General features: G+C 70.3%; 41 protein-coding genes and 1 riboswitch (2 of these 42 cut by a window edge). Of the genes, 16 read left to right on the forward strand and 25 right to left on the reverse strand.

All coding sequences use genetic code 11. From position 1 onward, the window contains the following. Together OG588_RS00265 and OG588_RS00270 are read right to left on the reverse strand one after the other, a co-directional pair. Nucleotides 1–61, reverse strand: the start of a protein-coding gene (locus OG588_RS00265; RefSeq protein WP_405945463.1) for a chorismate mutase. Its footprint begins 281 nt before the window's first position; only the first 61 of its 342 coding nucleotides appear in the window; the start codon lies at nucleotides 59–61; the stop codon falls past the left edge of the window. A gap of 1391 nt (nucleotides 62–1452) precedes the next feature. Beyond that, nucleotides 1453–2715 carry a glycine cleavage T C-terminal barrel domain-containing protein gene (locus tag OG588_RS00270; protein ID WP_405945464.1) on the reverse strand — a complete coding sequence of 421 codons (1263 nt, stop codon included), beginning with the start codon at nucleotides 2713–2715 and terminating at the stop codon, nucleotides 1453–1455. 1750 nt (nucleotides 2716–4465) lie between these two features. On the opposite strand from OG588_RS00270, the gene OG588_RS00275 reads away from it, so the two are divergent. Further along, entirely contained in the window at nucleotides 4466–4864 is a 399-nt protein-coding gene (locus OG588_RS00275) for a DUF485 domain-containing protein (RefSeq protein WP_405945465.1), read from the forward strand. Next, on the forward strand, nucleotides 4861–6468 hold the full coding sequence (locus OG588_RS00280) for a cation acetate symporter (RefSeq protein WP_405945466.1): 1608 nt from the start codon (nucleotides 4861–4863) through the stop codon (nucleotides 6466–6468). Before OG588_RS00275 ends, OG588_RS00280 begins: the two co-directional genes overlap by 4 nt. Before the next feature lie 1039 nt (nucleotides 6469–7507). On the opposite strand, the gene OG588_RS00285 is transcribed toward OG588_RS00280, so the two are convergent. The 4 genes from OG588_RS00285 to OG588_RS00300 all read right to left on the reverse strand — a co-directional run bounded on the left by OG588_RS00285 (nucleotide 7508) and on the right by OG588_RS00300 (nucleotide 12325). Continuing rightward, nucleotides 7508–8812: a cation:proton antiporter gene (locus OG588_RS00285; protein WP_405945467.1), complete on the reverse strand. Its 1305-nt coding sequence runs from the start codon at nucleotides 8810–8812 to the stop codon at nucleotides 7508–7510. Nucleotides 8813–9920: 1108 nt separating this feature from the next. Further along, complete coding sequence (locus OG588_RS00290; protein WP_405953028.1) at nucleotides 9921–10802, reverse strand: NAD(P)H-binding protein; 882 nt, start codon at nucleotides 10800–10802, stop codon at nucleotides 9921–9923. A gap of 527 nt (nucleotides 10803–11329) precedes the next feature. Beyond that, nucleotides 11330–11497 (reverse strand): hypothetical protein, encoded by a 168-nt coding sequence (locus OG588_RS00295; RefSeq protein ID WP_405945468.1) that lies wholly within the window; start codon nucleotides 11495–11497, stop codon nucleotides 11330–11332. Nucleotides 11498–12007: 510 nt separating this feature from the next. Beyond that, nucleotides 12008–12325: a BTAD domain-containing putative transcriptional regulator gene (locus OG588_RS00300; RefSeq protein WP_405945469.1), complete on the reverse strand. Its 318-nt coding sequence runs from the start codon at nucleotides 12323–12325 to the stop codon at nucleotides 12008–12010. Nucleotides 12326–12581: 256 nt separating this feature from the next. Between OG588_RS00300 and OG588_RS00305 the strand changes: the two genes are divergently transcribed. The 5 genes from OG588_RS00305 (at nucleotide 12582) to OG588_RS00325 (ending at nucleotide 18850) form a co-directional block, all read left to right on the forward strand. Next, nucleotides 12582–13286, forward strand: coding sequence for a ScbR family autoregulator-binding transcription factor (locus OG588_RS00305; protein ID WP_405945470.1), 705 nt, complete (start codon nucleotides 12582–12584; stop codon nucleotides 13284–13286). Between the two features lie 348 nt (nucleotides 13287–13634). Continuing rightward, nucleotides 13635–14816, forward strand: a complete 1182-nt coding sequence (locus OG588_RS00310; RefSeq protein WP_405945471.1) for a PQQ-binding-like beta-propeller repeat protein — start codon at nucleotides 13635–13637, stop codon at nucleotides 14814–14816. Nucleotides 14817–15683: 867 nt separating this feature from the next. Then, on the forward strand, nucleotides 15684–16904 hold the full coding sequence (locus OG588_RS00315; RefSeq protein ID WP_405945472.1) for a low temperature requirement protein A: 1221 nt from the start codon (nucleotides 15684–15686) through the stop codon (nucleotides 16902–16904). Nucleotides 16905–16997: 93 nt separating this feature from the next. Further along, complete coding sequence (locus OG588_RS00320) at nucleotides 16998–17423, forward strand: hypothetical protein (RefSeq protein WP_405945473.1); 426 nt, start codon at nucleotides 16998–17000, stop codon at nucleotides 17421–17423. Nucleotides 17424–17620: 197 nt separating this feature from the next. Continuing rightward, nucleotides 17621–18850: a PP2C family protein-serine/threonine phosphatase gene (locus OG588_RS00325; protein ID WP_405945474.1), complete on the forward strand. Its 1230-nt coding sequence runs from the start codon at nucleotides 17621–17623 to the stop codon at nucleotides 18848–18850. 154 nt (nucleotides 18851–19004) lie between these two features. Here OG588_RS00325 and OG588_RS00330 read toward each other — a convergent pair whose 3' ends face one another. Both OG588_RS00330 and OG588_RS00335 read right to left on the reverse strand, forming a co-directional pair. Continuing rightward, nucleotides 19005–20573, reverse strand: a complete 1569-nt coding sequence (locus OG588_RS00330) for an MFS transporter (RefSeq protein ID WP_405945475.1) — start codon at nucleotides 20571–20573, stop codon at nucleotides 19005–19007. Between the two features lie 969 nt (nucleotides 20574–21542). Then, entirely contained in the window at nucleotides 21543–22334 is a 792-nt protein-coding gene (locus OG588_RS00335; protein ID WP_405945476.1) for a hypothetical protein, read from the reverse strand. A 277-nt stretch (nucleotides 22335–22611) separates the two neighbouring features. On the opposite strand from OG588_RS00335, the gene OG588_RS00340 reads away from it, so the two are divergent. Continuing rightward, nucleotides 22612–22932: a hypothetical protein gene (locus OG588_RS00340; RefSeq protein WP_405953029.1), complete on the forward strand. Its 321-nt coding sequence runs from the start codon at nucleotides 22612–22614 to the stop codon at nucleotides 22930–22932. A 117-nt stretch (nucleotides 22933–23049) separates the two neighbouring features. Here the strand turns inward: OG588_RS00340 and OG588_RS00345 are convergent, their stop codons facing one another. The 9 genes from OG588_RS00345 to OG588_RS00385 form a co-directional block, all read right to left on the reverse strand. Continuing rightward, nucleotides 23050–27114, reverse strand: coding sequence for a beta-galactosidase (locus tag OG588_RS00345; RefSeq protein WP_405953030.1), 4065 nt, complete (start codon nucleotides 27112–27114; stop codon nucleotides 23050–23052). Between the two features lie 514 nt (nucleotides 27115–27628). Further along, nucleotides 27629–31858, reverse strand: coding sequence for a carboxypeptidase regulatory-like domain-containing protein (locus tag OG588_RS00350; RefSeq protein WP_405945477.1), 4230 nt, complete (start codon nucleotides 31856–31858; stop codon nucleotides 27629–27631). A 62-nt stretch (nucleotides 31859–31920) separates the two neighbouring features. Further along, the gene (locus tag OG588_RS00355) at nucleotides 31921–32145 is read right to left on the reverse strand and encodes a hypothetical protein (protein WP_405945478.1); all 225 of its coding nucleotides are present in this window, start codon (nucleotides 32143–32145) and stop codon (nucleotides 31921–31923) included. A 109-nt stretch (nucleotides 32146–32254) separates the two neighbouring features. Further along, a complete protein-coding gene (locus OG588_RS00360; protein ID WP_405945479.1) occupies nucleotides 32255–35248 on the reverse strand; it encodes a helix-turn-helix transcriptional regulator in 2994 nt (997 codons plus the stop codon). 326 nt (nucleotides 35249–35574) lie between these two features. Beyond that, entirely contained in the window at nucleotides 35575–36384 is an 810-nt protein-coding gene (locus OG588_RS00365; protein ID WP_405945480.1) for a phosphatase PAP2 family protein, read from the reverse strand. Between the two features lie 3 nt (nucleotides 36385–36387). Continuing rightward, on the reverse strand, nucleotides 36388–37341 hold the full coding sequence (locus OG588_RS00370; protein WP_405945481.1) for a YihY/virulence factor BrkB family protein: 954 nt from the start codon (nucleotides 37339–37341) through the stop codon (nucleotides 36388–36390). Continuing rightward, the gene (locus OG588_RS00375; RefSeq protein ID WP_405945482.1) at nucleotides 37342–39090 is read right to left on the reverse strand and encodes a diacylglycerol kinase family protein; all 1749 of its coding nucleotides are present in this window, start codon (nucleotides 39088–39090) and stop codon (nucleotides 37342–37344) included. It abuts the gene before it with no gap. A 524-nt stretch (nucleotides 39091–39614) separates the two neighbouring features. Further along, nucleotides 39615–41618, reverse strand: a complete 2004-nt coding sequence (locus tag OG588_RS00380; protein ID WP_405945483.1) for a family 2A encapsulin nanocompartment cargo protein cysteine desulfurase — start codon at nucleotides 41616–41618, stop codon at nucleotides 39615–39617. 2 nt (nucleotides 41619–41620) lie between these two features. Further along, nucleotides 41621–42559, reverse strand: coding sequence for a family 2A encapsulin nanocompartment shell protein (locus OG588_RS00385; RefSeq protein ID WP_019063644.1), 939 nt, complete (start codon nucleotides 42557–42559; stop codon nucleotides 41621–41623). Nucleotides 42560–42735: 176 nt separating this feature from the next. Here OG588_RS00385 and OG588_RS00390 point away from each other — a divergent pair, with 176 nt between their 5' ends. The 6 genes from OG588_RS00390 to OG588_RS00415 all read left to right on the forward strand — a co-directional run bounded on the left by OG588_RS00390 (nucleotide 42736) and on the right by OG588_RS00415 (nucleotide 49585). Further along, nucleotides 42736–43638 carry a LysR family transcriptional regulator gene (locus OG588_RS00390; RefSeq protein ID WP_405945484.1) on the forward strand — a complete coding sequence of 301 codons (903 nt, stop codon included), beginning with the start codon at nucleotides 42736–42738 and terminating at the stop codon, nucleotides 43636–43638. 146 nt (nucleotides 43639–43784) lie between these two features. Beyond that, nucleotides 43785–43898: riboswitch (SAM riboswitch) on the forward strand. A gap of 34 nt (nucleotides 43899–43932) precedes the next feature. Next, nucleotides 43933–44067 (forward strand): putative leader peptide, encoded by a 135-nt coding sequence (locus OG588_RS00395; protein ID WP_405945485.1) that lies wholly within the window; start codon nucleotides 43933–43935, stop codon nucleotides 44065–44067. Between the two features lie 282 nt (nucleotides 44068–44349). Next, nucleotides 44350–45972, forward strand: a complete 1623-nt coding sequence (locus OG588_RS00400; protein ID WP_405945486.1) for an ABC transporter substrate-binding protein — start codon at nucleotides 44350–44352, stop codon at nucleotides 45970–45972. A gap of 3 nt (nucleotides 45973–45975) precedes the next feature. Then, the gene (locus OG588_RS00405; RefSeq protein WP_405945487.1) at nucleotides 45976–46935 is read left to right on the forward strand and encodes an ABC transporter permease; all 960 of its coding nucleotides are present in this window, start codon (nucleotides 45976–45978) and stop codon (nucleotides 46933–46935) included. Next, the gene (locus tag OG588_RS00410; protein WP_405945488.1) at nucleotides 46932–47864 is read left to right on the forward strand and encodes an ABC transporter permease; all 933 of its coding nucleotides are present in this window, start codon (nucleotides 46932–46934) and stop codon (nucleotides 47862–47864) included. Before OG588_RS00405 ends, OG588_RS00410 begins: the two co-directional genes overlap by 4 nt. Next, complete coding sequence (locus OG588_RS00415; protein WP_405945489.1) at nucleotides 47846–49585, forward strand: dipeptide ABC transporter ATP-binding protein; 1740 nt, start codon at nucleotides 47846–47848, stop codon at nucleotides 49583–49585. Before OG588_RS00410 ends, OG588_RS00415 begins: the two co-directional genes overlap by 19 nt. A gap of 187 nt (nucleotides 49586–49772) precedes the next feature. Here OG588_RS00415 and OG588_RS00420 read toward each other — a convergent pair whose 3' ends face one another. The 4 genes from OG588_RS00420 to OG588_RS00435 all read right to left on the reverse strand — a co-directional run bounded on the left by OG588_RS00420 (nucleotide 49773) and on the right by OG588_RS00435 (nucleotide 51658). Next, nucleotides 49773–50033, reverse strand: coding sequence for a hypothetical protein (locus OG588_RS00420; RefSeq protein ID WP_405945490.1), 261 nt, complete (start codon nucleotides 50031–50033; stop codon nucleotides 49773–49775). Between the two features lie 47 nt (nucleotides 50034–50080). After that, nucleotides 50081–50536, reverse strand: a complete 456-nt coding sequence (locus tag OG588_RS00425) for an ATP-binding protein (protein ID WP_405945491.1) — start codon at nucleotides 50534–50536, stop codon at nucleotides 50081–50083. A 37-nt stretch (nucleotides 50537–50573) separates the two neighbouring features. Continuing rightward, entirely contained in the window at nucleotides 50574–50720 is a 147-nt protein-coding gene (locus OG588_RS00430; RefSeq protein ID WP_266878816.1) for a hypothetical protein, read from the reverse strand. 101 nt (nucleotides 50721–50821) lie between these two features. Then, the gene (locus OG588_RS00435) at nucleotides 50822–51658 is read right to left on the reverse strand and encodes a helix-turn-helix domain-containing protein (RefSeq protein WP_405945492.1); all 837 of its coding nucleotides are present in this window, start codon (nucleotides 51656–51658) and stop codon (nucleotides 50822–50824) included. 112 nt (nucleotides 51659–51770) lie between these two features. Here OG588_RS00435 and OG588_RS00440 point away from each other — a divergent pair, with 112 nt between their 5' ends. Next, complete coding sequence (locus OG588_RS00440) at nucleotides 51771–52364, forward strand: NADPH-dependent FMN reductase (RefSeq protein WP_405945493.1); 594 nt, start codon at nucleotides 51771–51773, stop codon at nucleotides 52362–52364. On the opposite strand, the gene OG588_RS00445 is transcribed toward OG588_RS00440, so the two are convergent. After that, nucleotides 52352–54658 carry an FUSC family protein gene (locus OG588_RS00445; RefSeq protein WP_405945494.1) on the reverse strand — a complete coding sequence of 769 codons (2307 nt, stop codon included), beginning with the start codon at nucleotides 54656–54658 and terminating at the stop codon, nucleotides 52352–52354. The genes OG588_RS00440 and OG588_RS00445 overlap by 13 nt on opposite strands. Before the next feature lie 256 nt (nucleotides 54659–54914). Further along, on the reverse strand, nucleotides 54915–55331 hold the full coding sequence (locus tag OG588_RS00450; protein ID WP_405945495.1) for an ankyrin repeat domain-containing protein: 417 nt from the start codon (nucleotides 55329–55331) through the stop codon (nucleotides 54915–54917). 175 nt (nucleotides 55332–55506) lie between these two features. Between OG588_RS00450 and OG588_RS00455 the strand changes: the two genes are divergently transcribed. After that, a complete protein-coding gene (locus OG588_RS00455) occupies nucleotides 55507–56313 on the forward strand; it encodes a class I SAM-dependent methyltransferase (protein WP_405945496.1) in 807 nt (268 codons plus the stop codon). A gap of 35 nt (nucleotides 56314–56348) precedes the next feature. Here OG588_RS00455 and OG588_RS00460 read toward each other — a convergent pair whose 3' ends face one another. Together OG588_RS00460 and OG588_RS00465 are read right to left on the reverse strand one after the other, a co-directional pair. After that, on the reverse strand, nucleotides 56349–56849 hold the full coding sequence (locus OG588_RS00460; protein WP_405945497.1) for a class I SAM-dependent methyltransferase: 501 nt from the start codon (nucleotides 56847–56849) through the stop codon (nucleotides 56349–56351). Next, on the reverse strand, nucleotides 56813–57671 hold the 3' portion of the coding sequence (locus OG588_RS00465) for a hypothetical protein (RefSeq protein ID WP_405945498.1). The gene runs 788 nt beyond the window's last position; the window shows 859 of its 1647 coding nt (coding positions 789–1647); the start codon falls outside the window, past its right edge — the gene reads right to left on this strand; it ends in the stop codon at nucleotides 56813–56815. The genes OG588_RS00460 and OG588_RS00465 overlap by 37 nt, the downstream gene beginning before the upstream one ends.

Consider the following 57671-nt stretch of genomic DNA (forward strand, 5'->3'; position numbering starts at 1 on the left):
CGTTGCGTAAATCAATCTCAACGGCATCCGCCGCTAAGTCCCCCGTGCTTTGCTGTGTCATGTACGCAAACTCCTTCAGCCGCCCCGGAATGGGGCACGGGTGAGCAGTGACGTTCATCAGACACCTGAATCCTATTCATGCCCTCACTTGATTACACAAGGCCCCCGAGCCCCTGTCTCGGATCGTGAGACGGAAGCGGTATGAAGCAATCCGCCGGGAACGCCGGCCGGTCGCGGAAAGTTCCCGAATCTTCACGGCGTCCGGGCCTCCGCGTGAACTCCCGGAGAACACCGCGCCTTTAGCAGACTCAACCGCCGAAGGCACACCGGCGCCCCGTTCTTCCGGCTCCCGGACCAAAACCGCAGCCGGCCCGCCGACCGTCTCCCCGCAGGAGCCGCACGGCCATCGAATTAAGTTCATCCACGAACGCTTTCCACCACAGCTTTCCGAACTAAGTTTGGATCCCGGTAAACACGCCGCCGGTCCCCCTAACATATGGCCCGATACGCCGGCGGCTTTCCGGCCGGTGATCCACCGCTCGTGGACCGGGGGGAGGTGAGTGGACCGGGGGAGGTGACACCCAGACCGGGGGACGTGACACACCCGGTCCCGGCCGCGTCCTGCGGCCGCCCGCCGGCGCCGGGTCATCCGCCCGAACACATCACCGCGGCCACCCGTCCGCCCACGGCCCCGCCCCTACGGCTGCCGGTCCCCGGCACCCCCTCCCGCCCCGCGCCTTCACGAAGCGGGCCGTCCGACGGGGCGCCGGACAAGCAAAAAGGCGCCTCCGGCCGGCAGGAACGAGGAGTGCCGAGGCCCTTGTCCCCGCTGTCCCCGCTGTCCCCGCCACCGTCGGAGGCACTTCCCAGGTGAAGACACGCATCAGCCCCGCTCCACGCGTCCCCGCCGCGGGCGGCACCGGCCGCGCGGCGGCATACCCGGCCGGTGCCGTGCTCCCGGCCGGGACCGCCCGCGAAGCCGGACCGGACCGGGCAACATCGGCGGGATCGGCGGCGCCGGCATCCCGGCGGTGTCCCCGGGCGGTGCACGGTCCGGGCAGGGTTCCGCCGGACGCCGACCTCACGGCCGCGCCGGGCGGGTACCGCCTCACGGATGCCCGGACACGGCCGGGCCCGGACACGGCCGTGTCCGGGCCGGCGGCCCGCCACCCGGCGCCCCCCTCTCATCGACACCCCCGCCGCGGCCGGGCCGGCGGCCCCGCACGGCCGCCCGCCCCCGGCACCCGGGATTCCCCCGCCGCCGGCAGCCGTGGAACCGGGCACAGCAGCCGCCACGGCAGCCGGCCCATCGGCATCCCCACCACCGGCCCGGACAACCGGAACGGACAACCGGAACGGACAACCGGAACGGACAACCGGAACGGCCCGCCGAAGAAGCCGGCGGACCGTCACGAAAAACCGAGGTCAGGACACGTCAGAGGTCAGGACGCGTCACTCGATGGGAAAGGCCGAGACCACCGCCGGGACGCTCCCGCCCGCCGAGCCGACGGCCGGATCGGACACGTACACCCGCGTCCCCGGAACCGCGAGCTCGACCGGCAGGCGGGCCAGAGCGACGTTCGTCTGGAGTTTCGGGGCGTACGAAGCCGACGTCACAAAACCCACCGGCTCCGAGTCCGGCGACGGCGCGACCAGCCAGAAGTCGGACAGATAGTCCGCGATCGGATCCCCCTCCATCCTCAACCCCACCATCGTGAGTCTGTACGGATGGTTTCCGGCAGCAATTTCGGTCCGCATCCGTTCGATGGCATCCCGGCCGATGTAGTCCGACGCCTTGTCACGCGGAATATGGGCCGCCAACCCGACCTGGAAAGGGACCATCTCACTGTCGACGTCCTGACCCCACGCGAGTATCCCTGACGTGATCCGGTGCGGCTGAATAGGACCGGTCACCGCCAGCCCATACTTATCCCCCGCCCGAACAATCGCATCCCACATTCGCTCCGCGTAAATACTCGAATTCTTCAGGTAGACTTCATATCCGGCTTCACCGGAGAACCCGGTTCGCGAAACAAGTACCGGAAGCCCGCCGATCTCCGCCTCCACCAGCCCGAAAACAGGCATCCCGGAAGCCACATCACCGATGAGATCGGCCATCAACCCGTCCGCCTCCGCCCCCTGGATCTGGACGGGCGACACATCGATCTCCTCGATCTCGACATCGAACCCCTTGCCGACATTCACCCCCTTCAGCCACAGCGACAGATCCGAGTCGGAAATACTGAACCAGTACTCACCGGCGGAAATCTTCAGCAGCAGCGGATCATTGATCATCCGGCCACCGGAATCACACAGCACCACATACGCCGCACGCATGGCCGCCAGCCGCGTAACGTCCCTGGTCACGACGTAGTTGACGAACTCGGTGGCCTCAGGTCCCCGCACCCGGATCTGCCGTGCGGCCGCGATGTCCCACAACGTCACCCGCTGCGTCAACGCCTCGTACTCGGCCGCGGACCCGCCGTCCCCCTCGGAGCCGTAACCCCTGGGCAGGTACATACGGTTGTACACCTCCGCACGCCAGCACCCCGCCTCGACCGCCAGATGCCAATACGGCGACTTCCGCGCGCGCGTCGATATCAGAAGCTTGATGTCCGGCCGGCCCGTCTGACGCAGATTGACAGGAACCGTCCGATCCGACTGATCGACCGACGAGAAATTCGGATCCGCCCATTTTCCGGAATCGTTCGTCACGCTATCCCCTCCCGCGGCCACCTGACTCGGTGCCGGTTCATCGACGTACGCGGCAGCAGCGATACCCGCTGCGAGCCGGCGAATCGAACATGACGTATTCCCGAATTTAACACGGCCCGATCCGGCGGCCAAGTACTCCCCCGGACCATCTCACCCCCCATACCGGCCAGACACCCGTACCGCGCGATTCCGCTCGCATCAGCGGCAATCTCCACAAACCCCGGCGCCACAGCCACAGCCCCCCGCGGCATTTTCCAAAACTCCGCGGCAACCACTGCGAACCGTCCAGACGATTCGCATGATCATTACCATCGCAAATATACCGACGGTAAACACGCCGCGTAAAACCCAGACAGCACCGGCACCGGCACCGGCACCGGCACGGCGCCGCGTCAACACCGTGCGGGCGACGCCTCGCGACAACCGGCCCCACGCCCCACCGGTACGCACTGAAGCCCCGACAGCGGCCCGGCAACAGCACGAGCCCCGCGCTCCACCAGCAGGAACATTCCCAGGCGAAGAGGCCTACCGGCTCTCCTCTCCCCCTCCCCCTCCCCCTCTCCACGTCCCGGGGGGGGGGACGGCCGGGCCGTGGTCCCGCAGGCCGGTTCGGTCCCGCCGGACGGTTCGGTCCCGCCGGCCTGCGGGACCGTCCGCGGGCGGGGCCCCGGCCAGGCCCCAACCCCGGGGCCCCGGCCTGACGTCCGGCCTCGCAGGCCACCCGGCCCGCTGACCTCCGCCTCCTCCCGGGACAGCGGAGGCGGCCGTTCCCCCCGGCCTCGGGACACCGAGACACGAAGCAGACGAGAACGGCCGCCGCCCACGAGTTCCCCCCGCCGCCCCGCCCGCGAGTGAGGCACCGGACATGTCGTCCCGCTCTCGGGCCGCGCTCCACGAGAACCCGCAGCCCGCGCGGCAGGGTCCGCTGCGCCATCGCCTCCCGTCCTGGTTCATCCGGCGAGTCCTAAGGCCGTCACAGGCCCGGGAGGAACCCGGAACCCCGCCGGCCGGCGATCTGCCGCGCTGCCGGGGCGGCTGCCGGCGGCGGTGACCGGTGACCAGAACGGTGGCGGGCGGGCGCCGGGCGCGGCGCCGGCCGGTGTGGGTGCGGCCGTCGGTCTGTTCGAGTCCGGGCGGCACCGGCTGGACCTGCTGGGAACCCCAGGTCGTCGTCGGGACCCGGCGGTGCGGCCTGGAGGCGCGGCATCCTTCTCCGGACCACACGCCGCACCGGTGCCCGCCGCAGGAGCATCCGCCCCCGAACACGGACAGGCGGCCACATGCCCGCCGGACCTGCCGGACCTGCCGGACCCGCCGGACCCGCCGGACCCGCCGGACCCGCCGGACCCGCCGGACCCGCCGGACCCGCCGGACCCGCCGGACCTGCCGGACCCGCCGGACCTGCCGGCGGGGGCCGCGTGCCCTGCCGCCGCGGGGCGACGAAACACCGTTCCGTCGCCCCGTCGAGGAAGACAGCGTTCCGTTCTCTCGTCGAGGGTGCGAGGGGCGCCGCGAAAACCCGCCCCCGGTCCGCCGCCCCCGTCACCCACGGGCCGCTGCCGTACTCCCCCGCCACCCCCACCCCATCCGCAACACCCGAGGTCAGAGCATCGAGACGGGTTTCATCAGGGAGTTCACCGGAAGTGCTGCGCCGGGTGCGGCAGGCGCATAGCGTGCGATGACCGGGCCGTTCCCCGCGCCTCCACGGTCCGTGCCTCGTGGGGCCCACGACCCTCTAGGAGACCCTGGAATGTCCTCCGACAGCTCCGAGTTACGTCCGCTGCCGCACCGGGCCGCACGGCACGCTTCCGCTGTCACACCCGGATGGGCCACCGGCCGGACCCGCCCCTGGACCGGACCCCACCGGGACCTGCGCCTGCTGCGCCGGGCCTGCCGGTGGCAGCGGCGGATCGCCGCCCTCACCGCACTCGGCTACTTCGCCGTCTTCCTGACCCTGACCGTCCAGACACCCTCCCTCATGGCCCGCCCCGCCCCCGGCGGACTGCCCCTGGGACTGTTCCTGGCCCTGGCACAACTCCCGGTGACCTGGCTCGCGGTCATCTTCTACGAACTCACCGCACACCGCCTCGTCGACCCGCTCGCCCGCCGGGTACGGCGCCAGACCCGCGACGCACAGGCCCGGCCGTGACGGACTTCGCGGGCCCCGCACAGTCCTGGTCGCTCGTGGCGTTCTGCAGCGTCGTGACCCTCACCCTCCTGCTGTGCGTGATCACCGGCCCCGACCGCGAGGACCTCGACGAGTTCTACACCGGCTACCGCTCCCTCTCCCCCCTGCGCAACGGCCTGGCCATCGCCGGCGACTACATCTCCGCAGCCACCGTCCTCACCGTCGGCGGGATCATCGCCCTGTGCGGCTACGACGGCGTCGTCCTGGCCCTGAGCACCCTGCTCTCCCTGCTGCTCCTGATGTTCCTGCTGGCCGAACCCCTCCACCACACCGGCCGGTTCACCATGGGCGACGTCCTGGCACACCGCATGCCCGGACGCGCCGTACGCATCACCGCCTGCGCCGTCACCCTCGCAGCCCTGGCCCCCATGATGGTCGTCCAACTCGCCGGCGTGGGACAGCTGCTGGCCTTCGTCCTGGGCTTCTCCGCCGGCGCGATGCGCACCGGCTGCATCATCGGCGCCGGCACCCTGATGATCACCTACGCGGCCATCGGCGGCATGCGCGGCACCGCACTCATCCAGATCCTCAAGACAGTCATCCTCCTCGGCTCCGGACTGGTCGTGGCCGCACTCGTCCTGCACACCTTCGGCTGGAGCCCGCAGACCCTGTTCACCTCCGCCGCACACAACAGCGGCGCCGGACCGGCCTACCTGCGCTACGGCCTGCAGTTCACCGGCGGACAACACCCCGCCCTCGACATGATCAGCACCCAGTGCGCCATCGTCCTGGGCGGCGCCTGCCTGCCCCACGTCACCATGCGCATGTACACCGCCGGCAGCACCCGCCAGGTACGCCGCGCCATGTCCTGGGCGGTCTGCGCCGTCGCCCTGTTCATCGCCGTGATGACCGTCGTCACCGTCGGCGCCACCGCCCTCATCGGCGCCAGGACCATCGCCGCCGCCGACCCCCGCGGCAACACCGCCTACCTCCTCGGCGCACGCGCCGCCTTCGGCACCCACCTCTCCCGCGCCGAAGGCCTGCTGCTCACCACCGTCACCACAGCCATCTTCCTGACCCTGCTCGCCTCCGTCGCCAGCATGACACTCGCCTGCGCCAACTCCCTCGCCCACGACGTCCTCACCCGCCCCGGCACACCACCCCTGCGGGAAATGGCACACGCACGCCTGGCCGCACTCGCCGTCGGAACACCCGTGATCACACTCGCCGTGCTCGCCCAGCACCACAGCCTCCAGCCCCTGGCCATCATCTCCTTCTGCCTCGGCGCATCCGCCATCGCACCCGCCCTCCTCCTCACCCTCTTCTGGCGCCGCTACACCCACGCCGGCCTCCTCAGCACACTCATCGGCGGCACCCTCAGCGTCCTCATCCTCATCACCGGCACCAACCTCGTCTCCGGCTCCCCCCAATCAGCCTTCCCCGGCGCCGACTTCAACTGGTTCCCCTTCACCACCACCGCCCTGGTGTCGGTACCCGCCGGCTTCCTCTGCGGCGTGCTGGGGACGGTCCTGTCGGGCAGGAGGGCCGGCACCCGCGAACGCCACCACTACGAAGCCGTCGAAGCCACCGTCCTCACCGGACCACCACACCCCCACAACGGCTGACCCCAACCGCACGCCATCTCCGCACAGTGCCATCTCCGCACAGTGCACGGCGGGGGCCGGCCACTGCCGACGAGGAGCACGGCGACACAGACCCCCCCCCGCAGGCGGCACCACAGGCACAGCTGAACATGATCCGGAGCGGCAGGAGCGGATACCCAGGGCGAAGAATCCCCGACGGAGGCCCCGCCCCAGCCGTTGCGCGCGCAGGAGAAACCCAGCACCACGGCGAACATCCCGACCGAGGCGAGCAACACCCCCCATGCCCATCCGAGCGCCCGACTTCGGCCAGTCGCGACTTGGGCCGGCCGTGAAGCAGCGTCATGCCTCCGACGAACGCGACGGCGGCGAGCAGCAGGCTGACGTACACACCAGCGCCGGCCCGGTCCGGAGGCCGGCGCATCGCCGTTGGGACCAGCCCCACGCCCGAGCCGTCGGCCACGGCACCGCCTCAGACGCCAAAGGAACTGGTCCGTTCCTTCGGGACGGTGAACGTGGTGAAGAACGCCCCAACCAGCCGGACCGTCTCCTCTCCCCCGCCTTCAGGAACCCAGCACAGGGGCCGCGCGAAACCACTGGAGAACTCACTGACGCCGGGGCCGGGGAAGTCGTGAACAGACGGTGATCGGTCCGCCCCCTCAACCCGAGAGGACTGCGACCAAACCGGGAAGGAACACGACACCGCCACCAGCACGCGCCGCCTCACCCAGCGCATCCCACGTGCAGACGGCCGCACACACCAGCCACACACAAACCCACAACCGGAAGACGACCAGGGGGCGGACCGGTGGCGGCCGGCCGGACCAGTGAGCGGACTCCGGCGGTCCGGCGGGGGTATGGCCAGCGCTAGCGGGTCCGGTGGGCAGGGCAGACTGCGAGACGGCAGACACCCTGGGTGTGTCCAGCAGATCGGGTCACGGCAATGGGGCGGTGACTGATCGGTGTCACGGACGCGGGATGATACAGACACATAGTGCGGTGCGTGCGGCTGCAAGGCGAAGCCGCACCCCACGTCCGCGGCATGAGCAGCCGGACCGCCCCCCTATGCGGCCGTGCCAGCAGTTCCCGCCGAATGCCCGGTTCCGGGCGCGGTCGCGGTGGCCGTCGCGGGGGCGGGGTGGCCGGGCGGGCGGGGCAGGACGCCGTCCGTGGGGTGGCCGATGATCCAGCTCAGCAGCGGGCCCGCCATCGTGGTCGTGACCACTGCCATGACGACCATCAGCGAGTACAGGTCCCGGCCCAAGTAGCCCAGTTGCAGGCCCACGTTCAAGACGATGAGCTCGGTGAGGCCGCGGGTGTTCATCAGCGTCGCCAGCGCGGCGGACTGCCGCAGCGGCATCCGGTTGAGCCGGGCGGCGGCGAACGCGCCGGTGAACTTGCCGCCGACGGCCACCAGCAGGATCAGTCCCAGCGTGCCCAGCCCGCCGGCGTCCAGGTGGGACAGATCGACCTGGAGACCGGCGACCACGAAGAACACCGGCAGCAGCAGCGTGCCGCTCAGGTGGCCCAGGCGCTCGTGCACATCGGCGCGCAGCCGCTCCCCGCCGCGCGGCAGGATCACGCCGAAGAGGAACGCGCCGAAGATGTAGTGCAGCCCCACCCACTCGGTGACAGCCGCGGACAGCAGCAGCCCCACCAGGACGACAACGAACACGGTCGGAGTCAGCGTGAGGACGGCACGGCGGGCCACGAAACGGCGCACCAGGGGACGTACGACGAAGAGCATGGCCAGCACATAGGGGGCGGCCAGCAGGACACGCCACTGGTCAGGGCCGGCCGAGCCGCTGACGGCTATCACGGCTGCCAGCAGGGACCAGGCCAGCACGTCGTCGACACACGCACACGCCAACGCCACCACGCCCAGCGGAGAACGGCTCATGCCCCGGTCGGTGAGGACACGGGCCAGCACCGGGAACGCCGTGACGGACATGGCGATGCCCATGAACAGCATGAACGCCGTCCGGTCACCGGTGCCGTAGCCGTCCATCAGGTACAGCGCCAACAGAGTGCCCAGGCCGAACGGGAGCAGGACGGAGCTGAGGGACACCGTGGCCGCGAGGCTTCCGCTGCCGCGGATCATCGCGCCGTCCCACTCCACGCCGACGAGGAACATGAAGACCGCCACACCGACCACGGCCAGGGCGCCAAGCAGCGGCCGGATACCGGCCGGGAACAGGGCGTCGCAGAGCGCCCCGTGGAAGAAAGTCGGGCCCAGCGCGATCCCGGCGAGGACCTCGCCGATCACCGCGGGCTGGTTCAGGCGCTGGGCCAGAGCGCCCAGCAGGCGGGCCAGCAGCACGATGGCGGCCAAGCCCAGGAGGAGCGAGGAGGTCTGATGGGTGGTCATGGCGATCGGTCTCCGTACAGAGGGATCCGGCCCGCGAGCAGAACAAGAAGGCTGGCATCACACCGCACTGTCCCCGCACTGCCGACGGCACAGACACAGGAGAGACACAAAACTCGCTACCCACTACGTGCAGTCACCCGAACACCCAAACCCAACACCGAATAGCGTGCCCGACGCCGAGAGACAGGTGGGGCGGGTGGGGTGGGTGGGGCAGGCGCCCCGGTTCCGTCCGGCGGTTCGGCGACCGCACCGCAGACAGTGCCCCGGCACCATGGAACTCCCCGAGGCCCACGACAGCTACGGTGCGGACGCTTCCGGCAAGGCAGAACACCGGCCGGCGCATCAAGGGCGCAGACAGAGGTGTCCCCGTCGTGAGCGACGAAACCCTCCTCGCAACAAGGAACAAGAACCCTCCCGCGACGCCGACTTCAGCGCCCGCCACCTCACCGGCCCATGCAGCCCCAGAGGCGAGACAGGCGTGCAGGATGCCGATGACGCCGAGTCCGAAGCCGGCGAAAAAACTCACCAACCACGAAGGCCCGACCCTGCATCCACACAGCCGGGCAACCGCGGCATCAGGTGACACAGCACCAGCCATCCGAGCCGGTCGAACGGTGCCGCCGGACCGGCCGGACCGGGACGGGGCACGGAGACAGGAACCGGGCGCGGGACCGGGTGACCCGGCAGCAGCCGACCGCCACCGAGCCATACCGAGGCCGCGCCGTGAGCACACACCTCCCCCGCTACCCAGCGGACACCAGTGAGCTCTCGCCCCAGGCCCGCGCTCAACCGGCAGGCCCACAGCCCGTGTCGAGACGCCCGACCTCCACCACCCAAACGGCAAGAGCGACGACCGCAAGGCCCAGCAGCCGGCCGCCCACGGCATCACCGAACCAACGGACACCGCACACAGACACGACCGGCACACACCAGCACAGCACCCGCAAGCCACCCGGCACTACCGGCAGCACAACCAGCAACAGAACGGCGAACGAACTGCCCGCAGTCATCCCACACCACGAAGAAACCGCCGCGGGCACGCGAGCCGGTCCGCCAGGCCGGCACCAGCCGCCCCGCGACCCGCCAGGCGGCAGCCCCGGCACGGGTGTCACAGCGTCCGCCGGTGAGGGCCGGGCTCGGCCGGGACCTGGGTGAAGGCCTCCAGGTGATCCCGGGCCCAGCCCCGAAAAGAACGGGCCCCGTGACCCGTCACCATGCGGACGGTGTCCTCCACCCGGGCCTTGGCACCCGCCCGCTGGCGTTCCGCGCCCGCCAGAAGCGCCTCCACGACCGGGGACGGGTAGCGTCCGCTCAGCGCGACGCGGGCCCGGTCCGGAGTCAGTTCCTCGAAACGCAGCGGAATGCCGAGCAGCCGGCCCAGCTCTCGGGTCTGACCGACAGCTGTCACAGCCCGCGGTCCCGTCAAGGTGTAAGCATGACCGGCATGGCCTTCCTCGGTCAGAACCCGCACCGCGACCTCGGCAACATCACGAGGATCAACACACGCGTTGGGCGACGTCCCGTACAGCGCGCGGACGGTGCGTTCGCGGCGCACGGGCATGGCCCAGGACAGGCAGTTGGACATGAACGCGCGCGGACGCAGCAGCGTCCACTCCAGGCCGCAGCCGCGCAGCAGGTCCTCGTTCGCACGCTGCCGACAGGTGACCAGGTCGTCGGCCCCGGGGTCCAGGACGGCCGCCGCGGAGAGTTTCACCACCCGCCGCACGCCCGCGGCAACCGCCGCCGAAACGAAGGCCGCGTCGTCAACGCCGTCGACACGGGTGGTGACCAGAAACGCCGCGCGCACACCCCGCACCGCCCCGGCCAGCGACACCGGGTCCGTGTAGTCCCCGGCGACCACCTCCACCCCCGGGAACACCCCCACCGCCTTCACCGGGTCCCTAGTCATCACCCGCGCACGCAGGCCCGCGGGCAGGGCGCGGACCACTTCCCGCCCCACCGTCCCCGTCCCGCCCGTCACCAGAATCACCGGGGCCCGCCCACGCCCGACACGCCACAGCACCCGCCACCCACCACCCGTCCCTCACCCACTCCTCTGCTCCTCCTCGCCCATTCCTCCGCGCCTACGTCCCTTTCCGCTCCCTGCATCCCCGTTCCTCATTTACGGCATCCCTTTACGCTAATTATCCGCGCTTTCGTCCGCATCTTCCCCTTCCGGCTCGGCTGGCCTCCCCCACCGAAAACGAACCGAGGAGCCGAGCGAACCAAGGCACCAGGGCGCCGGGCGGCCGGGGCGCCGGAGGTGGTGCGGCGTGTCCGGCCTATCGGAACGGGGGCCGGACGTCATAAAGATCCGGACTGGACGGTTTTTATACTGCTTTCGCGCTCATCGGAAAGAACGGACCGGGGCGGCGATGCAGGACCTGGCGATCGTCACCCGTCAGGCGATTCGCGCCGCAGCGGCCGGGGTCTTCGAGGAACGCGACTACCGGGCCGCGACGATCAACGAGATCCTCGCCCGGGCCGGGGCAACCGATCCGGGAGCCGGTCGGCCAACTACTCGCGGCGGACCGTCAGTTCGCGGTCCAGCAGTTGGTGGACACTCTGGTCGTCCTGCCCGCCCACCGGCTGCCCACCGACCCGGCGATCCGCATCCGAGAGCGGCTCGGGCCCGACCGGCAGGCCAAGGGGCTCGACTACCAGGGCCCCTTCGACGCTGGGCAAGGTCGGCGCCGGTCTGCTGGAGCAAACGCGGGAACGGGACGAGTTGCTGCCGTACGTGGTGCTGACGGAAACCGCGAGCGTCCTGGCATGGGCCTTCGCCGGGGTTCACGCCATCTCCCGGTTCTTGTGCGGCCACCAGGACCCGCCACACCAGGTCACCGACCTGCTGCGGCACGCGTTACCGTCCGTCACGCTCCCCCGACGCCAGCCACGCTGGCCTTCTCCGAGACCAAGAGCGCCCGGGTCCAGGAACAGCCGATCGACACTCCTCACCTGACCACACCCAAGCCCTCACCAACCTGACCGCACCCGCCCCACTCCCCCTCATCCGACCACCACACCCACGTCCGCATCCACCCACGTCGCGGCGACGGTGGCATGGTCACCCCCCGCCCCGAGCGGCGGGCCAACGACCGGAGGGCGATACCCAGGGACAGGCCGGCGCCGGGGGCGGCGGCCGACGCCCGACGTGCGGAGCACCCGGCCGGATCAGGCCACGCAGGCGGTGAACTATCGAGTCGCACCGCCGACGAGGGCCGCCACGGGGATGGTGCCGAGGCGAGCCGTCAGGATGGAGCACCGCAGGCGGCTCAGCGGCGCCGAGGGCTCCAGACCCGGTTCCGCAACGAGGGCCGGTGCGCAACCGCACCGGCCCTCGCGGTCCAGCGCCACCATGAACCGGCCGTGCAGACTCTCGCGCCTCCGGTACCGATTGACCAGCACCTTCAGCCCCGGCAGCAACTCGCGACGACCGCCCAAACACAGGTCGGCTTCAATCCGCTGGGCCGGCACGCACAACCGAGCCGCCACCTCCCGCCGGGCATCCACGCCTATCCGGTTACCGGTCAGCCCCGACCTGCTCCACCAATCACGCGTATACGCCTAAAGCGCCCGACAAAACCTCAACCCAGCCCGGGAAAACCAACCCCACCCACACCCGGCACAAGCACACCCACTACACGACCCCGCGCCCGATCACCCCGATCACACACAACCCCCCTCACCCCACACCAAACCCATTACTATACGAACTGGACGGTATTTTTAACCAGCGGGCCCCGCCCGCAACGAAAGAAGCCACACCATGCCGCAACCCAAACAAGACCGCGCCATCCGCACCCGGCACACCATCCTCATGGCCGCAGCCGCCGTCTTCGAAGAGCGCGGCTACCAAGCCGCCACCATCAGCGAAATCCTCACCACCGCCAACGTCACCAAAGGCGCCCTCTACTTCCACTTCACATCAAAAGAACAACTCGCCCAAGGCGTCCTCGCCGGACACGACCACAACCTCACCGTCCCCCCGCAGCCCTGCAAAACCCAGGAACTCATCGACATCACGATGCTTCACGCCCATCGCCTCCAAACCGACCCCCTCGTCCGCGCCGGCGTCCGCCTCACCCTCGACCAACGCGCCGACGGGCTCGACCGCACCGGCCCCTTCCACCACTGGATCACCATCGTCACCGACCTCCTCACCCAAGCCCAAAAACAAGGCGAACTCCTCCCCCACGTCAACCCCACCGAAACCGCCCACATCCTCGTCGGCGCCTTCGCCGGCATCCAAGCCATGTCCCAAGCCACCACCAACTACCAAAACCTCCCCGCCACCCTCACCACCCTCCTCCAACACACCCTCCCCACCATCACCCACCCCGCCACCCTCGCCACCCTCGACCTCACCCCCCAACGCGGCCACACCATTCACACCGAGACCACGGCAGCCGCAGCGCCGGACGAGACGACGACGGAGGCAGCGGACAACCAACCGCCCACAGGGCCCAGTTGATCCGCCCGACCCGCTCGTACTCGAGCAGCCCGAAAGCCGCAGCGGTACTCATCGGCAGCGACCGAACCGACAACGGCCATGGTTCTGACGGCAGTTGCGCGATGGCCGCGGCTGGACGAGGACCTGGCCTCCAGGCGACGGGAACCAGGCTCGACCGCGCACTCACTGCTCGGCGCTCTTGAACCGGCCACAGTGGCCCTCGACCGCACCGGAACCGTACGGAAGTTCCCCCCGATCACCGGGTGTTGACGCTTTCCGTAATCTTGACCGATTCGGCGGCCGAGTGATCATATGTTGTCGGCCATGCTACTTCGAGGCCTTCGCGCCAAAGGAGCCCTTGAGCTTCTCGTGGCCAGTTGCTCAGGGCTCGGCTGCGTCGCCGCGCTGATAACCATCCTCGTCGGTCAACTCACGCCGTGGTGGGCACTGGTCCTCGTACCCTTGGGGATTTTCAACGCCATCGAGGTGATCGGCTACTTCGCCTACCTGCCGGTCGCCATCAAGCCCTATGTCCTCGTCTCCGCCGGCAGCGCCGACGGAGCCAGCGAGCAAGGGGAAGGACAGCAGCGCGGCGCCGTGCGCTGGCAGCTGGACACCGGCGGAGCGGTGAAGGAATCGTCACCGGTCGTGGTCGACGGCACTGTCTATGTGGGCAGTTGGAACCATCTCCTGTGGGCCGTCGACGCCCTGTCCGGCGAAGAACGCTGGCAGTGCAGGGTCGGCGGTGTGGTGGCCGCGTCGCCCGCCTTCGCCAACGGCACTGTCTACATCGGTAGTTGGGACACATGTCTGTGGGCGGTGGACGCCGTTTCGGGCCGCGAGCGGTGGCGGGTCAGGACGAACGGCCTGGTGCGGTCCACGCCGGTGGTCACCGACGGCATGGTCCTCTTCGGCAGCAACGACGGCTTCTTCCGGGCGGTCGACGCCGTCTCGGGGAAGAGCCGATGGCAGGTCCGTGTCGGCACGGGCGTGCGCTCCTCGCCGACCGTGGTGGGCGACTCGGTCTACGTCGGTAGCGACGACGGCGTTCTGTGGGCGCTGCACACCGCCTCCGGCCAGGTGCGGTGGCAGCTGAAGACGCTGAGCGGACTGTGGTCCTCGCCGGTGGTGGCCGACGGCATCCTCTACATCGGCAGCGCCGATCGGCATCTTTGGGCGGTGGACGTGGCATCGGGTCGGGCCCGGTGGAAACTCCCGGCCGGCACCTGGGTGAAGTCCACACCGGCGGTGGCCCACGGCCTCGTCTACTTCGGCACCGGCGACGGATACCTGTGGGCGGTCGACGCGGTGTCCGGCGAGAGACGGTGGAGTCGCAAGGTCGGTGTCTGGGTGCGCTGGGCTCCGGTGGTGGCGGACGGCACGCTGTACGTCGGCACGAACGACGGCCGTATGTGGGCGTTGGACTCGGTCTCGGGCGAGGAACGCTGGCAGGCGGACACCGGCAGCCCGGTCTTCTCCACGCCGGCGGTGGCCGACGGCATGCTGTACTTCGGCCTCCAGAACGGGCGTCTGCTGGGCGTCCGCGCCTGACCGGGAAGCGCGCTGCTGTCAGCAAGGTCCACAACGGACACCTGCGCACCCACCACGCCACCGACTTCGACTCCGTCGTTCTCCCGCCCGCACAGGCCTGATCGGGCCCCTTCACCACCCGATGCCCCCTCCCTGCCCGAGGCGCGGACCTCCTCAGTACTGGGAGCCCGCACCCCGGCATCCCCACGAGACGGGTGAACCTCGATGGCTGCCGCACTCCCGGTCGCCTGGTGGCCGGGATGCTGCGCGGCAGCCGTGTGTCCCTTCCCCCGCCGCGCCTCGCACAGCGAGCGTGGTCCCTCGACCTCGCGCCGCGGCTGCCGGACCCGGCTGGAGGTGACGGGCGGCGTCGAGGTGGTCGGCGGTCCAGACGATGCGGGCGGCTGTGACTGTGGCGTGTCTGTCATCGCCGCGCGCCGCGGTGGAGGGGGTGGACCAGGCGGCCTCCTCCTCGGGGCCGCATGACAGAGGTTCCGGCACGGCGCCGTGCCGGCCGAGACCTGCAGCCAGGTCCCGATAACGGTCGGGCAACCGGCTGACGCTGTCGAGCGGGATCACCCGGGCCTCCGAAACCACGGCAGCACAGCACCGGACGCCGCACCGACGGAGTCAGCAGCCGAAACCACGCGGGCCGCACCGACAGCAGTCGGCCCACCACCCCCGGAGCACACAGCGGTGCTGAGCACCGACCGAACCGACAACGGTCTTGATTCTGACCGCAGTTGGGTGCTGGCCACGTCTCCAGATGTCACGGCAGGACGGCCAACCCGGCAGCGAGCGGCTCCAGACGGGCAAGAGCCCGTCCCGGCGACCGGTCGCAGACGATTTCCGGCTCGTACGTTGTCGGCGACAGGGCATGGTGATGCAGTGAACGACGACAACACGACCTCACCGGCCCCGCAACCGACCTCGGAGGAGAACCGGCACGCCAGTTGGTTGGAACTGTTCTTCGACCTCGTCGCCGTGGCGGGTGTGGCACAGATCGCGCACCTGCTGCACGGCGTCCCGGACGTGTCCGACCTGGGCCTCTACGCGTTACTGTTCCTCGCCTTCTGGACAGCTTGGATCTGCTTCACCCTGTACGCGAACGTGGCCTACGAGAACACCCACGTCCGCACGGTGCTGGCCGCCATGTTCGGCATGGCCGTCATGGCCGCGGCGGTATCGGGGGTGCACGAGGGGGACGACCGGCACGCGCGCGTGTTCGCCCTCGCCTACGTCCTGATCCGGCTCCTGGCGAGCCGGGCCTGGCAGCACCGTCGCCAGGTCCTCGTCGACTGGCCGGCCGCTCAGATGTCGCTCGGCGTGATCCCGTGGATCGTCTCCCTCTGGACCCACGATCCGACGCGCCACTGGCTCTGGGCCCTCGGTATCGCCCTTGATCTGTACGTCACGTTCGCGGTCTCCGCACGCGACATCGTCGAGCACCAGGAGGCACGGGAGCGCCACGACAACCGAACCGCCCAACGCGATTCCGTGAGGGGCACGTCGCTCGCGCGGTCGCAGACGGAGCACCTGAGCGAGCGGCTCGGCCTCTTCGTCATCATCGTGCTGGGCGAGGGCGTCGCCCAAGTGGTCGAAGCCACTTCGGACGCGGAGTGGGACAAGAAGCTGTACATGCTCACCGTCGCGGCGTTCTTCCTGCTGGCCACGCTGTGGGCGTTGTCCTTCGGACACGGCTACGCGGGGGTGCCGCACCTGGCGGCAGGGGTGTTGCCGGCCCGTGCGGCGCTGCCCCTGCACTGTTTCGTGTCCGGTTGCCTCGCCGCTCTGGCCGCCGCGCTGGGAGCCGCGGCCGAGCACCTGGAGACGCTGCCGGACGCCACCCGGTGGCTGCTGTGCTCGTCGCTGGCCGGGTACTTCATGCTCAGCGGAATTGCCTGGCTCGGCCGAGCCGGGCGGGAACTGCGGTGGCTGCTGTCCGTGGTCCTCCCCTGCTGCGTACTGCCCCTGCTGCTGGCGGCGTTCGGCGCACATGTCCGCACCGTGACGGTGGTCTGGCTGCTCGTCCTGCTCACCCTGTGGCCGATCCTCTACGAGCGGCGGGCGACGAGGCCGTCCAAGAGGGCCGTGCGGACCGAGGTTTGAGCCACGGGACCAGGTTGTACCGGTGGCCCGGCCTCGGGCAGGCTGGCTTCCCCGTCGCCAGGAGGAGCGGGACGACCAGAAGGAGTCTCAGGCATGATCGACTGGGTGCCTCTCCGTACCGGAGCACGGCCTGTCCCCTCGCCCTTGGCCACGCCACTGGTCTGGGCCGCGGCATCCGGCGGCGCGTTGGTGCTGGTGGCACTGCTCAATGCGCTGATAGGTACCGATCGGCCCTCTCCGGCACTGGCCGTGCTGTCCTTGTTCTCGGTACTGCTCGGCCTGTGCGCCCGCTTCACGGCGGCCCCCGGCACCGCGGTGCTGTGCTGGCTCTTCCTCAACGGCTTCGCCGTCCCGCCCGCCGGCACCCTCACCTGGGCCGGACACCGTGACGCGTTCTGGCTCGCCTGCCTGTTCACCGCCGCTCTGGTGGGTACGACCCTGGCCCGGCTTCTCCACGCCCGAGCCGCCTACCGCCGTCTCACCACGGACATCGGCGGCTCGACACGGACCAGATCATGAACGGCGTGGCCGCTCGCCGAGCCATACCATCGCGCGGCCTCCCAGGGTGCTCTCCCGGAGCAGGCCACTCGGTCGGGTGACGGCCGACGCCATCATCCCTGCTCACCGAACCGAAAAGAGCCGTTTCCGGGCTTCATGGCCAGATCCCTCCTATCGTGGAACGACACAGTGACCCTCGGCGTCGAAGCGGGCAGGCCATGCAGGATCCGGAGATCGACTATGAGGCGGTCTTCCGCGACCTGCCCGGCATGGTGGCGCTGCTCACCCCCGAGCTGGTCTACGTCGACGCCAACGAGGACTTCGAGCGCCTGTCGGGACGCAAGCGCGAGGAGCTGGTCGGCCGCTACATCTTCGACGTCTTCCCCGAGAACCCCAAGGACCCGGCGGCGGCCGGCATGCGTGAGACCCGGGAGTCGATGCTGCGCGCGGCGACCACCGGCGAGCGCGACACGATGGCCCTGCTCCGCTACGACATCGAGGACCCGCTGCGGCCCGGCCGATGGGTGGAGCACTTCTGGAGCCCCGTCAACGCGCCCATCCGGGGCAAGGACGGCGAGGTGACGCTGATCGTCCACCGGGTGGAGGAGGTCACCGAGTTCGTCAGGGCCTTCGGCGGCCGGGCCGACGACAGACGGGCTCGGGTACTGGAAGCCGAGCTGTACACCCGGGCACGTGAGCTGCAGGAGGTCAACGAGCGGCTGCGCAGGGCACACGCCCATGAGCGCGAGGTGGCCCTGACCCTGCAGGCGGCGATGCTGCCCCCACCGCGACCGGTCGGCCACCACCGGGCGGCCGTCCGCTACCGGCCCGCCGTGGACGCCCTGAACGTCTGCGGCGACTGGTACGACCTCGTCGACCTGCCCGACGGCGGAATGGCGGTCGCCGTCGGTGACGTCGTCGGGCACGGTCTGTCGGCCGCCTGCGCCATGGGCCAATTGCGCAGCGCCCTGAGCGCGGCCTGCCGGGTCGCCGACGGGCCGGGCTCCGCCCTTGAGGCCCTCGGTCTCTACGCCCGTTTCGTCGAGGGCGCCGAGTCCGCCACCGCGGTGACGACGTTCATCGACTGGGACGACCACACCATCACCTACAGCTGCGCGGGCCATCCTCCCCCGGCGCTGCTCGACCCCGACGGCACGGTGACCTTCCTCGACCAGGCCACGGACCCGCCCCTGGGCGCCAGACCCGAGCATGTCGGCCGGCCGCAGACGAGCATCCGCTTCGCCGAGGGCGCCACCCTCGTGCTGTACACCGACGGACTGATCGAGCGTCGTACGGAGGACATCGACCGCGGTCTGACCCGCCTCGCCGACTCCCTCGCCCACCACCGACACGCGGAACCCGAGCCCCTGGCCGACGCCCTTCTCACCGACCTGCTCCCGCCCGAGGGCAACACCGACGACACGGCCCTGATCGTCCTGCGGCTGTGACGGCGGCTTCGCCCGGCACCGAACCGTCGACCTGCCGCGGGCTCAAGGTGTGGGCGCCGCCCCCGACTCTCAGCAGGGAAAGGGGAACGCAGCCGGCGCCCCGGCCTGACCGACAGCTCCGGTCCCCTTTCGTTCTGCCTGCCGTAACGTCCCGTCAGTCTCCGGTTTCCGGTGCCGGGGCCGGCCTCGATTCCCTCTTGTCCGCGGGCAGTTCCTGTTGGACTCCGCGTCGCAGGCCGAACAGGGCGACGACGAAGGCGACGGCCATGATCACGCTCATGCCGAGCAGCACCGAGCGGGTGGCCTCGGCCACGCCCAGCCGGACGAAGTGCGGAATGGACGCGGTGCCACCACTGCCTTGTCCTGAGCTCAGCTGGGAGATCGACTTGGCCTCCCGGCTCGCCGCATCGTGGCCCATACCCTGTGCGATCAGAGACTGGGTGATCCGTGACTGGAGCACCGAGGCGAAGATTGTGCCGAGGACGGCCAGGCCCAGGCTGGAGCCGTAGTTGCGCACGGTCTGCGTGACTCCGGTCGCTTCGCCGTAGGACAGCTGGGGTACCCGGTTGACCGCGTCGGTGTTGGCCTGTCCCAGCATCAGTCCCATTCCTGCTCCGGCGAGCACGATGCACCACACGATGCGGCTCTCGCTCAGCCCGGTCACCCGGCCCGCCCACAGGAAGTAGCCGACGCAGGACAGCGCGCAGCCCAGCACCACGGGCCGTTTGGCGCCGATGCGGTCGAGCATCCGTCCGCCGACCTGCGCAGCCACCACGAAGCCGAGGAAGAAGTAGAGCAGGTCGAGGCTGGCCTCGGAGGGCTTCTTCCCGAGGGCGACCTCCGCGTACACGCTCGTGAAGAAGAACACCGGCACGAAGGCTGCCATCGCCACGCCCAGGACGACGTTCTGTACGGAGAAGGCCCGGTCGCGGAAGAGTTCGACGTCCAGCAGCGGATGGGCCGTTCGCCTCTCGACGAGGACGAAGACCACGAGCAGCAGCAGGCCCACGACGATGCACAGCCAGGTCGCCACGGAGTGCCAGCCCCACAGATAGGACTGCTGGAAGCCGAAGATGCTCAGGCCCACGCCGGCCACGATGAGGGCCAGTCCGCGGTAGTCCATCGGCGCCGGCCGGTGCGGGCTGTGCGGACGCGCCATCGCGATGAGCACCAGGGCCACGACGGCGACGGGAATGTTGACCCAGAAGATGGCCCGCCAGGTCCATTGCGTCAGCCAGCCGCCGAGGATCGGACCTACCGCGGTGAGACCGCCCGCGATGCCGAAGAACAGGGCGAGTGCCTTGCCGCGCTCCTGCAACGCGTAGGAGTTGACCACGATGGCCAGGGCTGCGGGGTACATCAGCGCTCCGCCCGCCCCCTGGAGCGCCCGGAACGCGATCAGCCACCCCTCGGCGGCGCCGCCCTTGGGCGTCAGCCCGCACAGCGCGGACGCGACGGCGAAGACGACCACCCCGAGGACGACCATGCGCCGGTGCCCGACGGTGTCGGCCAGCCGTCCCCCGAAGGCGAACAGGGCGGCCATCGCCAGCAGGTAGGAGTTGATGGCCCACTGCACGCCGGTGTTCGACAGCCCCAACTCCGCCTGGATGTTCGGTGCGGCGATGGACACGATCGTCTGGTCGATGAACGTCATCGCCACCGCGAAGATCATCGCGGCCAGTGTCAGCCGTCGGGACGAGGAGGAGGTTCCAGTTCCGGACATCGGTGTCCTTTCCGAGCCGTATGCGCTTACGGGTGAGCAGTCCCCTGCTCCGAACCCGTCGGCCGGGCGGCCCGTGGAACGAGCTCGTCGCGGGCAGGCCCGATCAGAGGCTGCCGTGGCGGAGTCGAAGACGGGCCGACGGATCGACCCTGATGCCAGACATGATCTGGCCGCTCCCGGCGCCCGCGCTCGCGCAGGCCATCGGACCGCCCGCAGTGGCCGGACGGGGTGAAGCGGGGCGGAAGCCCTGCCCAGGACCTTGGCAGCGGTCTCCGCTCAGACTGCCGGCGCCTGCCGGACAGAAGCCTCGCGACGCCGCCGGCGAGCAGGGCCGACGGTCCCACTGCTGCGTCGGGCAGGTCCGCGCGCAGTGTGGTCGGCGCGAGGCGGCACAGGCCATACCGAAGAAGTTCAGCGGAACACGTCATACGGGAATCTCCACTCGCCTCGATGAGGCTCATGGTCGCCTCCATCTGCGACTTCCGCATCCGTCGGCCTGCCGGGCATCGCCCGGAGATGTCGGCGCCCGCCGCTCCTCGGCACGGTGACGAAGGGAGAAGCCACCGCTTCGGCACCCTTGGAATCGCCTGGTCCAAGCAGGTTGGAAGCAGCCGCCAGGACGCCACACGTCCTCTGCCGGGCGAAGTCCCCGCGATGGAAATAGGTACAGAGGCCGACCGCGACGCAGCCGCCGGGCAGCGACCGGGCCGCCTCACGACGCCTGCTCGTGCGCCCGTCGGCAGGCAACCGGATCGAGTACTCGGGCGACCACGCCACGATCACCGGCCGTTCGGACGGGCCGGCGACCCGTGTCTTCCGCTCCGCCGGGACCTGCGCGAAGGCGGTGGTCCAGACGGTGACCCGACGCTTCCTCCGATCGAGGGATGGCCGGCGTCCGTCCCGGATGGACGCCGGCCATCCCCGAGCGACCACGACACCGCACCGACAGGCCGGAACCGGAGTAGTTCGTCACCTGACGTCGACGAAGTCGCCTGTCGCCGTGGACGGGCCGGTGGTGGGGGTGCCGGTGAAGACGAAGCGGTAGTAGCCGTCGGCCTTGGCCTTGGTAGTGGTCCTCAGCTTGCCTCCGACGCCGGTGGTGACGGTCTTCAGCGCGGTGTAGACGGAACTGCCCTTCTTACGGAACTGCAGTTGGACCGGCCGCCCCTGGTAGCCGGTGTAGGTGCCGCTCTCCCAGTTGGCGCGGGTCAGCTTCCCGGTGACCGTGATCGTCCTGCCCTTCTTCACCGGCTCGGGCGAGGCGTTGACCGTGACCCTGGCGTACCGCTTGAAATTCGCCGTACCGGCGACGTCGGTCTCCGTCCAGTTGTCGTCGGTGTCCTGCGCCCCGGCGAGCACCTTCCAGGCGCCGGCGAGGCCGTTGTGGTCGAAGTCCCGCGCGGCGCTCACAGCGATGCTCACCTTGCAGGCGGCGGTGGTCGGGTCGGCCGACGACACCACGCATGTTCCCGCCGGCGGGTACAGCGGCAGGATGCCGTCGGCGTCGTCGGTGTTGGGACCGTGCCACAGGTAGGCCCATGACGCGGCAATGCCCTCCGGGTCGTGGGCCGTCCACGTGATCGTGACGGTCTTTCTGGTGGTCAGGCCGAGCACGATGTCCTTGCCGCCGTTGACCACGACGTTCGAGAACGTGGTGTCGTCGGCAGCAGCCGTACCCGCCGCTTGGGCGGTTGCCGGAAGCACCGATGCTGAAAGGGTGGCAGTCAGGAAGATGACCGCCACGGCCGGGCGTATACGCATGAAGTCCCCCCTCGGGACACTGGGTTCGCCGCCTCCCCGCACGACGAAACCTGATGGTGTGTCATCGGTGGCTAGACCCATGAGGGACGGTCCCGGTTGCCCTGTTCTTCGAACCAACGCCCGCATCCACCGGGCAGGGAGACGATGTCCCCGGTGCAGGCCATCGCTGCGGTAGGTCCGGCGCAGCACGGAATGCGCGTTGTGGGTCGAAGGGCGCCGCCATAGGGTCACCGGCATGTCTCTACGTCTTCGTATGCGTCGAGCGCTCCCGGAAGCGATGCGCGCAGGTGACAAAGTCGCGGTGAGCGCCCTTCGGGCAACCCTTGGCGCGCTGGACAACGCCGAGGCGGTGCCCGTGCAGGAAACCGAGGTTCGTGGCTCGGCCCTTGAGCAGTCGCCGCTCGGTGTCGGCGTCACGGAGGCGACTCGGCGTGAGCTGAGTGAGCGCAGGGTGGTCGAGATCGTGAAAGCCGAAGCCGCCGAGCGTCTGGAGGCCGCGGCCCAGTTGACCGCACCCGCGCACGCGCACCGAATCGCACGGCTCCGCGCCGAGGCCGCCGTGCTGCTTCACTTCCTCGACGATGCGAGCCCCGCGTAGGAACCGGCTTCGCTCACCCGCCTCGGAGCCGACGGCGACTCCCCCGACGTCGGAGGAGTCCCCGAAGCCCCAGGTCCTCAGTCGTCGACCGCACCCCGCGAACGAACCGACGCTCGATCACCCACACGTCAGCGTCGGCATCCCCCAGTCCCCGTGGTCGTTGCCGTTGCCGTCGCCCGCGTCACCGACCTTGAGGTCGATCACCTGGGCACCGCTGACGTCGACGTCGATCGGCACCGCTGCCTGCCCACCACGGATCGTCGGCGTGGTGACCAGGGTCTTGCCGTCGGCGATCACGGAGAACGTCACCGTGCCCGCACCGCCCGTCTCGTCGTCGACGCCGACGTCCGCCGTCAACCGCGAGCACTGTCCGGCAAGGTAGAGCTCGACGTCGCTGACGGAGTTGGTCCCCATGCCCTTGGCGTAGCCGACGCCGGCGATGGTGATCGGGCGACCGTCACCGGCCGCCTGTTCGCCGACGCTGGTGTCCCGTTCCACCGGGCCCCATCCGTTCGTGGAGGAGAGGAACGGCAGGGCGCTCACGTCGCTCTTCCCGGCGGGCGGAGCGGGCGGTATTCCGCCGACGATGCGCTCGTCGGCGCCGACGGCCTGCCGTCCGTTCTGCCGGTAGTGCACCGTGGCGGTGAGTGCCGAGGCGGACGGCAGCGTTCCGGTCGGCGGCTCGACCTGCCAGGTGAAGGTGGCCGATGCCCCGGGCTCCAGACGCTTGACCGAGGTGGGGCTCGAGGCGCTCACGCTCCAGCCGTCGGGGGCGGAGAGCGACGCCGTCAGTCCGGAAGCGGACTGACGGTCCTTCGGCACCCGCACCGTCGCCCGGGCGGTGAAGACCTGTCCCGGCTGGGCGGTGTCCGGCACGTCCAGGGTGACGTCCGCTCCCGGACGCTTCGGCATCGCGTAGGTCCGGGCGTCGTAGCGAGGGCTGTCGTTCTGGGCGACGCGCAAGGACGAGGCGTAGCTGCCGTAGTCGGTCAGTGCGACCTTGCCGAGGCCGCCGGTGGTGCCGTCGAGGTTCCACACGGCGATGGCGATGCTGTTGTGGCCGTTCGGGTTCAGGATGCCGTTGGGGACCGGGAAGGTGTGCTGCGGGCCGAGGTAGTTGACGTAGTTGCCGACCTGCCAGCCGTTCACGAAGATCGTGGCGCGGTACTTGCGTGCCGGGTCGTCGGTGAAGGTCAGCCCGAGCGACGTGTCCTGGCCGTGCGGCAGGTTCAGCTTCGCGTCGGTGCGGTACCAGGAGACACCGGGTGTCGTGTCGGTTGTCGGGAGGGACACGCGACTCCAGTCGGCGTCCGGGTAGCCCGGCAGGGACCAGCCGGCCCGCTCGCCGTAGAGGCCGCCCGTCGAGAGCGGGCCGCGGACCGTGTCCTGGAGGTCCTCGCCGCCCCGTACGCCCTGGAGGCGCCAGGTGACGGATGTCAGCGGCGCGCCGACGAGGGAGGCGCTGGTCAGGCCGCGCGCGGTCTTGTTGCCGTTGGAGGAGTTGTAGTCCTCCTCGTGCCCCATGTTGACGGTGAGCACGGAGAGGACGTTCTCGCCGGTGGACTTCACGGCGCCGGCCGGGAAGGCGAAGTCGCCGCTGCCTGTGGTGGAGCTGCCCAGGAAGGTGCCGTTCAGCCAGGCGGAGAACGCCTGTGCTCCTCCCCCGGAGTCCGACACCAGGTGGATGCCGGTCTCCTTACCGGTGGCGCGGAAGCGGCCGCGGTACCACGTGTTGCCGGTGTGGAAGCCGTAGTCGTCCGCGTAGAGCACCGGCAGTGAGTTGGCGCCGGAGACGCTGTTGGTGGTCGCTTTGTCGGCCACCTGCCAGCTGGTGTCGTCGAAACCGGGGGCGGCTTCGGGGGATTCCTCGGCGTGCTTCCAGTCGGTGAGCGTCGGCAGGTGTATCGGGGCGGCCACCGGGATCTTTCCGGTGCGGCTCCCCGTGTCGGTGACCGGGGTGCTCAATGTCCTGCCGTTCCAGGTGACTTGGGCGGCGGCGGTGAACACCTCGATGTTCTTGTCGTCGGCGTTGTCGCCGGTGAGCGCCACGGTGTGGCCGCCGTGCAGGCTGGTCGCCGTGCGCAGCAGATGGGTGCCGCGCACGAGCACCGGGCCGCTTGCCGTGTCCTGACGCCAGAAGGTCTTCGCCGTGGCCTTGTCACCGAGGAGCAGGAGCAGGGGGCGCTGTCCGTCGCCGGTGATGCTGACGCGGATCAGGCCCTTGTGCGTGTAGTTGAGCCGCAGGTCTCCGGTGGCCGGGTCCCAACTGGTGCTGACCGTACCGCCGTTGGCGGTCACGGTGGGTTTGAAGCCGTAGCGCAGGACGGTTTCGCCGTCGCTTCCCTGGTCGCCGTAGAGCACGGCGATGTCCCGGTCCCCGATGGTCGCGCTGGTCATGATCTCGGAGGTCGAGTACTGCAACTGCGCTTCGCCGAGGCGGTAGTTGGCCACGATCACGTGGGAGTCGCGGCCGTCGAGGGTGATCGCGGTGCCCGGCTGCTGGGGCACGACCGGGTAGGTCGGCTCGGCGGTGGCGGCGGTCGGTACGTCGATGGCGTCGACGGCCACGTAGTTGTCCGTGGATCCCGAGCTGTGGTTCCCGGCGACGACGATGTTCAGCGTGTGCGCGCCGGGTGTCAGGCCGGTCTTCTGGAAGAGCACGGCCTGGCTCTCGCTGCCGGAGTCGTCGACCGTCGCCACCTTGGTGTCGTCGAGGTAGACGTCGGCGTTGCCGTGGTTGTTGGTCTTCGAGCCGATCCAGCGGATCGCGGTGCCGTCGAAGGGGACGGTGAGCGAGTCGCCGGCCTTGTTCGAGAACGACTCCGTGTGCTGGTAATCGCCGCCGGTGTAGCTCGTGTTGGCCACATGGGACCACGAACCGGCGTACTGCAGCGCGGAGTCGGGGTCGTCCCAGGTGTAGGTGGTGTCGTTGGTCGGCTGGGCGTTGAAGTCCAGGGAGATGTGGGTCTTGTCCACGGCAGTGGAGGTGGAGTTGCCGTGCCGCAGGACGTGGAACTGGGTCTTGGTGTCGGGGTTCATCCGGGCGGTGTCGACGATCGCGGAGTCGTCCGGCGGTGTGGCCCTGATCGCCTCGGTCTTGGTCAGCGGGGCGACCGACTGTGTGAAGTAGCCGATGAGTTTGTCCTCGTCGTACTTCGGATCGAGCTGGCGGGTCTCGCGGATCGCGGCCCCGTAGTCGTACGACGTGTAGTTCTCGGGCATGCCGAGCCAGCCCCAGTTGGTGCCGCCGTACGTCATGTAGAAGCTCTGCGCGGTCGCGCCGACGGCGATGTTCTGCTTGTAGAAGACGTTGGCGAACTGGTCGTTGATGAGCTCGGCGCACTTGTCGTAGCCCGGTCCGCCCCAGGGGTCGAAGGCACCGCCCTGGAACTCCGGTGAGTACAGCGGCTTTCCGGCCGGGTGGTCGTAGCTGATGTCCGGGACGCCGTTCCACTTCGCGGGGTTGGAGCAGTCGAAGCCCTGCGGGTAGGAGTCCGGGCCGTCGACATCGAGGGCGCCGGTACCGGAGTTGAAGGTGCCGTTGTTGTTGCCGGTCAGCGGGACCGTGATGCCGTCGGCGCGGGCCTTGTCCTCCAGGTGCTGCATGTAGGAACGGCCGGCCGCCGAGCCGTCGTAGTACTCGTTCTCGACCTGGTAGGCGATAACTGACCCGGTGCCGTTGGTGAGTTGATGGCGGGCGATGATCCGGTCGATCTGGGTCAGCCACTCGTCCGCGTACTTCAGGAACCGCGGGTCGTCGCTGCGGTTGTTCTCCGCCTTGGTGGTCAGCCAGCCGGGCAGGCCGCCGCTGTCGACCTCCGCGTTGATGTACGGCGCCGGGCGGGCGATGACGTAGAGGCCGGCCTCCTGCGCCATGTCGAGCAGCTTGTCGACGTCCCGCACCCCGGTGAAGTCGTACACGCCGGGCTTGGGTGAGTGGTAGCCCCAATCGAAGTACAGGGAGGTCGAGTTGAAGCCTGCGGCCTTCATCTTCTGGAAGATGTCGCGCCACAGGTCCTGGCTCGGGAGCCGGAAGTAGTGGAACTCGCCGGACCACAGGTAGGTGCGCTTGCCGTCGACGAGGAAGGAGTAGCCGTCGAGCGTCACGGTGTGCGCCTGCGGAGCGACGGCGGCCGGCTGCTCGCCGACGTCCTGCGCCGCAGCCGAAGCCGGCGCGGTCATACCCGCCGCCAGGGCGAAGGTCGCGGTCGCCGCGAGGATCGCTCTCCACCAGCGACGGCGACCGGGTCTCGCACCCACTGAACCGTTCCGACCATCCCGCACGGCGGCCTCCAGACCGACTGGGCGAACAGCATCAAACAGACTCAGGCAAAGCCGAACAGTAAGGCGACGCGGGCCCAACCACAATGGGTCGGAAGAACACAGCCGCGAGGTCGGGTCCCGGGCTCACGTCTGCCACGCGCAACAGGCGCGAGCAGAACCTTCTGAGCCGCCCACGTAACCGCCCTGTGCGAAGGGCACTTGGCGTCGCTCGGCTCGGCTTCCCTCGGCTCAGCGACCGCGACAAAGTCCTGCCCGGACAGACGTCGACGCGCGGTCCCGCCCTGCCGCAGCGGCCTGGGCGATAACCTCCGGGAACTCCGGACCGGCGGTGGTGTGCGCAGGAACAAGGCGAAGCCGCGCCCGCCCGGACAGAGCGTCCGGGTAGGCGCGACGTGCACGGGTGGCGGTGGGGTCAGGTCGCGGTCAGCGACAGGTCGGCCGTCGTGGCGCGGCCCGGCAGCAGGGTCACCTCCTTGGATGCCGAGCGGTGGCCGGCGGCAGAGGCCGTGATCCGCAGCGGGCCCTGGCGGGCGTCGAGCCAGAGGTCGTAGTGGCCGTCGGAGTCGATGCGTACGGTGTGTACGGGATGGCCGCAGCCGGCCGTTCCGGCGTGTGCCACCGGGCAGATCAGGACCGTGGCCGCGGCGAGCGGTACTCCCGTGTGCTTGTCGGTGACCGTTCCGGAGAGGTGACCCCAGGTCCGCGGGATCGTGACCTTGAGGCTGACCGTGACCGACGCTCCGGCATAGGGGGCGTCGGTGCTGTAGGTGAGCCGCCCGGTGTAGGTGCCGGCCGTGGCCACGGCGGAGGCGTCCACTCGGACGGTGACAGTGGTGGAGCGGCCGGGGGCGAGGTCGAACGAGGTCTTGTCCGCCGACAGCCAGGTGACGTCGTCACCGTCGCACTGGTCGTGCCCGGGCAGGACCTCGGCCGAGGAGACGGTTTCGGAGAGCGAGATCATGCCGCCGACGCGGTAGATCCCGCAGCCGCCACCGGCCCGGAAGACGGTGGAGGAGGCGTTGGGCAGGTCGGACCAGGTGTTGGACACCGGGTCGTACTCGACGACGGTGTTGACCGAGTCCCCTCCGGCGATGCCGCCGACGGCCTGGAGTTTGCCGTCGTTCCCGCTCGCGATGGCGCCCCAGCGTGCGTCGGGCATGTCGGCCGCGCGGGTCCAGGTGTCGGCGGAGGGGCTGTAACGGTAGGTCTGCCCCTTGGCGTCGCTGCCCGAGATGCCCCCGGCGCAGACCAGTTCACCGGTGATGCCGGCGCAGGCCGCGCGTTCCATGGGGAACGGGTAGTCGGCTCGGCGGGTCCAGGTGCCGGTGGCCGGGGTGTAGCGGTAGACGGTGCTGACCATGTCATTACAGCCGGATCCGATGCAGCCTCCGATGGCATACAGGCTGCCGTCGAGGACGGTCACATTGGGCATGCCGACCGCCTGGGGCAGATCCGTGAGGCGGGTCCAGGTGTCGGTGGTGGGGTGGTACGCGTAGAGCGAGGCGCTGGCATGGTCCCTGGCCCAGCCGCCGGCAACGTACATGGTCCCGTTGATGAACGCCCCGCCGGGTGACTCCAGGGCCTCGGGGAGGTCCGCGACGGGCGTCCAGGCGTCGGTGGACGGGTCGTGCACATAACTGTGGGTGAGGTACTGCCCGTTGAAGATTCCGGAGACCCCGGCGACGGAGTAGACCTTGCCCTGGTAGGTGCCCACCGCGTTGTCCATGACGGGCTCGGGGTAGTCGGCGATGCCGGTCCAGGGCCCGGTCGCTGTCGTGGCCGGCGGGTCGGTCGACGGGCTCTTCGAGGCCGAGGAGGTGGAACTCATCGGTCCGGGTGAGTAGTTGCCCTTGGCGCGCAGCGTCGGTGTGCCTGCCGAGGAGTCCGACGCGGTCGTGGAGGTGCCGGCCAGTGAGGTGTAACCGGTGCTCTGCTCACCGAGGTTGACGTGCAGCGGCGCCTGCCCCTTGTTGGTGAAGGTGACCTTCTTGCTGCTTGATCCGCCCAGCGTCTCGCTGACGGAGAGGCTGCCCGAGCTCACCGCCAGGCGGCCCGCCTTGAGCGTGCGGTCGAACCGGTTGACCTTGTCGGGCTGTGTGGTGAGGGTGCCGGTCGAGGTGGTGTAGCGGGCGGAGGCCGTCGTGTAGGTGTGGCGTCCGGCGGGGGCGCTGAACAGCCAGTAGTAGCCGTCGGCCAACGCCAGGTCGTCGGGGGTCGCCACTGTGGTCGCCGTCGCGTAGCGGTCGGCGGTGTCGGTGATGGTGGCGGGCGTGATGGTGCCTCCGGTGTTGCCGTCGATGACCTTTCCGGCGACGATGCCTCCGCTCACAGCGGCGCAGGAGCCGACGGTGATGGTGTCGAGCTGCCAGAGCGACAGGCCGCTGCCGGAGTAGTGGAAGCGCACCTTCACGTGCTTCGCGTTTGCCGCCTGGGGCAGGGAAACCTCGGCGTGGCCCAGGTACTCGGCCGTGTCCAGGTGCCACACCGTGGTCCACGTCGCGCCCGAATCGAGGCTGAGGTCGACGTTGGCCACCGAGTCCTTGCTGGGGGCGTAGGCGGCGTCGAAGCCGAGGACGGGTGAGGTCTGGCCTGCCAGGCTGAAGGTGGGTGAGACGAGTTCGGTGTCCTCCGGGACACCGCCCCGGGTGTAGGGGGACGCGGAGGCCCAGTTCCCGGTTCCGCCCGTGAAGTTCCACACCGTTTTATCGGCGAAGTCCCAGGCGGCGCCGTCCGTCCCGTGATTGACGACGGTCCAGCCGTGCTCCGGCGTGGTGCCGGTCCAGCCCTCGAAGCCGGTCTCGGCCGGATAGGCGTGGCCGGGTGCGACGCAGGCCGTCAGGTCCACGTCCGGCGCGACGTTGGTACGTACGTCGGCCGTGCCCACCGGGACGCTCAGGTCCGTGCTCAGGTAACCGGGGTAGACCGGGGCCACATGGACGGCGTAGGTGGCCTTCTCCGGAAGCGTCACGCTGTACTTGCCGGTGTAGGGGTCGGTGTAGAGGGCGCCGTTCGGATAGCCGTCGATGGTGATCTTCGAGTACAGGGGCCAGCCGTGCCCGCTGCCGTCCTTCACCGTGCCGGAAACCGTGCGGGTGGGCAGTTTCACCAGGGTCAGGTCGGCGGTGGTGCTGTGGTTCTCGGCGACTCCCACTCCGGAGCGGGTGTTCTCCTCATAGCCGAAGTCGGTGGCGCTGACTCGGTAGTCCCCCACCGCGACGGGGAGGCTGTACGCGCCTTCGGCGTCGGTGGTGACGCGGTACTTCCGGCCGTCTGTCGCTTCTTCGGAGATGTCCAGAGCCGCACCGGCGAGCGGGGCGCCGGACGTGCTGTCGGTGACTCGTCCGGACAGCGTTCCATGGACGCCGAAGGCCAGCGCGGACACGCCTACCGGGGTGCCGAGACCGGTCGGGCCGTCCCAGCCGGCGCCGGCGGTGCACTCCACCGTGCCGCAGTCGTCGTTGGAACCTGTCGTGACATCGGTCAGCCCGGAGGCGTTGATGTACGGGTAGGTCACCGGGTACGTGCCCTCGACAGGGGTGCCCGCCAGCGCGTACATCGCCGTGATCAGCGGTGCGGAGAGGCTGGTGCCGCCGACCTGCAGCCAGCCGTCCTTGCTCATCGTGTCGTACACGGCCAGGCCGGTCGCGGGGTCGGCGACCGCGGAGATGTCAGCCGTCGCCCGGGTGTCGCAGCCGGTCGTGAGCCCCCTCTGGTAGACCGGCTGGGCCTCGTACAGCGAGCAGCCCGATCCGCCGGAGGTCCAGGCGGACTCCGTCCAGCCGCGCCCGGTGTCCTCGGCGCGGGTCAGCCGGGTACCGCCGGCGGCCACCACATCGGGGTTGGTGGCGGGCCAGTTCTGGACATGGCCGGTGTCGCCGGTGGACGCGACCACGGCCACACCGGGATGGTCGTAGTGGTGGTCGTACGCGGTCTGGGAGGCGCTCTCGCTGGGCAGACCGTAGGAGTTGGAGACGTACTTGGCGCCCAGGCGTACGGCGGTGTCGACCGCGGTGCCCAGGTCGTCCAGGCTCGCCGAATCACCCTGCACGAGAAGGATGTTGCACGCCGGGCAGGCACTGGAGACGGCGTCGAGGTCGAGCGCGGTCTCCAGTGCCCAGCCCGCGTCGTCGGCGGGGTAGTCCGTGCCACCGTTCTGATCGACCTTGCGGAAGCAGCCGTTGGCGGTGGTGCACTCGGGCAGCCCGTAGTGCTCGCGGTACTCGGCCAGGTCGGCCTCGGCGTGGGAGTTGCCGTACGCGTCGACGATCGCCACCGTCCGGCCATCGCCTCCGGCGGGAAGGCTGTAGGCGGCCTGGATGTCGGCCGGGCCCAGCGCCGTGGACGGGGGCGCGGTCGCCTGCGGCTTGACGATGTGGTCGGAGCCGGTGCGCACATCGGCGAAGCACTGGGCCACGCCGTCCTCCAGGCTCGGGTTGTTGCAGCCGGCCGGTACGTAGTTCTGCGGGACGTTGTCCTGCGGCACGGCGTTGAGCAGGTCGGAGGCCTTCGAGGAGTCGGCGTCGGACGAGGAGGCCGAGGAACCGGGGGTGGCCGCGGACGCGGTGGCCGGTGGTATCGCGGCGAGAGCCCCGGCGCCGAGACAGACGGCTATGAGAAGGGCGAGGGGTGCGCGTACGCGCACACGTCTTGAGGACAGCAAGGGGGCACCCTTTTCGTCGTGTTGAGGACCCGATCGGGCCGGGATCAGAGGGGTTCGTAACCGCTGTACGAGTCGTCTGCGCAGGCGGGGTCCGCCGTCGTGTCGTCGGCGGGTACGCCCGGTGCGGCGGGCGTCGGTTCGGGGTGTCGCTCTCCGGCGGGCGGCACGTCGATGTGCTGCGGTCCGGTGACGGCACCGGCGGGCCTGCCGGCGCCGTCCGTACAGTCGCTCGGTGCGCCGGACTTCGGTTCAGGGGGTGTCCTGCTCATCCGACGGCTGGGTGCCTCTCCGGTCATGCACAGATGCAGGGAGGCCTACGGACCCTGCGCGCACTGAGTATCGATGGTCGCCGCGTGTCCTCGCGATGGGGCGGATGACCTAAAGATCGGAGTCCGCGCCGGTGGTGTGGCCTTCCGACGGGGTGATTCCAGCCTGTGTCAGGCTGACCGCCAGTGCGGTACGCGAGGTCACTCCGTATTTGCGCATCGCGGAGTTCAGTTGCGCGGCGATGGTCTTCGGGGAACGGGAGAGTGCCCGTGCGATGGCCGGGTTGGTCAGACCGGTGAGCATCAGCCGGACCACTTCCAGCTCGCGCGGCGACAGTTGGTCGCCGTAGCCGCGCCGCCCACCGCGCCACTCTCGTACCGGCGCCCCGGCCGCGCGGCGCGCGACGTGCACCCGGGCGGCGTCCTCCCGGGCTCCCAGAGCCATGAATGCGGCCTGCGCGCGGGCGAGTTCGGCCAGTCCGGTATCCGTGTCCCCGGCTGCCAGCAGGCAGCCGGCCCGGCGTTCGGCCGCGAGCAGTGCATCGTACGGCCGGGGCAGGCGCTTCCAGGCGGTGACGGCCCGGCCGAACGCGGCGGCTGCCTCGACGCTGCGGCCCTCTCCTTCCGCCAGCACTCCGCGACACGTCTCCAGGGCCGCGTCCGCCGCCAGCAGGTTCCTGCCACTGAGCCCTTCGGCCAGGTCCGCGACGAACTGCCGTGCCTGGTCCGGCCGTCCGACCGCGAGAAGCGCGCCGGTCCGCACCGGTGCGAACTCGGTGGCCCACAACCAGATGTTCTTGCGGGCCACGACGTCGGCCGGTCCCTCCGTCAGCGCCAGCGCCTCGGCGGCCGACCCCTCGGCGAGCCGGATCCGCGCCAGCGCGGCCGCAGGCTCCAGCGGCAGGTCCACGATGCCGCGCCGCAGCCCCGCGTCGAGCACCTGGCGCAGCCGCTCCTCGACGGTCCCGATGCCGCTTTCGGCCACCTCCGCGGGGACGGGATCCGCTGCGCTGCCGCCGACCGCCCTGTCCAGCAGGGCCGTGATCAGCAGGGCGTCCAGCTGAACCACGGGTTCCTCTTCCACCCCTGCCAGGGCGGCGGCTCGCTCGGCCAGTCCGTCCCAGGCGCCGGTGAACCAGTCCAGGTGTACCAGCGTCACCCGGATCATGTCCTGGAGCCGCTGGTACCGGTGTTCTTCGGCCCTGGCCAGCCCGGTCGTCAGCAGTGCTCTGGCCTCGTCGTAGCGGCCCCAACGCATGGCCGAGTTGCCGATGTTGAGTCCGCCGCGTGCCAGCTGCATCATTCCTTCCGGGGTCGTCGCGGTGTCGGGCAGTTCCGCGGCCACGGCCCAGCCGGTCTCATCTCCCATGTCCAGTAAGGAAGTTGCCCGGTCCACCACCAGAGCCAGCCGCTGGTCCGCCGTCATCGGCAGCCGCGCCGCGTCGGCCGCCCGGTCCAGCCAGCGGCGGTGCTCCCCGGCGGACATCAGGGTGCTAGGCGGGCTGCCGAGCGTGTTCATCGCCCAGGCGGCCTGGAACGGATCGCCGGCCAGATCCGGCAGCGCCTTCTCCAACTCCGCTGCTGCGGCGGCGTACTCGGCCGCGTGCAGCAGCATCCTCCCCAGTTGGGTCCGGACGGCCGCGCGGTCGTGCGGAGCGAGTGCCTCCCCCTCCAGCACCCTGCGCAGCGCGCGGGTCAGGTCGCCCCGGCTGACAAGCCCAGTGAAGGCCATGACCGGCATCTTCTGTGCCCACCGGGCCACCGCGGCGGCGGGCGGATCGCTCCCGGTGAGCAACTCGTGCAGCAGTCCGACGGCGGTGCGGTGGTCCCCGGAGGCCAGAGCGAGGTCGGCGATCCGTTCGGCGTACCGGCGCCACTGCCCGGTGTCCCCGGCCTCCCGGTAGTGGTGGGCGAGCCGGGCCACCGGCTGCGGCGTCATGGCCCGCAGTGAGCGGCCCGCTCCCCGGTGCAGGGCCCGTCGGTCGGGCGCGGGCGTCATGTCGTAGACCGCACGGGCCGCCAGCGCGTGCCGGAAACTGACCCGGCCGGCCCGGTCCTCGCCGAGCAGTCCACTGCGTACGGCGGCGTCCACGGCCCGCCCGGCAACGTTGTCCGGGAGCCCGCTCACCGTCGCGAGGACGGCCGGCCCGACCGGTTCGGCCAGTACGGAGGCGGCCTGCAGCACGCGTTGTGCGACCGGGGTGAGCCGCGAGACGCGCTCGGCGACCGCGTCCCGGATGGTGGGTGGCACGGCGATGTCGGCCAGCGTCTTGCGTACCCACTCGCCGTCGCGCCGGACCAGATCGGCCCGGTCGCGCAGCAGCCGGACGGACTCCTCGATCGCCAGCGGCACACCGTCTGTCCTCTCCTGGAGGAACGATGCGAATGCCTCGGAGACGTGTTCCCCGTCCAGCATCGACGACATCAACTCGGCGGTCCGCGGCACGTCCAGCGCGCCAAGACGGATCCGTACGTACCCGGTCCCGGCCGGGGGCCGGGAGGTCAGTCGCAACAGCGCGGACTCCGGCGCCACGTCCTCGGGACGGTAGGTCAGCACCAGGCTCATCCGGCGGCACCGGCGGGAGGCGAGGAACAGCAGGAAGTCCAGGGTGGCTTCGTCGGCCCAGTGGACGTCCTCCAGGACCAGCACGCCGACGTCCATGGCGTCCAGCAGTTCGGCGAGAGCGCGGAAGAGCCGGTGCCGGGCGGCGCCTGCGTCCGACAGCGTCTCGGGGGCCGGCGGCAGGTCCTGCGTCCACTCGGGGAACAGCGGCCGCAGCACTCCGGCGAGGGGGGTGAGGGCCAGCTCCGCCACGTCGGGCCGGGCATCACGGGCGGCGTCGACGATCGGGCCCAGGGTGAGGGCCTCCCGGAACGGGGGGCACATGGCGGCCAGCGGCCGTCGGGCGGCGATACCGGGCTCGTCCAGTGCCTCCTGGACGAGTCGGCTCTTGCCGATTCCGGCCTCGCCCTCGACGAGGACCGCGGCCGGAGGCCGGGCCAAGGCGTCTGTCAGCCGGCGCAGTTCGGCCGCTCGGCCGACGAAACGCGGAGCGCTGACTCCGGGCAGCGCACGCGGGAGGCCGTCCTCCGCGGAGCGCTCCATCCGACCGCCTTCCCCACCCGCCCAGGGTCTGCGCGACCCGGGCGCCGGCTGCCCGTGCGGGCCTCGACATCGCAGCATGCCACGATCGCCGTACTGGCCGCGCCCGGGAAGGCCAACTTCTGCCGTTCCATACAGTTCTGAGGAAGCGTCAGTTATTGACGGATCGTCAAACAAGTGCCGTCCCCGTTGTGATGCCCCTGGTGCGGCGCCGCACCACCGGCAGCGAGGCGGGCGCTCGCCGTATGTTCGCGGGCTGAGGTGGCACTGTCGTGCCGTCCACGCCACGGCGGTCGAGGCATGATTCCGGGATCTCTCGGACCCGGTTGTCAGTCTCGTACGGATCCGCCGTGATGGTTCCGGACGGAGGGGCCGGGTTCGGGGTGGGCGCCGGTGAGTTCGGGCTCCAGGCCTTCGCTCAAGCCGGCGGGTCGACGGCCCACGTCGGCGCGCCAGGCCTCGAAGGCCCAGGTGGTGAGGGCCACGACGGCGAGGCCCAGGAGCCAGCCGCCCACGACGTCGCTGAACCAGTGGACGCCGAGGGCGATCCGGGTGAACCCCACGCCGAGTACGGACACGATCGCGACGCCCCAGCACAACGCCCGCAGAGCACGCGGCACCAGGGGAAGCAGGACCAACAGGAAGATGGCGAACGAGATGGTCGCGGTCATCGCGTGTCCCGAGGGGAAGGAGAAACCCGGCGCGTGCGCGACCGGGTCCTCGAGGGACGGTCGGGCCCGCTCGACCACGATTTTGACCAGCAGCCCGATGAGCCCACCGGCCGTGGCCGTCGCGGCGGACCAGGCGGCCAGACGCCAGGCCCGGCGGTACAACAGCCATACGGTCAGCAGCGCTACGGCCGTCCGCAGGGTGACCGGGTCCCACACCCGGTCGGACAGGAACCTCAACGTGCTTGTCCACGCCGGGTGTTCGAGGGCGGCCTCGTTCAACCTCCGTGCCGCGCCCGCGTCGAGACGGCGCAGCGGCTGCCAGTGCCCCTCGACCAGGACGAGCAGCAGTCCGAAGGGGACGGCAGCTGTGGCGGCGACGGCGGCCGAAGCGAACAGGTGGATGCCGAATCTGCGGTCGGCCGTCCGACGACGGAGGTCACGAAGGCGCTGGGCCGCGGCGCGAACCACTCTTCACACTCCCGGGTCGGCGGTGATCGGACCGGGCCGCAGCGCCCGCGCCGCCTCCAACTGCGCGGCGAAGGACAAGCCCAGGAAGAGGGCGATGGAGGTCAGGTAGGCCCAGAGCAGCAGGGACATGAAGGCGCTGAGCGGGCCGTAGACCGTGTCGAAGGATCCGCTGATGTCCAGGTACAGGCTCAGCAGCCAGGTCAGGGCCGTCCACAGGACGAGGTAGACGGCGGCGCCGAAGGCCAGCCAGGTGTAGCCGGGCTGGCGGCGGCGGGGGGAACGGCGGAAGATCGCGCTGGCCGAGAGGAGGGCGAGCAGCAGGCCGAAGGGCCAGCGCAGGATCTCGCAGGCGGTCCTGGCATCGCCGTCGAGGTGGTAGACCGTCGCCGCCGCGGCGGCCAGGTCGCCGCCGGCCACCATCACGACGAACCCGAGTCCGAGCGGGATCCCGGCGCTCAGCGACATCACGAGCCCGCGCAGGTACTTCTGGTGGAAGGGGCGGTCGCGTTCGTTGCCGTAGATCCGGTTGGCCCCGCGTTCGATCTGGCACATCGCGGTGGTGACGTTGACCAGGGAGAAGAGCAGGCCGAACCAGAGGGCGATCTCGTCACCGTCGCCCGCGCTGTGGCGGCTTCGGTCCAGTGCGTCGTCGACGACGTCGGCGCTGGGCCCCTGCGCGATCCGGTGGATGGTCAGTTCGGCGAGTCGGCCGATGTTCTCCGTGTGCAGCGCCGTGGAGAGGCCGACGAAGGCGATGGCCAGCGGGATCACCGCCAGCACCGTCTGCAGGGCGAGCGCGCGGGAATGGCTGAAGCCGTCGGCGTAGCGGAACCGGACGAAGGAGTCGCGCAGCAGCGGCCAGCGGCCGTAACGGCGCAGCGACGCCAGGGCCTCGTCGGCCGAGAGGTCGTCGCCGGTCATGTCGCGGGTCTCGGGGACCTTGGTGGCGGTGCCCATTCACTTCTCCCGGGTGGGCAGCAGCACAGTCAGCGCGCCGGGTCGGACCTCGGCGGTGAGACGCCGGCCGTGGGACACCGGGTCCCCGTCGAGTTCACGCGACTGCGGTACGGCGAAGGTGAGTTCGGCCCGCCGGAAGGTGCGGAACTCCACCGGCACGCCCTTCGTGCCGGTGCCCTCGGGGACGAGCGTCTCCACGGTCGTGGGCCGTGTGTTCCGCCCGCGCCCGCGCATCAGGATGCCCAGGGCACGCAGCCAGCCGCCGGGGCCGCGCGGGTCCAGGATCAGCAGGTCGAGCAGGCCGTCGTCGGGCCGGGCCGCCGGGAGAAGCGTCAGACCGCCTTGTACGGTGCCGACGTTGGCGAGGAGCACCATGCGGGCCGTACGGTGCAGGACCGGCGCGTCGTCGAGCCGGACCGTCAGCCGCATCCGGGGTGTGCGCAGGGTGCCGACGGTGGCGAGTACGTAGGCGAGCCAGCCGACGGCGGACTTGGCGCGGTCGTCGGTGTGTTCCAGCATCGCGGCGTCGAGCCCGGCCCCGGACATCGCGGTGAAGTGGGTGGGGGCGAGGCCGTCGCCCTCGATGCGGCCGAGGTCGATGTGGTGCGGGGTGCCGGACAGGGCGGTGTCGAGCGCGGTGGTGGGGGTGAGCGGCAGGCCGAGGTTGCGGGCCAGCAGGTTGCCGGTGCCGCAGGGCACCACGACGAGCGGTACGCCACTGCCGGCCAGGGCGTCGGCGGCCGCCCGCACGGTTCCGTCGCCGCCGCAGACCACGACCAGTTCCGCTCCGTCACGGACCGCCCCGGCCGCCTGGCCGGTGCCGGGGTCGTCGGCGGCGGTCTCGATGAACTCCGGTGCGCGGTGGCCGTGTTGTTCCAGGATCCGCCGCAGTTTCTCGCGGGCCGCCGCGTCGGTCACCGTGGGGTTGAAGATCACGGCGGTGCTGCCGGGCTCGCGCTCCTCGGCCCGCGCGGTTGTGTCGGCATGCCCGGTCCGCTGCGCGGGAACGGCGACCACTGACCCGTCGGTGAACAGGGCACGGCCGACGATCAGCAGGGACAGGGCGCCGTTGGCCATACCGCCGATCACGTCCGTGGGGTGGTGCATGCCCCGGTAGAGGCGGGAGACGCCGACGGCCAGCGGCACCAGGAAAAGCAACCCGGCCAGCGGCCACCGCCACGGCCTGCGCACCCGGGACAGCACGAGGACCGCGAGTCCGGCGTAGAGCGCGGTGGCCGCGCCGGTGTGGCCGGAGGTGTAACTGGACGTGGGCGGGGAGGCGTCGAGGCGGTGCACCTGCGGGCGGGTCCGGTCCACCGACTCGGTGACGGCCAGGAACACCAGTGCCTGGAGCGAGACGGCGACAGCGAGGAACACCGCCTGACGCCACATCGGCAGCCGGGGCACGAGCAGCAGGGCCACGCAGCTCAGCAGGGTGACGGCAATCACCGTGAGGGTGTTGCCCGCCTCCGAGCCGAGGTACGACAAGGCGGTAAGCGGGCCCGTACGGATCCGCTCGAGCCCCTCGTCGACCTGGTCCTCGACCGTCAGCGGCCATATGTTCCGGGCCGGGCCCGTGATCAGGAGCCCGAAGCCCACGATCAGGGCGGCCTGACAGACGGTCAGTACGCCGATGCGCGCCGCGGTACCGCCGGTACCGCGGGGCAGAACAGGCGACCGGCTCGGCCGGACCGCCGCAGGTTCGTCCCCGGTCGCTCCTGCTGCTCTTCCCGGCCCGGCGGTCGACATCGGGGCTCCCACGGGTCGGCGCCTCGCGGCGGTCCACGGCCGGGTGCCGTTCGCACCCGATCCATCGCCGTCTGCCCCCGAAGCCGGGACGCAGACACCTCCTCACGTGGGAACCCGCGATCCCACGCTCCGAGCATGCGGGGAAGGTGATCCTCCGGGACCGCAGTAGGTCACACCGTTTCCGCTCCCCTCCCCCAGCTGTGGGTGAAGCGACCGCCGCCGTTCCCGCTCTCGTACCGGATCCGGCAGGGGTACGGCGGACAGGAGTGCCGGGTGACGATCGGCCGTCGCGTGCCCGTGGCGCAGGCGAACCTCCTCGTACGACAAGACGGCCCGGACCATCACGGCGGTCCCTGACCCCAACTGGTACGGGAGGAAGCCCGAGTTGGACTCGGTCGACACGGCGGTCTGGAGGCTCCAGGGAAGAAACGACCCGCCGGACGATGGACCGGCCGGCATCGCGCCGGTGCGACGGAGACCCAGGACAGGTCTCCGTCGCATCGGTAGCAGGGGGCACGTCCGAACTAGCGGCGTCCTCCCCGTCGGTCCGCCAGGCGGTGGACCGCCGTGATCAGCGTGTCCACCTCCCCGTGCGTGTTGTAGAAGGCGAACGACGGCCGCACGGTGGCCTCCAGCCCGTACCGGCGCAGGATCGGCTGTGCGCAGTGGTGGCCCGAACGCACCGCGATGCCCTCCTCGTTGAGCGCGGTGCCCACCTCGGCCGGCTCGTAGCCGTCCAGGACGAACGACACGATGCTCGCCTTGTTCGGGGCCGTGCCGACCAACCGCAGCCCGGGCACGCGGCGCAGGCCCTCTGTGGCGTGTTCGAGCAGGGTGTGCTCGTAGGCGGCGATGTTCGGCAGGCCGATGCGCTCGATGTAGTCGATGGCCGCGGCCAGGCCCACCGCGTCGGCGATGTTGCCGGTGCCGGCCTCGAAGCGGCCCGGCGGCGCCTGGAAACTGGACTTCTCGAACGTCACGTCGGTGATCATGTTGCCGCCGCCCTCCCACGGGGGCATGTCCTCGAGAACCTCCCGTTTGGCGTAGAGCACCCCGATCCCGGTCGGCCCGAACAGCTTGTGCCCGGAGAAGACCAGGAAGTCCGCGTCCAGCGCCCTGACATCGATCGGCAGGTGCGGGACCGACTGCGCGGCGTCGACCAGGACGCGTGCGCCTGCCCGGTGTCCGATCGCGATGATCTGCTCGACCGGCACGACGGTGCCGAGCGCGTTGGACATCTGGGTGACGGCCACCAGCTTCGTCCGGTCCGACAGGAGCGCGGTGTACTCGTCGAGCAGCAACTGGCCGCTGTCGTCGACCGGGATCACCTTGATCACCGCACCGGTCTGTTCCGCCAGCATCTGCCAGGGCACGATGTTGGCGTGGTGCTCCAGATGGGAGAGCACGATCTCGTCGCCCGCGCGGATGTGCGCGGGGCCCCACGCCTTGGCGACCAGGTTGATCGCCTCGGTGGTGCCCCGGACGAACACGATCTCCTCGGCGGAACCCGCCCCGACGAACCGCGCGACGGTCTTCCTGGCGCCCTCGTAGGCGTCCGTCGCCCGGGCGGCCAACTCGTGCGCCGCCCGGTGGATGTTGGAGTTCTCCCGTGTGTAGAACTCGACCAGCCGGTCGATCACCGCCTGCGGCTTCTGCGTGGTCGCGGCGTTGTCCAGCCAGATCAGCGGACGGCCGTTGACCAGTTCGGACAGGATCGGGAAATCCCGGCGAACCGCGTGCACGTCGAAGGCCGGGTGGTGGTCGAGCTGTAGTCCCGACGGCGCGCCGGACACGTCGGGTTCCTGGACGAAGTAGTACGGCCCGGTCGTCGCCGTCGGTGACACCGGCTCGGAGAGGGGCGGCAGCCCCAGGTGCCCGAAGCCGGGGAGTTCCGGCGCCAGAGCGGGGTAGCCGGGTGCCTCCGAGAGGAAGTAGTACGGCCCGGGGTCCGGGAGTCGGGCCGGTGCGGTCGACGGCGGGGTGGACGGCGGTCCCGGGGGCACGGTCGGGGTCGGTGGCTCCGGGACGGAGCCGGCGCCGCCGGGCGGACCCGCCGTAGGGGGGCTCGCCATGTGGGTTGCCGCGGCGCTGGTCGGTGGCGGTCCGGACGGCGGGCTCATCCCCGCGGTCGGTGCCGGAGGCGGCGGATCCATGGACGGCAGACCGGTCGGCACCGGAGGGGACGGGTTCGCGGCGGGCGTGGCGGTTGACACCGGCGCAAAGGGTGCTGCCGTCGGCAGGCCTGCGGAGACCGGCGGACTGGTCTCCGCGGTCGGCACAGCCGCCGGAACCGGGGCCGACGGGTCCGCGGCAGGTGTGCCCGTCGGCGCCGAAGACGAGGATGCCGCGATCGGCAGCCCCGTCGGCGTCGGCCACTGTGTCGGGCCGTCGAGGACCGGGGCGGCCTCCGTGTCCGCCGGTTGCCCGGGGAGTGCTCGGAAGAACTCCCCGGCCATTCGGCTCAGCGTCTCCTCGTCCGGCAGCCACGCGGGGGCGGTTTCGTTACCGGTGGTCGGGGGCGTGGTCATGGCTACCGGTAACTCGGCGCGTAGTCATGGAACTTGTCCACCTCGACGTCGTCCAGCACGGCGAGGGCGTCCTCGGTGAGTACCGCGAGCGAGCAGTACAGGGAGATCAGGTACGAGGCGATGGCACTGCGGTCGATCTGCATGAAGCGCACCGACAACCCCATCCCCTGCTCCCCCGAGAGCCCGGGCTGGAACAGGCCCACCACGCCCTGGCGCGACTCGCCGGTGCGCAGCAGGATGAACTTCGTCTTCCCGTTCTCCAGCGGGACCTTGTCCGACGGGACGATCGGCAGGCCGCGCCAGGTCAGGAACTGCGAGCCGAACATGCTCACCGTGGCCGGCGGTACACCTCGCCGGGTGCATTCCCGGCCGAACGCGGCGATCCCCTCGGGGTGGGTGAGGAAGAAGGCCGGCTGCTTCCACACCTTGGTGATGAGGGCGTCCAGGTCGTCCGGCGTCGGCGGCCCGGTCATCGTGGAGATCCGCTGCGTGTCCGCCGTGCTGGCCAGCATCCCGTACTCCGGGCTGTTGATCAGCTCGCCCTCCTGATGCTCCTTCACCGCCTCGATGGTCAGCCGCAGTTGCTGCGCGGTCTGGTTGTGCGGGCTGGAGTACAGGTCGGAGATCCGGGTGTGGAGGTCAAGGACCGTCTGGACGGCCTTGAGCCGGTACTCCCGGGGTTCCCGTGCGTAGTCGACGAAGGTGTCCGGCAGCGGCGACTCGTCGTAGTTGTCGCATTCGATGCGCACCGACTCGGGGTGAACGACCTTGTTCACCCGGTAGATGCCGGCCTCGACCGGGACCCAGGACATCAGATGCACCAGCCAGCGAGGCGTGATGGAGCTCATCTGGGGAACGGTCTTGGTGGCGTTCGCGAGGGTCCGCGCCGCGCTGTCGCTCACCGACATCGATCGCGACGGTGGATTCACAACCGTGGTCATGCGGCATCTCCTTTCCGCGCCCGGGGGCCGGGCACGCGTGACGGGGTGAGATCGCCGACGCGAGGACATGCGGCCGCGATCTCTCGCACCCACTATCGATTCACCGTCGCAGTAGGTCCGGTAATGGTCCAATGCGTGTTTTCGAGGCTGTCATCGACGCGGTCTATGATTCGCGAATGATCGACTTGAGTCGGTTGCGCGTATTGGTCGCCGTCGCCCGCGAGGGTTCGATCACGGCAGCCGCCGAGGCACTGCACTACGCGCAGCCGTCGGTGAGCCATCAACTCGCCAAGCTCGAAGCCGAGGTCGGCATGCCGCTGTTGCAGCGGATGGGGCGCGGTATCCGGCTCACGGAGGCCGGCCGGCTGCTGGTGGACCGCGCCGAGTCGATCCTCGCGCAGGTGGAGTCGGTGCACGCCGAACTGGACGAGCTGGCCGGGCTGCGCACCGGCCGGGTCCGACTGGCCGCCTTTCCCTCGGCGTTGGCCACCCTGGTGCCGCTCGCCGCCGCCCGCGTCCTGGACCGGTATCCCGGCATCGAGCTGACCTTGCGGGAGGCGGAGCCTCCGGACGCGCTCAACGCCCTGCGCGAGAACGACGTCGACGTGGCGCTGATCTTCGAGCACGGCGACCCGCCCCAGCGCGATCGCCGCGACACCACGATGACACCGCTCCTCGACGAACCGTTGTACGTGGTCACACCGGCGGACCGCTCCTGGGACGGAGCACGGACCGACCTGGCCACCTATGCCGACACGCGCTGGATCGCCGGGTGCGAACGCTGCCGCGAGCATCTCGTCGCGGCCTGCGGGCGCGCCGGGTTCTCGCCGATCGTCGAGTTCGAGACCGACGACTACGTCGCCGTACAGGCGCTCGTCGCGGCCGGACTCGGCGTGAGCCTGCTGCCGGGACTCACTCTCCTCGCCAACAGGCACCCCGGGGTCAGGCTCCACCGCATCGACGGCATGCGCAGACAGGTCGTGGCCGCCGTCCACGGCAAACCGCCCGCGTCCCAACCCGCCCAAGTACTCCTCGACGCCCTCACCGCGACCCTCGCCGAACCGGAGTGGCCGTCCTGACGACACACGCAGGAACGGACCGGCCGTGACCGCGAACACCCTGTTGCGGCTGCGGACAAGGGCAACAGGCATGGCCCGCCGTGGAGTTGGCGAGCCTTCCGACCCACCATTGACGTACGACGACGCCGCTCCGTACGATCACGATCGGCATCGAGTGTCAGCGTGAAGCCCTGGCTTGCTGACCGGCAACCCTCCGACGCGGTGGGGTGCTCCAGGTGAAAGCCCGGCAGGGTCACCGACGATCTCTGCAAGCGCGGAACCCCGTGACCGGGGACGGAGATGTGGAGGACGGTCATGCGACACGGCAGTGACCAGCGTGCCTCGACCGCTTCCCCTGTTTCCCTGACGGCCGCGACGGTGTTCTCCCGCCTCTCCCGCCGCCGCCACATCGACCTGCAGCGCTTCACCAGCTGCCTGTGTCACGCCTGACCACTGTCCGGCCCGCTCTGACCACGTCCGTCTGACGTCTGTCTGACGTCCGTCGCGGCCGGCAGGCGTTCGCCCGCAGCCTCTCGCGGTCTCGTCCGTACGTACGCCCACGGACCTGTTCCGCGGCCGCCCCGCATCTCCCCCTTCCCTCTCCCCCTCTCGCCCCACCCCTGAACCCCGCCGTCCCGTTGTCGCCATAGCGCCGACCGGGGCCGCACACCCGCGCGCGGCCATGCGCCGCAGGGCATCACCCGCGTAGTGACACGAGTAGGAGCACCCTCCGTGAGAGCACATCCGGACATCCGGCCCAACCGATCGGCGGCGCTGGCCGCCCTCCTGACCACCAGCGTCCTGCTCACCGCCTGCGGATCCGGCAGCGGCGGCGGCTCGGGCAGCGGCGGTGGACCGGCGAAGTCCGGTGGCACCCTGACCTTCGCGGTGGGCTCCGACGCCGGGTGTGTGGACCCGCAGCAGGTGGCCAGCAACGACACCATCTACTCGGTGCGGCAGATCGTGGACTCCCTCACCGACCAGGACCCCGAGACCGGCAAGATCGTGCCGTGGCTCGCGAAGAGCTGGGACATCAGCTCCGACGCGACGGCGTTCACCTTCCGTCTCAGATCGGGTGTCACCTTCAGCGACGGATCGAAGCTGACCGCCCAGGTGGTCAAGGACAACTTCGACGCGGTGCCGAAGCTGGGTGCGCTGGGCACCCTCGCCGAGGGCTATCTCAGCGGCGTCACGAGCACGACCGTGATCGACCCGCTCACCGTCAAGGTGACCTTCAAGCAGCCCAACGCCCAGTTCCTGCAAGCCACTTCGACCCACTCGCTGGGCATCGAGTCGTCGGCGAGCGTGAAGAAGAGCCCGCAGCAGAAGTGCAGCCAGGGAGTGGTCGGCTCCGGGCCCTTCACGCTGAAGCAGTACGTGCAGAACCAGTCGATCACGCTCGCCAAGCGCACCGGGTACGCCTGGGGTTCCTCGCTGTGGCACAAGAGCGGCGAGGCCTACCTGGACAAGGTCGTCTTCAAGGTCGTGCCCGAGGCGGGTGTGCGGGCCGGCAGTCTCCAGTCCGGGCAGGTGAACGCGATCAGCAGCGTCGGCAAGGCCAACGAGGCGGCGCTGAACGGCGGCCAGGTCACCCTTCAGCGGCGGGCCAACCCCGGCGTGGTGTTCGGACTGGCCTTCAACAACGCGCGGCCCGCCCTGAAGGACGCCCGAGTGCGGCAGGCCATCGGGTTCGCCATCGACCGGGGGCAGATCGCCGATACCGTGTTTCCGACCGGGACCCAGCCCGCGACCAGCGTCCTGGCGCACACCACACCCGACTACGCGGACCTCTCCTCGGACCTGACGACCGACGCGGCCAAGGCCAAGTCCCTTCTGGAAGCGGCCGGTTGGAAGACCGGCGACGACGGCATCCGCACCAAGGACGGCAAGAAGCTGACCCTGGCCGTCGACTGGATACCCAACTCGGCCACCAACCAGCCCGCGTTGGAGCTGATCCAGCAGCAACTCAAGGCGGTGGGCGTCGGCCTGACGCTCAAGCAGCTCCAGGTCACCCAGCTCGCCCCGACACTGCAGTCGGGCGATTACGACGCGGCGTGGGGGAACATCACCCGTGCCGACCCGGACATCCTGCGCAACTCCTTCTCCACCAGACTCGCCAACTTCTACCGCGTTCCCGTGACCGCGCTGGACACCGCGCTGACCGGGCAGGCGGCGACCACCGACGCCGCCAAGCGCAAGCAACTCGTCGAGCAGGCTCAGCAGTTGATCGTGCGGAACGCCTACTACGCACCGGTGGTGGAGCTCCAGACCCAGATCGGCGTGTCGAACAAGGTGCACGGACTGAACTTCGACGCCTCCAGCCGGATCCAGCTGCACGACACCTGGATCGGCTGACGCATGCGCCGCTATGTGATCAAACGGCTCGCCCAGGCGGTCGGGGTGCTGTGGGCGGCCTACACGGTGTCCTTCCTGGTGCTCGACTTCCTGCCCGGTGATCCGGTCACGGCGATGGCCGGTGCCGGAATGGACTCCGGTCAGGTCGATCCGGCACAACTCGCCGCGCTGCGCCACGAGTACGGCTTCGACAAGCCGGTCCTGGTGCAGTACGCCGACTACCTCGGCAAGGCGGTGCGCGGGGACTTCGGCGACTCGGTCTCCACCGGTCGGCCGGTGTCCTCGACGCTCGCCGACGCGCTACCCCAAACCCTGCAGTTGACCGGTGCCGCGCTGCTGCTCGCGGTGTTCCTCGGCGGCGGTCTGGCGGTCCTGGCGACCTACACCTCGCGCCGCTGGCTGCGCCAACTGCTGCTGTCGTTGCCGCCGTTGGGGGTGTCGGTGCCGACGTTCTGGGTGGGTCTGCTGCTCGTCGAGAGCTTCTCGTTCCGCCTGCACTGGTTTCCGGCCTTCGGCAACGACGGGCTGCGCGGACTGATCCTGCCGGCGGTGACACTGGCGGTCCCCACCGGTGCGCAGGTCGCTCAGGTTCTCGCCAAGAGCCTGCTCACCGCGCTGGATCAGGCCTATGTGGAGACCGCCCGTGCCAAGGGCGCCGGCCGTTGGCGAATCCATCTGCGGCACGCGCTGCGCAACGCGTCGCTGCCGGCGCTGACGGTCGTAGGCCTGCTGGTCGGGCAGTTGATCGCCGGTTCGGTGGTCGTCGAGACGGTGTTCTCGCGTGACGGTCTCGGCCGGGTGACAGCCGCCGCGGTCACGGCCCAGGACATCCCGCTCGTCCAGGGCGTGGTGGTGTTCGGGGCGCTGATCTTCGTGGTGACGAACCTGGTCGTCGATCTCGTGTATCCGCTGCTGGACCCGCGGATCGTGGTGGCCTCGGGCCGGAAGGCGGTCGCCGTATGAGCCGGGATCTGGTCGAGGACACCGCCGCAGCCGCCGCGCTCGGCCTCGCCCGACCGGTCGAGCCCGGCTCCGGCTCCGGCCCCGGGTCGGCACACCGCGTCGACGTGCGGCGCATCCTGCGGTTCCTGGTGCGCCGCCCGGGCCTGCTGCTGTCGGTCCTCCTCGTCGTTCTGGTGGTGCTGGCCTCTTTCTGGCCAGGGTTGTTCACCTCGCGCGATCCGCTGGCGGGGGTGCCGTCGCAGAACTTCCGCGGCCCGAGCGGCGCGCACTGGTTCGGCACCGACGAACTGGGCCGTGACGTGTTCTCCCGCGTGGTCCACGGCGCCCAACTCTCCCTGAAGGCAACGCTGATCGCGGTGGCGGTCGCGTTCGTGGTCGGCAGTCTGATCGGTCTGGTCGCCGGTTTCGTCGGCCGCTGGGTCGACGACGTGCTGATGCGCTTCGTCGACGTACTGCTGTCGATCCCCGCGCTGTTCCTGTCCCTGGCCCTGGTCACCGCGTTGGGCTACGGCACGGTGAAGGTGGCGGTCGCGGTCGGCATCGCCAGCGTCGCGAGCTTCGCCCGGGTGACCCGGGCCGAGGTGTTGCGGGTGCGCCAGGCGGTCTTCGTCGAGGCGTCGCGCGCATGTGGAACCCGCTGGTACGCGGTGCTGGGCCGGCACGTACTGCCCAACGCCGCGGGCCCGGTGATCGTCCTGGCCACCCTCGACTTCGGCTCCGCGATCCTGGCCGTCTCGGCCCTGAGCTTCCTCGGCTACGGCGCCCCGCCACCGGCGCCGGAGTGGGGCACGCTGATCTCCGACGGCCGCAACTACCTCGCGAACGCATGGTGGTTGACCGCACTGCCCGGGCTGGCGATCGCCGCGACCGTGCTGGCCACCAACCGCATCGCACGGGCACTGGACGGCGAATGGTCCAGGCAGCGATGACCGGCACCCCGACGAACACGCCTGGAACGGACGACGAGTTGAGTACGACACCGAGCACCGAGCCGGTCCACCCCGAGCAGGGCGCCGCGCTGGAGATACGCGGCCTCTCCGTGTCGTACCGCACGCGCGGCGGCACCGTGCGGGCGGTGCGGGACGTCGACCTCGACGTGCGGCCGGGCGAAGTGACCGCGGTGGTGGGCGAGTCGGGGTCCGGCAAGAGCACCACCGCGCATGCCGTCACCCGGCTCCTGGCACCGAACGCCCATATCGACTCCGGCACGATCCGCTTCGGACGCCACGACCTCACCACGCTGACCGAGGCGGAACTGCGCACCGTGCGCGGCGCGCAGATCGGCCTGGTGCCCCAGGACCCGTCCGTGTCGCTCAACCCGGTCAAACGTGTCGGCGAACAGGTCGCCGAAGTGCTGCGCATCCACGGTCTCGCGACCCGCCGCTCCGCACCGGCGGAGGCGATCGGCATCCTGGACCGGGCCGGGCTGCCCGACGCGGCCACCCGCGCACGCCAGTACCCGCACGAACTCTCCGGCGGAATGCGGCAACGGGCCCTGATCGCCATCGCCCTCGCCGCCCGCCCGAAGCTGATCATCGCCGACGAGCCGACCAGCGCACTCGACGTCACCGTGCAACGCGTCATCCTCGACCATCTCCAGCACCTCACCGAGGAGTTGGGGACGGCGATCCTGCTGGTGACCCACGATCTCGGCGTCGCCGCCGACCGGGCCCAGCACCTGGTCGTCATGTCGCAGGGCCAGGTCGTCGAGGCAGGTCCGACCCGGGACATCCTCACCGACCCCCAACACGCCTACACACGAAGGCTGTTGGCGAGCGCACCGAGCCTGACCACCGCGCGACCGCGTACCCCGGTCGCCACGCCCGCAAAGACCGGGTCGACACCGCTGGTCGAAGTACGGGGCGCGGTCAAGGAGTTCCGGCTCCCCCGCGCGGGCGGCGGATCCCGGACACTGCGCGCGGTGGACGACGTCAGCTTCACCCTCCACCGGGGGCAGACCCTCGCGCTGGTCGGCGAGTCCGGCTCGGGCAAGTCCACCAGCGCCCGCCTGGTGCTCCGCCTGACCGACGCGACCGCGGGGCACATCCTCTTCGACGGGGAGGACGTCACGACCGCCCGCGGCACGCAGGCCAGACAGCTGCGCCGACGCGCGCAACTCGTCTACCAGAACCCGTACGCCTCGCTCGACCCCCGCTTCTCCGTCGGCGAGGTGATCACCGAACCGCTGCGCGCCTTCAAGGTCGGTGACCGCGCCTCCCGCCTGGCACGCGCCCGCGACCTGCTCGACCGGGTCGCGCTGCCCGCGTCGACGCTGGAGCGCCGTCCGGTGGAACTCTCGGGCGGGCAGCGCCAGCGCGTCGCGATCGCCCGTGCCCTCGCACTCTCTCCGGACCTGGTCGTCTGCGACGAGCCGGTGTCCGCGCTCGACGTCTCCGTCCAGGCCCAAGTCCTGGACCTGCTGGCCGAGTTGCAGGCCGACACAGGAGTGGCGTACCTGTTCATCTCGCACGACCTGGCCGTCGTACGCCAGATCGCGCACCAGGTGGCCGTCATGCGGGCGGGCCGTGTCGTCGAGACGGGTGCCCCCGAGGACCTCTTCACGCACCCCCGCCACGACTACACCCGCGAGCTGCTCGCGGCGATTCCCGGCCGCCGGGACGACCACGACCTGAGGACGCGGACCGCATGACCATCGCCTCCCTCACCTTCCTCACCCCGGGCAACCTCGCCGACGACGACCCGTACACCGACCTGGAGGAGATCCTCGAACTCTTCGCGTATGGCGAGGAATTGGGCTACGGCGGGGCCAGAATCCGGCAGCGGCACCTCGAACACGGTGTGGGTTCGGCCGCCGTGTTCCTCGCCGCGGCCGGCTCTCAGCGGCCACGGCTGACGTCGCACAACCCCGGTCTGGTGGACCGTATTTGGTACAGCGGCGGCAGCCTGCGCTCGGCCCGTCGGGCCGGCGAGCACGGCCTCACCCTGCTGTGCGGATCCTGTTCGCCCCCGACGTCGTCGACACGGCCGAGCAGATCCTGGATCAACTCGCGGCTCACCTGGTGGTGTCGGCTGTGCCGGAGCTGCCACTTGAACCGCCGTACGAGTTCCTGCGCGAGGAGTACGGACAGATCCTGCACGACGTGCGCCGTTCGCCGCCGGGCAGCGCTTCAACGGCGCAGGCTCGTCAGTCCTGCGGCGGCGCCGACGGGTCAGCCGCCCGCGACCCCGCGTCGGGGGCGTGGAAACAGGCGCTGACCGACTTGCCGTCACGGCAGGGATGCGACTCCCAGGTATCCGCCACCGCGTCCACGAGGAGCATGCCCCGTCCGCCGAGACGATCCGTAGTGGCCTCGCGGGGCGTGGGCAGGTCGCCGGACTTGTCGTGCACGGTGACGTGCAGACAGTGGTCGTCGCACGTCATCACCAACTGGGCGCTGCTGTGGGCGTGCCGGTGCGCGTTGGTCACCAGCTCGGAGACGGTGAGCAGTACGGCGTCCACCGTTTCCGGAGCGGTGGTGGTCCAGTGCAGCCCCTCAAGATGTTTGCGCGCCCAGTCCCGGGCCGATTTCACCTCGCTGTTCAACGGAAGCGTGCGGGCCCAGCCGACTGCCCGGAGCGACGAACCTTCCACAGCGATCATTCCTCCTTGGGTGACGGGTGCCGCTCACCAGGTGTACTCAGCGGCGGCCGCGGAGTTTGCCCAACAGGCGCCGGGCCTGGGCCTGGCGGCGTGGGTCGGCAGCGGCTCGGCGTACCTGTTCCACTGTGCGTCGCCCCTGGGGGCTCCTGGCGAACCGCTTGATGCGCTCCATTACGCCCGACATGACGTTCCTCTCCTCAAAGCACCGCGTTCATCACTGTCCCGACTACCCCGCTCCCGCCGACTCAGCCCTGTCACCTGGTACTTGCGGGGCGCGAAGGGGTGTCAGGAGATGACCCGGAGCCGCCCGTGGGACCCGCGGCGGAGTCGGTCGAGGGCCTGTGCCGTGCTGTCGTCGGCAGGGAGGAGGACGATCAACTGCTGTGCTTCCGAGGGGAGTTCGAGGGTTTCGCGGAGCAGTCGGAGTTCGTACCCGGACGGGTGGCTGAGGCGGAGTGCCCCGCGTCGGGGAACCACGTGCCGGTTCAGCCGACGGGTGAAGTCGGGGCCGGCGACGCGGGCGAGTTCCGTGGTGAACCACTCGGAGTTCTCCACGGACGGTCCGAGCCACAGGTCGAAGGCCTGCTCGTCCGCGACGGCGTCCCAGTCCGTGAAGAACGTGCGCGCGCGGGGGTCGGTGAAGACGTAGCGCGTGAGGTTCGGTGTGTCCGTGTCGAGCAGTCCGGTTCCGCGCGTCACCAACTCGTAGCCGCTGGTGTGGGCGAGGACATCGCCCAGCCGGTTGGTGACCATGGCGATGCCCGGTTCCAGAAGGCGGAGCGTCTCCAGGACCGACGGACGGACCTCGCGGCGCGGCGGCGCGGGGCGCGTGTGCGTGGGGCACGCACCGCCGGTGATCTTCGTGAGGTAGCGCAGGTGGTCGCGCTCCGAGGAGTTGAGGCTGAGCGCGTCGGCGAGCGCGTTCACCACCGCCACCGAGGGGTTGCGGTCGCGGCCCTGCTCGATGCGGGTCAGGTACTCGACGCTGATGCCGGCCCGCGCGGCGAGGTCCGAGCGCCGTAGCCCCGGTGACCGGCGGCGGCCGTGATCGGGCAGTCCCAGTGACTGCGGCTGGATGCTGTCTCGTGTGGTCCGGATGAAATCCCCCAACGGCGAACCCATGCCGTGAGCTTACGACGCCGACCGCCGGCCGCGGAGTGCTCAGCGTGGCCCTGCGGGGGCCGGCCTGAGCACGGTCTGGCTGCTGGTCCCGTGCGGTCCGATCGTGGTCGGCATGGAGAACAGACCTCAGCTGGTGATCATCGTCGGAAGCACGCGTGAAGGGCGATTCGGCCCGGTGGTGGCCTCGTGGGTCGAGGAACAGGTCGGCCCGCACGGCGTTTTCGACGTCGAAGTCGTCGATCTGGCCGCCGTCGACATCCCGTTGTCGCTGCCCGCCGCTTCGCCGAAGTACGCCGGCGACGACTACCCCCGCCCGGCCGGGATGGCCGCGCTGACGTCGGCCCTGACGAGCGCCGACGCCTTCATCGTGGTCACGCCGGAGTACAACCACAGCTATCCCGCGTCGTTGAAGGCGGCCATCGACTGGCACTTCACCCAGTGGGCGGCCAAGCCCGTCGCCTTCGTCAGCTACGGCGGTGCCGCGGGCGGCCGGCACGCGGTACTGCATTTGGAGAACGTGCTGACCGAACTCCACGCGGTGACGATCCGCGACGGCCTCTCCTTCCCGAACTACTTCACGGCGTGGCAGGACGGCCGTCCGCTCGATCCCGAGGCCCCTGTCTACGCCCGCACAGTGCTCGACCAGCTGGCCTGGTGGGCGGTGGCACTCCGGTCGGCGCGTGACGCCGTTCCCTACCCGGGGTGAGTGGCCGGTTCGCTCGGCTTCGCCGCGGCGGCCAGGCCGGGTTGGAGGCGGCGGGCCGCGTTGAGGTGGTCGGCGGTCCAGATGATCCGGACGGCTGTCGCCGTGGCGTGTCCGTCGTCGCCGCGCAGGTCACGGCGGAGGGAGTGGACCAGGCGTGCCTCCTCCTCCGGGTCGCGGGAGAGCGGAGCGGGCACGGCGGTGTGCCGGCCGAGGCCGACGGCCAGCTCGCGGTACCAGTCGGCGAGCCGGCCGACGGTGTCGAGCAGGGTGAGCCGGGCCTCGGAACGGTCGGGTTCCATCGGTTCCTCACCGCCGTTGCGCTGCCAGAGTTCCAGTACCGCGTCCGAGGCCAGGCGCAGCCCTACGATCCCGGTGACCAGGGTGGTCATGTCGGACAGCCGTACCGGCTTGGCGCCGCGTTCGGCGAGGTAGCTGCGGAAGGCGTCGTCGAGCCGGCGGGCCGCGGCGGCCGCCTGCCGCCCCGCTTCCACCGGGGCGTCGGTCGGGATGCAGCCGATGCTGCAGCGACTGGCCGCGTACTCCACCGCGTCGGCGAGGTAGCGGGCACTCTCGGTGTACGCCGCCGACAGTGCCTGCTCCACGGCTGCCGCCGCGCCGCGCGGCCAGAAGAACAGGCCCACCAGGACGCTCACCCCGCAGCCGAGGGCGATGTCCTCGATCCGCAGCAGCACGATGTGCCAGTCGGGGTCCTGGCCGATGTTGAACAGGATGACCAGGGTGACGGTGAAGGCCGCCTGGCCCGCCGCGAACGAGATGGCGGCGGGCGCGATGCCCGCGATGAGCACGGCGACGGGCAGCAGGAACCAGAGGACGGTGCTGTGGTGCCCGATGAGCTGGAGCAGCCCGGTCCCGATCAGCGAACCGACGAGCGTGCCGCCCAGGGCCCGGAGCGCGTTCTGCCCGGTGTTGAGTGCGTTGGAACGCAGCACCGACAGGGTTCCCAGCAGGATCCAGAACGAGTGCTGGACACTGGTCACGTTCGCCAGGGCCACCGCGATGCCGAGGCCGAGCGCACCCCGGAGACTGTTGTGCAGCCAGACCGAGCGCGGCTCCAGGTGTGCGGCGGCACGCTCGATCGCGGATCCCAGCGGCTGTGTCAGCGCGCCGGGTTCCGTGCCCAGCAACCGCTCGGGCCAGCTGCGGCGCTCGGCGGCCGCGGCCAGGTCCACGTTGCCGGCGATCTGGAGGGTGGCGTACCCCAGTTCCTGGGCGCGGAACGACAGGTCGAGGGTCTCGATGAAGGCCCGGACCTCCGACTCCGTGCCGGGTTTCGGCCGGTGCACGGGCAGTCGGTGGGTGGCACGGACCTCCATGCCGTCCATGGCCGTACGCAGGTACCCGAGGGCGGCCCGGAGGGCGTCGGGCGCGTTGCGCGGCGCCTCGAGCATGTCGGCCGCCTCGTCCAGGGCCGTGGCCGCCGCGCGCCGTACGGCGTGCGCGTCGGCGTCACAGGCCCCGCGGTCCTCCAGCGGCGGGCCGCTGTCGGCCACGATGGCGCTCAGCCAGGTCAGTTCGTCGACCAGCCGGACCAGGGCGCGGGATCCGGCGGACAGACCTGTGGGCCGGTAGAGGGTGGCGTCGAAGGCGGCACGGAGGTCCGCCGCCGCAGCGGCAGCCTGACCTGCGGTGACCGCGCACTGCCGGGTGGTGGCCGCGTCCGGCCCGCCGGCCAGCCACGAGGCGTCGGTACGCAGTTGCTCCGCGGCCGCGCGGCAGACCCGGGCGGCGGGTGCGCTGAGCGGGTCCGCGGCGGGCCGGGGCCACAGCAGCGAGATCGCGAGCATGGCGGCGGCCGCCGCGAGGCCCGCGCCGGCGAGCCGTTCGGGCAGTTGGGACAGCGGGGCGGGCGAGGTCACCGGGAGGATGAAGGCCAGCAGCAGTGCGGTCGTCGCGCCCGCGAGGACGGAGCTGACGACACCGGAGAAGAGCACCAGGAAGCCAACCACGACCATGACGGCGACCGCGAGCCAGGTCGTCCGGGCCACCAGCGTGCCGAGGCAGATGAGCACCGCCCAGGCCACGGCCAGCCCCACGTGCGCCCGCAGCCGCTGGACCATGGGGCCGGTGAACTCCACCAACAGAAGCATCGAGAACGAACCGAACGCCGCGTAGGTCGCCATCGTCGCGGAATGCAGCACCTGGCTGCACAGGGCGAACAGCGCGGGCATCACCAGCGCGGTGCGCGCGGCCCGGCGGGTCGCCACGAGTCCCGGATCATGGTCGCGCAACCAGGCGGGGATCCCCCCGGGCAGGTCGCGCCAAGGTACGGCCATACGCTCGCGCACCTCCTGTCGGCACAGCACCCACATGCCCCGCTGTTCCCGAGTATCCGGCATTCACGGCGCCCCCACACTGCGCCGGGCGCCGGGGACGGACGGGGGCGGGGCCGGGTCCGGCGCCGGATCTTGGACTGGTGCAGGTGGGTCACGGCTCGACGACAGCTCCTAAGCCCCCGGCGTCGGGACCGGCGCCGCCGCACCTACCGCGAGGTCGCGACCGTCACGGTCACGATCCCGGGCAGCCCCACGGTCAACAAGCCCCCGCCGCGGTGAGGAGCGCGACTGTCTCGGGATACGGACCCTTGCTCGCCCAGTCCAAGGGCGACCAGCCCGTGCCGTGGTCCTCCCGTACGTCCGGATCGGCGCCGTGGGCCAGCAGTTCGCGCACCGTCTCGGTGTGCCCCCAACACGCGGCCGCGCACAACGGTGTTCCCTCCGCGCCGATTCCGCTGCTCTCGGTGTCGGGGGCGGCACCGGCCGCCAGGAGCAGCCCTGCGATCACGGCCTCGCCGTTCACCGCAGCCGCGTAGAGAGGTGTGGTGCCCTCGCTGTCGGCTCGGTCTGGGTCAACTCCGGCTCGCAGTAGCGCAGTTACAGCGGCCGTGTCACCTCCCTGTATTGCTCGGAAGAGACGTCTGGAGAGCTTCTTCTGCCGCCGCCGGTTCATGGGCCGAGATTAGGGTTGAGCCACGAGGCGGAGCCAGTCATATCCGCCGCACTTCAACTCGTACGCCGGTAAGGGGAGCCCCATCGGACCGTGTGCCGTCCCACTCGGTTCCGCGGAGAGCGATCGCCCTGTGCGCACTGTGTCCGGTACGGCGAGCGCCGGGCACAGTGGGTCCATGACAGTGGGATTCAGCGGTGCTGTGGCCGAGTACTACGCGGAGTTCCGGCGTGGGTACCCTCCTCAGGTCTTCGACGTATTGGGGGACGCCTTCGGGCTTTCTCACGCCGATGTCGTGCTCGACGTGGGGTGTGGCACCGGCCAGCTCGCTCTTCCCCTCGCTTCCCGGGTTCGTGCGGTGGTCGGGGTGGATCCGGAGCCGGACATGTTGCGGCTGGCCCGGCACGCGGCGGAGGCCCAGGGGGTTCGGAACGTGACCTGGGTGCTCGGTGCCGATACCGATCTCCCGGCGCTGGGCGGGCTGTTGGGAGAGCGGTCGTCGGCGCTGATGGTCGTCGGCCAGGCGCTCCACTGGATGCGGCACGCTGAGCTCTTCCACGCCGCGGCACCGCTCCTGCGTCCGGGCGGGGGCATCGCGGTGATCTCCAACGGCACGCCGTTGTGGTTGCAGGACAGTCCCTGGTCCCGGGCTCTGCGCGGTTGCCTCGAAGACTCGATGGGCACCCCGCTCACAGCGACCTGCGGCACCAGCAGCCGTGATCGGCTGAGGTATGCCGAGGCGCTTCGGTCGGCAGGCTTCGACGGTGTGCGGGAAATGGCCGTCGAGTACCGCGGTGAGCTCAGCTTCGACCAGCTGTTCGGCGGGGTCTGCTCTGCGATTTCCGCCGATCGGTTGCCCGGTCCGGACGAGCGCGACGCCCTTGCCGAACGTATCCGGCAGGCACTCCCCACCGGGGAACCGTTCACCGAGGACGTGCGGGTGACCATGCTCGTGGGACAGGTCCAGGCGGACGCCGAAGCCTGATTCTCATGGCAGTTGACCAAGGCTCCTCAAGAACCTCAACGAGCCTCAAGGAGGATTTGGATCCCCAGTGACTCATTGCCGTTCATGGTGGTCACCGGGATGGTTCGGGTACTGATGGTTTCGAAGCCGGCGAGCAGCGTGGTGAGCCATTCCCGGGAGTGGTGACGGCAGACGGCGCCGTCGTCGGTCTCGAACACGCCATAACTGTCGTAGAGGGCGGCGTAGTTGTCGTAGCGGTCGCGGTTGCGTTCGTCGTCCTGCAGGAGAAAGTCGCTGATGTAGAGGAAGCCGCCCGGCTTGAGGATGCGGTTCAGTTCGGCGATCAGACGGCGTTGGGACTCGTCGCCGGGGATGCAGGTCAGCACGGCGAAGAGCAGTATCGCGTCGAATTCAGCGTGCGGGGTGGGCCATGTCGGCGGTGTGTCGAGCGTGGTGAAGTGCCTTGTGGGGTGCAGGTGTTGGGCCCGTCTGATCATTTCCGGTGAGGTGTCGGCGCCCGTCAGGTTGGTGAAACCGTGCCGTTCGAGTTCCGCCATGGTCCGCCCGTAGCCGCATCCGTAGTCGAGAATCGCGGCGTGCCTGCTGATCCCGCGCAGCCAGGGCAGGTGGAGTGGGTGGGTGAACGTCTTTGTCGCCGCGGCGGCATCCCAGTAGGGGATCTGACTGTTCGGGTCGGACAGATACCCATGTGACCGTGGCCGCACGACCGCTCCCTTCCATCACCCTGAGAAGCGTGCTGGTTGGGAGCGTCCCCATGGGCCTCGCGCCGTACACCCTCACGCGTCATACGTCGCCCTCGCTCAGAATTCCGTACATCCGAGTGCGCGACAGTACGGGAGTTCGCGGCGGCGTCGTCCGCGACATCAGGGGTCGGGTCGGCAAGGAGTTGGGTCAGCAGGGCGTCCGTGGCCCGGGGATGGCGGGCGACGCCGCGGCGGAGGAACGGCTCTGGCGCGGCGGCGAGTTGGTGGAGGGCTGCCACCGGTAGCTCGGGGTCCCGCAGGGCGACGTGGCGGACGTGCGGGTCCGGCTCGGTGGCGAATGAACGGAGCGTGTGGCGCGGGAAGTTGGGGTGTTCGACGAGCGGTGGCCGGATGTGGAACGCGTCGCCGTGGGTGCGTACGAGGCGCTCCAGGACTTCCGGTGGTGTGTCCGGGCGGCGTGCCGCGGTGCGGCGGACGCCGAGGTCCGGGTCGTCGTCCAACCGGCGCCATGCCTCCTCGGGCAGGTCGCGGCAGGACGCCAGGACGCGTCGGAACACCGGCCGGCGGCAGTCCAGACAGGTCAGCCGCTCGTCGAGGGGCGCAGCACGCAGCCAACTCGGTTCGGTGGAGCTCCAGTCCAGTGCCACTTGGGCC

This window comes from Streptomyces prunicolor, from assembly GCF_045162825.1.
Taxonomy (GTDB): domain Bacteria; phylum Actinomycetota; class Actinomycetes; order Streptomycetales; family Streptomycetaceae; genus Streptomyces; species Streptomyces prunicolor.

Bases quoted from the DNA above. Each gene is read 5' to 3' on its own strand.
- OG588_RS00435 (WP_405945492.1), bottom strand. From the start codon at position 51,658: ATGGGTTCGCCGTTGGGGGATTTCATCCGGACCACACGAGACAGCATC.
- OG588_RS00370 (WP_405945481.1), bottom strand. From the start codon at position 37,341: ATGGGCACCGCCACCAAGGTCCCCGAGACCCGCGACATGACCGGCGAC.
- OG588_RS00430 (WP_266878816.1), bottom strand. From the start codon at position 50,720: ATGTCGGGCGTAATGGAGCGCATCAAGCGGTTCGCCAGGAGCCCCCAG.
- OG588_RS00340 (WP_405953029.1), top strand. From the start codon at position 22,612: ATGCGCGCAGGTGACAAAGTCGCGGTGAGCGCCCTTCGGGCAACCCTT.
- OG588_RS00460 (WP_405945497.1), bottom strand. From the start codon at position 56,849: ATGGCGGAACTCGAACGGCACGGTTTCACCAACCTGACGGGCGCCGAC.
- OG588_RS00330 (WP_405945475.1), bottom strand. From the start codon at position 20,573: ATGTCCGGAACTGGAACCTCCTCCTCGTCCCGACGGCTGACACTGGCC.
- OG588_RS00380 (WP_405945483.1), bottom strand. From the start codon at position 41,618: ATGACCACGCCCCCGACCACCGGTAACGAAACCGCCCCCGCGTGGCTG.
- OG588_RS00415 (WP_405945489.1), top strand. From the start codon at position 47,846: ATGGTCCAGGCAGCGATGACCGGCACCCCGACGAACACGCCTGGAACG.
- OG588_RS00445 (WP_405945494.1), bottom strand. From the start codon at position 54,658: ATGGCCGTACCTTGGCGCGACCTGCCCGGGGGGATCCCCGCCTGGTTG.
- OG588_RS00345 (WP_405953030.1), bottom strand. From the start codon at position 27,114: ATGACCGCGCCGGCTTCGGCTGCGGCGCAGGACGTCGGCGAGCAGCCG.
- OG588_RS00325 (WP_405945474.1), top strand. From the start codon at position 17,621: ATGCAGGATCCGGAGATCGACTATGAGGCGGTCTTCCGCGACCTGCCC.
- OG588_RS00440 (WP_405945493.1), top strand. From the start codon at position 51,771: ATGGAGAACAGACCTCAGCTGGTGATCATCGTCGGAAGCACGCGTGAA.
- OG588_RS00390 (WP_405945484.1), top strand. From the start codon at position 42,736: ATGATCGACTTGAGTCGGTTGCGCGTATTGGTCGCCGTCGCCCGCGAG.
- OG588_RS00450 (WP_405945495.1), bottom strand. From the start codon at position 55,331: ATGAACCGGCGGCGGCAGAAGAAGCTCTCCAGACGTCTCTTCCGAGCA.
- OG588_RS00320 (WP_405945473.1), top strand. From the start codon at position 16,998: ATGATCGACTGGGTGCCTCTCCGTACCGGAGCACGGCCTGTCCCCTCG.
- OG588_RS00425 (WP_405945491.1), bottom strand. From the start codon at position 50,536: ATGATCGCTGTGGAAGGTTCGTCGCTCCGGGCAGTCGGCTGGGCCCGC.
- OG588_RS00385 (WP_019063644.1), bottom strand. From the start codon at position 42,559: ATGACCACGGTTGTGAATCCACCGTCGCGATCGATGTCGGTGAGCGAC.
- OG588_RS00395 (WP_405945485.1), top strand. From the start codon at position 43,933: ATGCGACACGGCAGTGACCAGCGTGCCTCGACCGCTTCCCCTGTTTCC.
- OG588_RS00410 (WP_405945488.1), top strand. From the start codon at position 46,932: ATGAGCCGGGATCTGGTCGAGGACACCGCCGCAGCCGCCGCGCTCGGC.
- OG588_RS00455 (WP_405945496.1), top strand. From the start codon at position 55,507: ATGACAGTGGGATTCAGCGGTGCTGTGGCCGAGTACTACGCGGAGTTC.
- OG588_RS00405 (WP_405945487.1), top strand. From the start codon at position 45,976: ATGCGCCGCTATGTGATCAAACGGCTCGCCCAGGCGGTCGGGGTGCTG.
- OG588_RS00355 (WP_405945478.1), bottom strand. From the start codon at position 32,145: ATGAGCAGGACACCCCCTGAACCGAAGTCCGGCGCACCGAGCGACTGT.
- OG588_RS00335 (WP_405945476.1), bottom strand. From the start codon at position 22,334: ATGCGTATACGCCCGGCCGTGGCGGTCATCTTCCTGACTGCCACCCTT.
- OG588_RS00305 (WP_405945470.1), top strand. From the start codon at position 12,582: ATGCCGCAACCCAAACAAGACCGCGCCATCCGCACCCGGCACACCATC.
- OG588_RS00285 (WP_405945467.1), bottom strand. From the start codon at position 8,812: ATGACCACCCATCAGACCTCCTCGCTCCTCCTGGGCTTGGCCGCCATC.
- OG588_RS00360 (WP_405945479.1), bottom strand. From the start codon at position 35,248: ATGGAGCGCTCCGCGGAGGACGGCCTCCCGCGTGCGCTGCCCGGAGTC.
- OG588_RS00275 (WP_405945465.1), top strand. From the start codon at position 4,466: ATGTCCTCCGACAGCTCCGAGTTACGTCCGCTGCCGCACCGGGCCGCA.
- OG588_RS00375 (WP_405945482.1), bottom strand. From the start codon at position 39,090: ATGTCGACCGCCGGGCCGGGAAGAGCAGCAGGAGCGACCGGGGACGAA.